Source organism: Planococcus donghaensis MPA1U2, from assembly GCF_000189395.1.
GTDB lineage: Bacteria > Bacillota > Bacilli > Bacillales_A > Planococcaceae > Planococcus > Planococcus donghaensis_B.
Genome location: NZ_AEPB01000022.1, coordinates 57,672 through 115,040, shown reverse-complemented (window position 1 = coordinate 115,040; position 57,369 = coordinate 57,672). Strand labels below are relative to the sequence as shown.

The 57,369-nt window shown below is 37.8% G+C and carries 61 protein-coding genes, 1 pseudogene and 2 other annotated features (1 of these 64 cut by a window edge); of the genes and pseudogenes, 13 read left to right on the top strand and 49 right to left on the bottom strand.

Annotated features, from left to right (window positions below):
• Nucleotides 1-202: 202 nt before the first annotated feature.
• The 3 genes from GPDM_RS06555 to GPDM_RS06545 form a co-directional block, all read right to left on the bottom strand.
• Nucleotides 203-874 carry a 5'-methylthioadenosine/S-adenosylhomocysteine nucleosidase family protein gene (locus tag GPDM_RS06555; RefSeq protein WP_008430090.1) on the bottom strand — a complete coding sequence of 224 codons (672 nt, stop codon included), beginning with the start codon at nucleotides 872-874 and terminating at the stop codon, nucleotides 203-205.
• 249 nt (nucleotides 875-1,123) lie between these two features.
• A complete protein-coding gene (locus tag GPDM_RS06550) occupies nucleotides 1,124-1,690 on the bottom strand; it encodes a GNAT family N-acetyltransferase (protein WP_008430089.1) in 567 nt (188 codons plus the stop codon).
• Nucleotides 1,691-1,747: 57 nt separating this feature from the next.
• Nucleotides 1,748-1,946 (bottom strand) — a binding site (T-box leader).
• Nucleotides 1,947-2,105: 159 nt separating this feature from the next.
• The gene (locus GPDM_RS06545; protein ID WP_008430088.1) at nucleotides 2,106-2,837 is read right to left on the bottom strand and encodes an alpha/beta fold hydrolase; all 732 of its coding nucleotides are present in this window, start codon (nucleotides 2,835-2,837) and stop codon (nucleotides 2,106-2,108) included.
• A gap of 445 nt (nucleotides 2,838-3,282) precedes the next feature.
• Here GPDM_RS06545 and GPDM_RS06540 point away from each other — a divergent pair, with 445 nt between their 5' ends.
• On the top strand, nucleotides 3,283-4,110 hold the full coding sequence (locus tag GPDM_RS06540; protein WP_008430087.1) for a DUF2268 domain-containing putative Zn-dependent protease: 828 nt from the start codon (nucleotides 3,283-3,285) through the stop codon (nucleotides 4,108-4,110).
• A 137-nt stretch (nucleotides 4,111-4,247) separates the two neighbouring features.
• On the opposite strand, the gene GPDM_RS06535 is transcribed toward GPDM_RS06540, so the two are convergent.
• The 6 genes from GPDM_RS06535 to GPDM_RS06500 all read right to left on the bottom strand — a co-directional run bounded on the left by GPDM_RS06535 (nucleotide 4,248) and on the right by GPDM_RS06500 (nucleotide 9,812).
• Nucleotides 4,248-4,829: a GNAT family N-acetyltransferase gene (locus tag GPDM_RS06535; protein ID WP_039863025.1), complete on the bottom strand. Its 582-nt coding sequence runs from the start codon at nucleotides 4,827-4,829 to the stop codon at nucleotides 4,248-4,250.
• 84 nt (nucleotides 4,830-4,913) lie between these two features.
• Nucleotides 4,914-5,166: a binding site (T-box leader), on the bottom strand.
• Between the two features lie 392 nt (nucleotides 5,167-5,558).
• A complete protein-coding gene (locus GPDM_RS06530; RefSeq protein WP_008430084.1) occupies nucleotides 5,559-6,059 on the bottom strand; it encodes a hypothetical protein in 501 nt (166 codons plus the stop codon).
• Nucleotides 6,060-6,374: 315 nt separating this feature from the next.
• On the bottom strand, nucleotides 6,375-6,830 hold the full coding sequence (locus GPDM_RS16315) for a barstar family protein (protein WP_008430083.1): 456 nt from the start codon (nucleotides 6,828-6,830) through the stop codon (nucleotides 6,375-6,377).
• Between the two features lie 198 nt (nucleotides 6,831-7,028).
• A complete protein-coding gene (locus GPDM_RS06520) occupies nucleotides 7,029-7,403 on the bottom strand; it encodes a hypothetical protein (RefSeq protein ID WP_008430082.1) in 375 nt (124 codons plus the stop codon).
• Nucleotides 7,404-7,864: 461 nt separating this feature from the next.
• A complete protein-coding gene (locus GPDM_RS06510; protein ID WP_008430080.1) occupies nucleotides 7,865-8,716 on the bottom strand; it encodes a DUF2785 domain-containing protein in 852 nt (283 codons plus the stop codon).
• A 595-nt stretch (nucleotides 8,717-9,311) separates the two neighbouring features.
• Nucleotides 9,312-9,812 carry a HEAT repeat domain-containing protein gene (locus GPDM_RS06500; RefSeq protein ID WP_008430077.1) on the bottom strand — a complete coding sequence of 167 codons (501 nt, stop codon included), beginning with the start codon at nucleotides 9,810-9,812 and terminating at the stop codon, nucleotides 9,312-9,314.
• 148 nt (nucleotides 9,813-9,960) lie between these two features.
• On the opposite strand from GPDM_RS06500, the gene GPDM_RS16875 reads away from it, so the two are divergent.
• The 3 genes from GPDM_RS16875 (at nucleotide 9,961) to GPDM_RS06485 (ending at nucleotide 11,066) form a co-directional block, all read left to right on the top strand.
• Nucleotides 9,961-10,209, top strand: a complete 249-nt coding sequence (locus GPDM_RS16875) for a hypothetical protein (RefSeq protein WP_008430076.1) — start codon at nucleotides 9,961-9,963, stop codon at nucleotides 10,207-10,209.
• Nucleotides 10,210-10,230: 21 nt separating this feature from the next.
• Entirely contained in the window at nucleotides 10,231-10,575 is a 345-nt protein-coding gene (locus GPDM_RS16870; protein ID WP_008430075.1) for a hypothetical protein, read from the top strand.
• A 146-nt stretch (nucleotides 10,576-10,721) separates the two neighbouring features.
• Complete coding sequence (locus tag GPDM_RS06485) at nucleotides 10,722-11,066, top strand: hypothetical protein (RefSeq protein ID WP_008430074.1); 345 nt, start codon at nucleotides 10,722-10,724, stop codon at nucleotides 11,064-11,066.
• Between the two features lie 178 nt (nucleotides 11,067-11,244).
• On the opposite strand, the gene GPDM_RS06480 is transcribed toward GPDM_RS06485, so the two are convergent.
• From GPDM_RS06480 to GPDM_RS06425, 11 genes and pseudogenes are all read right to left on the bottom strand, one after another.
• On the bottom strand, nucleotides 11,245-11,472 hold the full coding sequence (locus GPDM_RS06480) for a hypothetical protein (protein WP_008430073.1): 228 nt from the start codon (nucleotides 11,470-11,472) through the stop codon (nucleotides 11,245-11,247).
• A 483-nt stretch (nucleotides 11,473-11,955) separates the two neighbouring features.
• A complete protein-coding gene (locus GPDM_RS06475; protein WP_008430072.1) occupies nucleotides 11,956-13,158 on the bottom strand; it encodes an SAP domain-containing protein in 1,203 nt (400 codons plus the stop codon).
• Between the two features lie 361 nt (nucleotides 13,159-13,519).
• Nucleotides 13,520-13,936: a hypothetical protein gene (locus GPDM_RS06470; protein ID WP_008430070.1), complete on the bottom strand. Its 417-nt coding sequence runs from the start codon at nucleotides 13,934-13,936 to the stop codon at nucleotides 13,520-13,522.
• Between the two features lie 155 nt (nucleotides 13,937-14,091).
• The gene (locus GPDM_RS06465) at nucleotides 14,092-14,454 is read right to left on the bottom strand and encodes a hypothetical protein (protein WP_008430069.1); all 363 of its coding nucleotides are present in this window, start codon (nucleotides 14,452-14,454) and stop codon (nucleotides 14,092-14,094) included.
• A gap of 99 nt (nucleotides 14,455-14,553) precedes the next feature.
• Nucleotides 14,554-14,733: a hypothetical protein gene (locus tag GPDM_RS06460; RefSeq protein WP_008430067.1), complete on the bottom strand. Its 180-nt coding sequence runs from the start codon at nucleotides 14,731-14,733 to the stop codon at nucleotides 14,554-14,556.
• A 111-nt stretch (nucleotides 14,734-14,844) separates the two neighbouring features.
• Complete coding sequence (locus GPDM_RS06455) at nucleotides 14,845-15,519, bottom strand: Type 1 glutamine amidotransferase-like domain-containing protein (RefSeq protein WP_008430065.1); 675 nt, start codon at nucleotides 15,517-15,519, stop codon at nucleotides 14,845-14,847.
• A 285-nt stretch (nucleotides 15,520-15,804) separates the two neighbouring features.
• Entirely contained in the window at nucleotides 15,805-17,364 is a 1,560-nt protein-coding gene (locus tag GPDM_RS06450; protein ID WP_237704141.1) for an AMP-binding protein, read from the bottom strand.
• Nucleotides 17,345-18,204: pseudogene (locus GPDM_RS06445) on the bottom strand (SDR family NAD(P)-dependent oxidoreductase). Before GPDM_RS06445 ends, GPDM_RS06450 begins: the two are co-directional and overlap by 20 nt.
• A 279-nt stretch (nucleotides 18,205-18,483) precedes the next feature.
• A complete protein-coding gene (locus tag GPDM_RS06440; RefSeq protein WP_008430063.1) occupies nucleotides 18,484-18,906 on the bottom strand; it encodes a hypothetical protein in 423 nt (140 codons plus the stop codon).
• Nucleotides 18,903-19,106, bottom strand: a complete 204-nt coding sequence (locus GPDM_RS06435; protein WP_008430062.1) for a helix-turn-helix transcriptional regulator — start codon at nucleotides 19,104-19,106, stop codon at nucleotides 18,903-18,905. The genes GPDM_RS06440 and GPDM_RS06435 overlap by 4 nt, the downstream gene beginning before the upstream one ends.
• 625 nt (nucleotides 19,107-19,731) lie before the next feature.
• The gene (locus tag GPDM_RS06425; protein ID WP_008430060.1) at nucleotides 19,732-20,637 is read right to left on the bottom strand and encodes a selenium metabolism-associated LysR family transcriptional regulator; all 906 of its coding nucleotides are present in this window, start codon (nucleotides 20,635-20,637) and stop codon (nucleotides 19,732-19,734) included.
• A 105-nt stretch (nucleotides 20,638-20,742) separates the two neighbouring features.
• Here GPDM_RS06425 and GPDM_RS06420 point away from each other — a divergent pair, with 105 nt between their 5' ends.
• The gene (locus GPDM_RS06420; RefSeq protein WP_008430059.1) at nucleotides 20,743-21,756 is read left to right on the top strand and encodes a YeiH family protein; all 1,014 of its coding nucleotides are present in this window, start codon (nucleotides 20,743-20,745) and stop codon (nucleotides 21,754-21,756) included.
• A 309-nt stretch (nucleotides 21,757-22,065) separates the two neighbouring features.
• On the opposite strand, the gene GPDM_RS06415 is transcribed toward GPDM_RS06420, so the two are convergent.
• The 3 genes from GPDM_RS06415 to GPDM_RS06405 all read right to left on the bottom strand — a co-directional run bounded on the left by GPDM_RS06415 (nucleotide 22,066) and on the right by GPDM_RS06405 (nucleotide 24,418).
• Entirely contained in the window at nucleotides 22,066-22,593 is a 528-nt protein-coding gene (locus tag GPDM_RS06415; protein ID WP_008430058.1) for a GNAT family N-acetyltransferase, read from the bottom strand.
• Between the two features lie 62 nt (nucleotides 22,594-22,655).
• Complete coding sequence (locus GPDM_RS06410) at nucleotides 22,656-23,537, bottom strand: DMT family transporter (protein ID WP_008430057.1); 882 nt, start codon at nucleotides 23,535-23,537, stop codon at nucleotides 22,656-22,658.
• A gap of 17 nt (nucleotides 23,538-23,554) precedes the next feature.
• Nucleotides 23,555-24,418, bottom strand: a complete 864-nt coding sequence (locus GPDM_RS06405) for an aminoglycoside phosphotransferase family protein (RefSeq protein WP_008430056.1) — start codon at nucleotides 24,416-24,418, stop codon at nucleotides 23,555-23,557.
• A gap of 236 nt (nucleotides 24,419-24,654) precedes the next feature.
• Between GPDM_RS06405 and GPDM_RS06400 the strand changes: the two genes are divergently transcribed.
• On the top strand, nucleotides 24,655-25,107 hold the full coding sequence (locus tag GPDM_RS06400; RefSeq protein WP_008430055.1) for a DUF305 domain-containing protein: 453 nt from the start codon (nucleotides 24,655-24,657) through the stop codon (nucleotides 25,105-25,107).
• 48 nt (nucleotides 25,108-25,155) lie between these two features.
• On the opposite strand, the gene GPDM_RS06395 is transcribed toward GPDM_RS06400, so the two are convergent.
• The 8 genes from GPDM_RS06395 to GPDM_RS06360 all read right to left on the bottom strand — a co-directional run bounded on the left by GPDM_RS06395 (nucleotide 25,156) and on the right by GPDM_RS06360 (nucleotide 37,461).
• The gene (locus tag GPDM_RS06395; protein ID WP_008430054.1) at nucleotides 25,156-25,581 is read right to left on the bottom strand and encodes an NUDIX hydrolase; all 426 of its coding nucleotides are present in this window, start codon (nucleotides 25,579-25,581) and stop codon (nucleotides 25,156-25,158) included.
• 203 nt (nucleotides 25,582-25,784) lie between these two features.
• Entirely contained in the window at nucleotides 25,785-27,833 is a 2,049-nt protein-coding gene (locus GPDM_RS06390) for a GAF domain-containing sensor histidine kinase (protein WP_008430053.1), read from the bottom strand.
• 216 nt (nucleotides 27,834-28,049) lie between these two features.
• Nucleotides 28,050-29,996, bottom strand: a complete 1,947-nt coding sequence (locus GPDM_RS06385; RefSeq protein ID WP_039863018.1) for a fructose-bisphosphatase class III — start codon at nucleotides 29,994-29,996, stop codon at nucleotides 28,050-28,052.
• A 315-nt stretch (nucleotides 29,997-30,311) separates the two neighbouring features.
• On the bottom strand, nucleotides 30,312-30,866 hold the full coding sequence (locus GPDM_RS06380) for a DNA-3-methyladenine glycosylase I (RefSeq protein ID WP_008430050.1): 555 nt from the start codon (nucleotides 30,864-30,866) through the stop codon (nucleotides 30,312-30,314).
• Nucleotides 30,867-30,975: 109 nt separating this feature from the next.
• Nucleotides 30,976-32,265 carry a threonine ammonia-lyase IlvA gene (gene ilvA / locus GPDM_RS06375; RefSeq protein ID WP_008430049.1) on the bottom strand — a complete coding sequence of 430 codons (1,290 nt, stop codon included), beginning with the start codon at nucleotides 32,263-32,265 and terminating at the stop codon, nucleotides 30,976-30,978.
• 276 nt (nucleotides 32,266-32,541) lie between these two features.
• The gene (parC, locus tag GPDM_RS06370) at nucleotides 32,542-34,968 is read right to left on the bottom strand and encodes a DNA topoisomerase IV subunit A (protein ID WP_008430048.1); all 2,427 of its coding nucleotides are present in this window, start codon (nucleotides 34,966-34,968) and stop codon (nucleotides 32,542-32,544) included.
• Nucleotides 34,965-36,935 carry a DNA topoisomerase IV subunit B gene (parE, locus tag GPDM_RS06365; protein WP_008430047.1) on the bottom strand — a complete coding sequence of 657 codons (1,971 nt, stop codon included), beginning with the start codon at nucleotides 36,933-36,935 and terminating at the stop codon, nucleotides 34,965-34,967. Before parE ends, parC begins: the two co-directional genes overlap by 4 nt.
• A 118-nt stretch (nucleotides 36,936-37,053) precedes the next feature.
• Nucleotides 37,054-37,461 (bottom strand): CoA-binding protein, encoded by a 408-nt coding sequence (locus tag GPDM_RS06360; protein WP_008430046.1) that lies wholly within the window; start codon nucleotides 37,459-37,461, stop codon nucleotides 37,054-37,056.
• Nucleotides 37,462-37,597: 136 nt separating this feature from the next.
• On the opposite strand from GPDM_RS06360, the gene plsY reads away from it, so the two are divergent.
• Nucleotides 37,598-38,191, top strand: a complete 594-nt coding sequence (gene plsY, locus GPDM_RS06355; protein WP_008430045.1) for a glycerol-3-phosphate 1-O-acyltransferase PlsY — start codon at nucleotides 37,598-37,600, stop codon at nucleotides 38,189-38,191.
• Nucleotides 38,192-38,211: 20 nt separating this feature from the next.
• Entirely contained in the window at nucleotides 38,212-38,502 is a 291-nt protein-coding gene (locus GPDM_RS06350) for a HesB/YadR/YfhF family protein (protein ID WP_008430044.1), read from the top strand.
• A gap of 205 nt (nucleotides 38,503-38,707) precedes the next feature.
• On the opposite strand, the gene GPDM_RS06345 is transcribed toward GPDM_RS06350, so the two are convergent.
• The 4 genes from GPDM_RS06345 to GPDM_RS06330 form a co-directional block, all read right to left on the bottom strand.
• Nucleotides 38,708-39,007: a hypothetical protein gene (locus GPDM_RS06345; protein ID WP_008430043.1), complete on the bottom strand. Its 300-nt coding sequence runs from the start codon at nucleotides 39,005-39,007 to the stop codon at nucleotides 38,708-38,710.
• Nucleotides 38,991-39,431: an acyl-CoA thioesterase gene (locus GPDM_RS06340; RefSeq protein WP_008430042.1), complete on the bottom strand. Its 441-nt coding sequence runs from the start codon at nucleotides 39,429-39,431 to the stop codon at nucleotides 38,991-38,993. The genes GPDM_RS06345 and GPDM_RS06340 overlap by 17 nt, the downstream gene beginning before the upstream one ends.
• Nucleotides 39,432-39,550: 119 nt before the next feature.
• Entirely contained in the window at nucleotides 39,551-42,265 is a 2,715-nt protein-coding gene (acnA, locus tag GPDM_RS06335) for an aconitate hydratase AcnA (protein WP_008430041.1), read from the bottom strand.
• A gap of 129 nt (nucleotides 42,266-42,394) precedes the next feature.
• On the bottom strand, nucleotides 42,395-42,898 hold the full coding sequence (locus GPDM_RS06330; RefSeq protein WP_008430040.1) for a DinB family protein: 504 nt from the start codon (nucleotides 42,896-42,898) through the stop codon (nucleotides 42,395-42,397).
• 210 nt (nucleotides 42,899-43,108) lie between these two features.
• On the opposite strand from GPDM_RS06330, the gene GPDM_RS06325 reads away from it, so the two are divergent.
• The 3 genes from GPDM_RS06325 to GPDM_RS06315 all read left to right on the top strand — a co-directional run bounded on the left by GPDM_RS06325 (nucleotide 43,109) and on the right by GPDM_RS06315 (nucleotide 45,139).
• Nucleotides 43,109-43,963, top strand: coding sequence for a site-specific integrase (locus GPDM_RS06325; protein ID WP_008430039.1), 855 nt, complete (start codon nucleotides 43,109-43,111; stop codon nucleotides 43,961-43,963).
• A gap of 289 nt (nucleotides 43,964-44,252) precedes the next feature.
• Complete coding sequence (locus tag GPDM_RS06320; RefSeq protein ID WP_008430037.1) at nucleotides 44,253-44,795, top strand: cysteine hydrolase family protein; 543 nt, start codon at nucleotides 44,253-44,255, stop codon at nucleotides 44,793-44,795.
• A gap of 89 nt (nucleotides 44,796-44,884) precedes the next feature.
• Nucleotides 44,885-45,139 carry a GlsB/YeaQ/YmgE family stress response membrane protein gene (locus GPDM_RS06315; protein WP_008430036.1) on the top strand — a complete coding sequence of 85 codons (255 nt, stop codon included), beginning with the start codon at nucleotides 44,885-44,887 and terminating at the stop codon, nucleotides 45,137-45,139.
• A gap of 44 nt (nucleotides 45,140-45,183) precedes the next feature.
• Here the strand turns inward: GPDM_RS06315 and GPDM_RS06310 are convergent, their stop codons facing one another.
• A complete protein-coding gene (locus GPDM_RS06310; protein ID WP_039862993.1) occupies nucleotides 45,184-45,822 on the bottom strand; it encodes a lytic transglycosylase domain-containing protein in 639 nt (212 codons plus the stop codon).
• Nucleotides 45,823-45,980: 158 nt separating this feature from the next.
• Between GPDM_RS06310 and mscL the strand changes: the two genes are divergently transcribed.
• Nucleotides 45,981-46,370 (top strand): large conductance mechanosensitive channel protein MscL, encoded by a 390-nt coding sequence (mscL, locus tag GPDM_RS06305; protein ID WP_008430034.1) that lies wholly within the window; start codon nucleotides 45,981-45,983, stop codon nucleotides 46,368-46,370.
• A 10-nt stretch (nucleotides 46,371-46,380) separates the two neighbouring features.
• On the opposite strand, the gene GPDM_RS06300 is transcribed toward mscL, so the two are convergent.
• The 4 genes from GPDM_RS06300 to GPDM_RS06290 form a co-directional block, all read right to left on the bottom strand.
• Complete coding sequence (locus GPDM_RS06300; protein ID WP_008430033.1) at nucleotides 46,381-46,944, bottom strand: SCO family protein; 564 nt, start codon at nucleotides 46,942-46,944, stop codon at nucleotides 46,381-46,383.
• Between the two features lie 94 nt (nucleotides 46,945-47,038).
• Nucleotides 47,039-47,167: a YvrJ family protein gene (locus tag GPDM_RS16455; RefSeq protein WP_008430032.1), complete on the bottom strand. Its 129-nt coding sequence runs from the start codon at nucleotides 47,165-47,167 to the stop codon at nucleotides 47,039-47,041.
• A gap of 99 nt (nucleotides 47,168-47,266) precedes the next feature.
• Nucleotides 47,267-47,482, bottom strand: a complete 216-nt coding sequence (locus tag GPDM_RS06295; RefSeq protein ID WP_008430031.1) for a DUF2922 domain-containing protein — start codon at nucleotides 47,480-47,482, stop codon at nucleotides 47,267-47,269.
• 23 nt (nucleotides 47,483-47,505) lie between these two features.
• Nucleotides 47,506-47,724, bottom strand: coding sequence for a DUF1659 domain-containing protein (locus tag GPDM_RS06290; RefSeq protein WP_008430030.1), 219 nt, complete (start codon nucleotides 47,722-47,724; stop codon nucleotides 47,506-47,508).
• Nucleotides 47,725-47,844: 120 nt separating this feature from the next.
• Between GPDM_RS06290 and GPDM_RS06285 the strand changes: the two genes are divergently transcribed.
• Nucleotides 47,845-48,279, top strand: coding sequence for a DUF2621 family protein (locus GPDM_RS06285; RefSeq protein ID WP_008430029.1), 435 nt, complete (start codon nucleotides 47,845-47,847; stop codon nucleotides 48,277-48,279).
• A gap of 15 nt (nucleotides 48,280-48,294) precedes the next feature.
• Here GPDM_RS06285 and GPDM_RS06280 read toward each other — a convergent pair whose 3' ends face one another.
• The 9 genes from GPDM_RS06280 to GPDM_RS06240 form a co-directional block, all read right to left on the bottom strand.
• Nucleotides 48,295-48,795 (bottom strand): CcdC family protein, encoded by a 501-nt coding sequence (locus GPDM_RS06280; protein ID WP_008430028.1) that lies wholly within the window; start codon nucleotides 48,793-48,795, stop codon nucleotides 48,295-48,297.
• Nucleotides 48,788-49,111 (bottom strand): thioredoxin family protein, encoded by a 324-nt coding sequence (locus GPDM_RS06275; RefSeq protein ID WP_008430027.1) that lies wholly within the window; start codon nucleotides 49,109-49,111, stop codon nucleotides 48,788-48,790. Before GPDM_RS06275 ends, GPDM_RS06280 begins: the two co-directional genes overlap by 8 nt.
• 24 nt (nucleotides 49,112-49,135) lie before the next feature.
• Nucleotides 49,136-49,846, bottom strand: coding sequence for a cytochrome c biogenesis CcdA family protein (locus tag GPDM_RS06270; protein WP_008430026.1), 711 nt, complete (start codon nucleotides 49,844-49,846; stop codon nucleotides 49,136-49,138).
• 282 nt (nucleotides 49,847-50,128) lie between these two features.
• Nucleotides 50,129-51,913 (bottom strand): ABC transporter ATP-binding protein, encoded by a 1,785-nt coding sequence (locus GPDM_RS06265; RefSeq protein ID WP_008430025.1) that lies wholly within the window; start codon nucleotides 51,911-51,913, stop codon nucleotides 50,129-50,131.
• Nucleotides 51,913-53,667, bottom strand: a complete 1,755-nt coding sequence (locus GPDM_RS06260; RefSeq protein WP_008430024.1) for an ABC transporter ATP-binding protein — start codon at nucleotides 53,665-53,667, stop codon at nucleotides 51,913-51,915. Before GPDM_RS06260 ends, GPDM_RS06265 begins: the two co-directional genes overlap by 1 nt.
• A 283-nt stretch (nucleotides 53,668-53,950) precedes the next feature.
• Entirely contained in the window at nucleotides 53,951-55,324 is a 1,374-nt protein-coding gene (gene argH / locus GPDM_RS06255) for an argininosuccinate lyase (RefSeq protein WP_008430023.1), read from the bottom strand.
• Complete coding sequence (locus GPDM_RS06250; protein ID WP_008430022.1) at nucleotides 55,321-56,553, bottom strand: argininosuccinate synthase; 1,233 nt, start codon at nucleotides 56,551-56,553, stop codon at nucleotides 55,321-55,323. Before GPDM_RS06250 ends, argH begins: the two co-directional genes overlap by 4 nt.
• A 131-nt stretch (nucleotides 56,554-56,684) precedes the next feature.
• A complete protein-coding gene (locus GPDM_RS06245; protein WP_008430020.1) occupies nucleotides 56,685-57,257 on the bottom strand; it encodes a DUF3221 domain-containing protein in 573 nt (190 codons plus the stop codon).
• 93 nt (nucleotides 57,258-57,350) lie between these two features.
• Nucleotides 57,351-57,369 carry the end of an MBL fold metallo-hydrolase gene (locus GPDM_RS06240; RefSeq protein WP_008430019.1) on the bottom strand. The gene runs 929 nt beyond the window's last position, so the window shows 19 of its 948 coding nt (coding positions 930-948); its start codon lies beyond the right edge, outside the window; its stop codon occupies nucleotides 57,351-57,353.

Below are 57,369 nucleotides of genomic sequence, written 5' to 3'. Positions count from 1 at the left end.
CTTTAACATATATATCCATTAGAAAGAGCCTAATAAAAATGAGGTAAATAAATTCGGATATATTCATTTAAACTATTAAACTGTTTAATAAAAGGACACTTTCTTAAAAATAAAAAAAGAAAAAGCAACAGATAGCTTTTTCTCTTCTGATAATCCTGAATATGTACACTAGTATAATTCAAAATTCTTACTGTACATTTATTTAAATAAATCTTTTTAAATATTCATCATAAATTTTGTTCATAACTTTTGGAGTGTTTTCTAAATACACATTCATTTGTTCAATGTTCGATTTGAATTTGTCAGAGTTTCTTTCATCTGTTGGAAAGTCAGATATCCCTTTAATAATAATGCATTCGATATCATTCTTCTTACAGATATACGCAATTGCACCTGACTCTGTATCAGCTACTGTTATATCGTTTTCTTTAAGTTCTATATAATCATTCCACATAACTACAGCTTTATCTGCAGTCCCAATTGTACCCGTATAAAAATCATTTTCATATTTGGATAGATTGATGTCGACTATGAAGGATTGTTTAATGAAGGGTTCAATTTCTTTTACTGTGCAATCATATTGAACAGCTCTCTCAGGTACAAAAACATCTAAATTGCTGAACTTCCCATCTATTCCTGCACAAGTTCCAGCAACGATTACTTTCGTTAAATTAAATTTAGCAATCATGTATTGATTTCCACCCACGCCATTTACTTTTCTCACACCAGTACTGTAAAAAATAAGTTCGGCATCCTCAATTGTTCTGATGAAATACTCGCCGTATGGGTAAGCGAAACGTTCACTATCTTTTATACTAAAATATTTTAATGATGCCTCATATTCCCACTTCGTCGCTATACTTATTCCAATCACCGAGTTATCACCTGCTATTTTAATTTTCACTATTTTTACCAATAATACCATGTATAACTTGATAATAATAATCCGATTTTTATAGAAATAACCTTTCGTAATAAGAAGGCAATTACATAGACAAATGAAAAGAAAGAAGCTTTACTCTTCCACTGCTCATCTTTCGATAACTGGTCATATGTAATATGACTCAATATTCACGTCTACATTTTGAACACTAAGAAAAAGAGCATCTATACTTTATACACATTAACTGAGAATCGTAATCTTATCATTACTGTTTAGGTAATTTGAAAAATCTTCTGTACAAAAAACATTTAAAACACAAGGTTGCTTTTCCTTTTTCTCCAACGCTTTATGTTCCTCCGGAAATTCTGCTTCTACATTTAAGCGGATAAATGGCAGTTTTTCTTGTGCTTTTTGTGAACGAATGTTTACTACTCTTGCACCGGCAAAGACATGGTGCAGTCCGAGTTCTTCAAAAGCGATCTGTAAGATAGCGATTTTGGAAGCTTCATTGTATCCTTGACCCCAATATTCGTAGCCAATCCAAGTGCCAATGTGACAAGATTTTTTTTGTTGATTGATGAACATTAAATCGGTTAGACCTATCAATTTACTTTCTTCATTTAGAATCACCCGAGGAACAGTCTTCCCCTCCCTCTCTTCTTCCATTACTCGTTGGATAAAGCATTTCGTATCTTCAACTGTACCGTCTGGTAAGCCCAATGCTTGTTTCACGGGAAGTGCAGAAGAAAGCCTAAATATTTCTTCATAATATTCCTCTCGATGCTTCACTAGCTGAATCCTTTTCATAGTCATCCTCCATTTCTAATGAATAGCTTTAAAAAAAACAAAAAGCCCGGCTATAAACAAAGGGAACCGTAGAGGTGGTACCACCCTTATTTAAAGCAAAGCTTTACTCTCTAAATGGATAACGGGATAAACCGCTGTATTTTTCAATACAGTTTATAAAAGGTAGGTTCAATAAACAACCGTTAGATATCTCGCAGCAATCGATATCCTCTCTTAGAAAGTATTGTTTATTTACTGGTCCTCAAACTTACATGTTACTAATAATTAAATTTTATATAGATTAATCGAATTAGTTTACTAAGTCAATAATATTCAGTACGTGTGGTGCATATTTTGGAGATAGAGCAACTTCAAATTACGGATGGTATGTAAATTTAATTGCATTTTCTCTTAGAAGTTATTTAAATCAAATGGGTTAAGATTTAATTGAATTAAAGAATAGTTCAACTCTATCAATAAAGCGGTCCAAGTTGGGTTCAAAAATATTATGATCAGATTCTTCAAACACCACTAAATTTGCTTGTGGAACTTTTTCTAAATACATTTCGCCATCAGCTATGGATAAAGCAGATCCTTGTTTTTCTCCGCGGATAATAAGAACAGGGCACTTAATAGCATTTAATTCATCCCAGAACTCAACGTACTTAGAATCTTTTTGCAGTCCATCTATCGCATGTGTTTTCATTCTTTCAGACAATGCTCTTCCACGCCAAGGAGGAAGCGCTGAAAAAAAGTCAGCCCATTTAGGAGGAAGCTTGGAGTGTAAAGCAGGATAATCCCCCAATACCAAACCTTTAATTGAATCTAAATGGGCCAGAGCGTAAGCAAGTGTATAGGAAACTCCTCTGGAAAAACCCATAAGAATAATTTCATTTAACCCAAGATGTTTAATAACTGCGTCAATATCGCTAATGTGGTCTTCCAATGTATATCCATTCAAAGGAGCATCACTACTACCTCTTCCGCGCAGCGTTATAGCAATGCAACGTCGAGGTGCCAATGCTTTCAAAAGAGGTATATAATCCTCTGCAGTTTCTGAAAGTCCGGGGACTATAATAAAAGGTAAATCTTGATTAGCCTCAAATTTACTATCTATAAAGTGAATATTAGTTCCATTATTGTCTACCCCCAAATTATTAATCGCCATTTTTCAACACATCCTTTGAAAACTATTTTTTCTAGTACACTCACTTATTTTTTACCCCTCCTTGTCTCCGTAGTTATTCTCGCCACCACTTTTAACAATTAGTTTAACTATACCAAGTTTATTTATGCGTAAATACTAAAAAAATTTTTATGGTTATAATGCTATGTAGATTAAAGCGTTTATAAAAGTTTGACGAATAAAAAGAAGTGAAGACTTGTTGCTCGCAGCCTCATCTCTCGTTTGCAATTCGTATAGCTTTCGATATGTGGACATATGGAATCTAAACTAAAATTAACCACATAAATAGCATATAAACTAGCAGTAGTCGGAAAAAGCGCAGGAGGCTCCCTAGCTTTTGCAAATCTTTGGTACAAAAATCTCCATGTCTACTAATTTACATTTATAGTAAACTAATAAGTAACTAAATTGTTTTCTTGAGGAGTGGTTGAAAATTAGTGGGAAAAATAAATTAATTGAAGTAATTCCTCGCCTTGAACATATGGAGAATTTTCTTGAAGCAATAATCTTACATCCAGAGACCAATAGAATAGATTTATTCCTAGAAATATTTAATCTTTCAAGAGAAGAATTAGAATTGATATCGTTCTTTGGTATATTCAATTTAGAAAATGATATAGAAATGCTTGAAACACAATTAAATAAGCTGCGCAATCTTGCTTATGAAGAATTTATAAGAGACGAACTAATGCTTCTTCAAAAAGAATTTCCAGTTTCAAAAACGATAGAATTTGAGTTGTTCATTCTCGATGAACAGGATCAATTTGTCAGAGAAAAGCTTGGAGGCGTTTCAGCATTCACTGACTGGAGTGGCAAGTTGTTTTTCGCAGTTCTTCCTGACGCTCAAGTTCGGTCAACCTTAAGGTCAGTCATTAACCATGAATATCATCATCATTGGCGAACACACGCCTTAGCGATTACCGAACAGAACCAAACACTAATGGACCGATTGATTTTAGAAGGTTTAGCAGAATATTTTGTGAAAATCAGATTAGGTGAGGCCTATCTTGGTCCTTATAAAGATGCACTAACCGAAAAACAAGCCGAAAATTTATGGGAAAGTATGTACAAGTCACGTCGCAATGAACTAGGTGAAAGAACCGATGTCTACATGTTCGGAAGCAAGAAAGAAAACCTACCTTACTGGGGCGGTTATTCCATTGGTTACTACCTCGTGAAGTGGTATCTGGAGAAAAATGAAGGAAGTTCTATTGAATACATGACATCCTTGGCTAGTGAAAAATTTTCATTTTGATTCATGCTATATAATTACAGCTATAATCCGATTGCTAGAAAACATTTTGCCAACTAAAAAGACAAGAAAATCCTACTCGGATTTCTTGTCTTTCGATAATTGATGATGCGTAAACCAATTCATTAAAAAAAAGTTTTTCAAATTCTTCTATTAATCTTTTGGGTGATCGCATATATACAAGTGTCCGTCAGAGTTTTTCCGTCTGCTGATAAATCTTCATTCACGAGAATCCCCTCTAAGTTGAACCCCAATTTTTCTGGTATCGCTCGACTTGGTAGATTGGTGGATTCGCACCTAATTTCAAGTCGACGAAAACCGAGTTCATTAATTCCATATGCCGTCACTGCTTTTACTGCTTCCGTTATATAACCATTGCCGCCAAACTTCGTATTGATCCAGTAGCCAATCTCACATTTTTGAACTTCCCAGTCAACGCTTTGCAAACTTACCGTTCCGATGAACGCTTGAGCATCCTTCTGAAAGATCAAAAAACGGAAATTCTCTCTTTCAAGAAACTTGATGTGTGCTTCGCGGAGACTTATTTCAGTCTCTTCCAAAGTAGGAACCTCTCGTGCAAAAGGTAACCATTGTCTCAGTTCTTGAATTGAATCTTCAACTGCTCTATTTACTGCTTCTGCATCTCCAGTATAAGAAGGAGCTCTTAAAAGTAATCGTTCTGTTTTTAATTCAGATGGTACATTCAATAAGATTGAATTCATGTTCATTCTCCTCATTTCTATTTTCGACTTTAAACAAACCTGCATTCGACCAAAATAAAAAACCTTCACCCTTAAGAATTTAATCTTAAGGACGAAAGTTATCATTTCGTGGTACCACCTTAGTTTATTGGTGCATCGCTGTAGCCAATCTCATCGGGTACAATCATACCCTATCCTGGTAACGGAGGAATCCGTCTTGCTATCCCTAATGACAAAATTAGCTTGGCAAGAAGCTCGGAGACTTTATTTCCCTAAGACGATGATTACTCCTTTTCAGCAAGTTGGAGCTCTCTTTAAATCATCGTTTCTTAGGTACTTTTCTCTTCAAGGCTTTCTGTTTTTATAATTTCCATAATATTATCACAACTGTAACAAGCTAGTAAATATCAATTCTTAAATGAGCAATTAAGACAATTAACAAATATATTTGTAAACGAACTTCTTCAGTAATAAAAGTACAAACTCATGTTTGAGCTAGTTCTCTTCCGATAAGTTTTGATATGTAAACTAATTATGAATTTAGTATTTTGCTTTAAATATATCTATTAATAATAAGATGTACTCAATCGTATTTTGTATTTATGAAAAACATTTTGATTCTTTTTGATGTTTTAAATTTAACGGAGTATTAACCATTCAATTTAATAACCTGTTCAGTCAATGATGTGTATGATAACTCAAAAGCGAGTTACTACAGCAGTTGAAAACATTTTTTCTCTGTTAATAAAGTTAACCATTATTTGTAGTGAGTACTTTGAAAGTATCCCAGTCGACTATTTCTTGGTACTCCTCATCATTTACTGTGAAATTAATTTTCGCAGCTCTGTTCTCATCCTCTACTACCTCGCCAAGTCGAACTTCTGCTACGATCCTACTTTCTCCTTGGAGTTCAAATCCATTAATATTTACGATTTCCCCAATATTACGATTTCCCGAATATAAACCCGTTTGTTTTAAAGGGTCGGCACCATAAAATTCATATTCGATACCATCTTCTCCAAAGGTCACAGGTTCTTCGTTTTCTTTAACTAATTCAACAGAAGTAATTACAACGGGTCTCTCACCTGTCCATTCAAATGGAAGAACAATGTAGTAGCTTTTGTTGGATTCGAGTGAATCGCCGTACATATTTCCAAACATAAACTCCCCATCAACCGATTCTTCTGAATCACTGCAAGCGGCTATCATTAAAAACAAAAACATAATCGGTACTATTTTAAGTGTTTTCATAAATGGCCTCCTTTATTTAATATCATCTTACTTCTAATAGTATCTTTCTTTTCAGTTAAATGGAAGTAAACTGGTATTTCCCAAACAATCCTCATTAATCATTAATTGCAACTTTGAAAGTGTTCCTAAAAGTACACTTACATGAATGAAAAAAAGAAGATGCTTAGGATCAGCACCTTCTCCAGTTTGCTTTTATAGACTCCGAAAAGCTGCGATATGTAAACTAATAGCCCAGTCAAAAATATCTTCTTAAACTTACCATATGTGAGAAGAACCCCTTGCCTCCGATTATTCATTTTCTACTATTTATTTGATTTATATCCCTCTATCTTTATCAAACCATTCTTCTCCATTCCACTCGGGAACCATTTCACCTATCGCAGGGAGCGATATTTCCGGATCAGTTGATTGAATAAAACTCAATAATGCTTTTCCTTCAAGTAAGAATTTCCAAGAATTTATCTGGATAATTTCTAATACATCAATCGCCAAATCAGGATGTTTCGCAAGGAAGGACTGGTAATGAGTGAAAACCAACAAAAGACCCGTATTGTTTATTGGCAAATCAGATAGACAATCACTAAACGCATTTAGGTTTTCACCGTAGTAAGCTGGAAAATTCAATTTTCTCGCAACTTCTTTATGGAAAAACTCTTCATCCCATTCTCTACAATCAAACCGAACTACCTCAAATCCTTCAGATTCTATTTTTTTAATATTTTTTTCTAAAAGGTCGATTTTGCCAAACAGAATTATACTACCGTTTAGCATCAGTTCTTTCCACTTCGCTGTTTTCGTATCTATGTTTACCTCCTCCTACCTTTCTTATTTTAGAAAGTATTTTAGAAATACTTTCTCCATGATGCTACTCTTTAAATTTCTTTAGAATAAGGGTTTCTAATGTAACTTAATTCACATTAAGTTACGTTCATAAAAAGACAGCAAACTTTAAAAATACCCTGATATCAACTATTTTATATCCGTCAGTATTAATTTTTCTGTCTGTCCATCCCACATAATTTCCATTTCAAGCTCATCATCTTTTTGAAAAGTTCCGCAACCTTCACAGCCACTAGCAATTTTGGCTTTTCCGTCAGTTAACGGTGTTCCTGTTTGCCCCATTTTGGTTAATGTGGTTCCAATTTTATAATTTACTGTTTCTGGCATTGGTCCATTTCCCACGTACTTAAGAGTTCCAGTTGCTTCTTGTTCATCTTCGTTAGTAACATCGACCATATAAAAAACTTCCCAATTATCGGTAGTCCCTGAAAATTCATAAATTTCGCCATTACTACAACCAGCTAAGCCAAGTAAAAGAATAAACAATAAAGAAATCTTTTTCATTCCTTTGCCCCCTTATAAAGTCATTTTCGAAAGTAACTTAACTGTACATTAGTTACATCCACTTTCTAATAAAAGGTGTAGGTGAAAATAAGTAGTGAGAGAGCTAGCAGACCAGATTTAATCCAGATTACTTTATTACTAATGCCACTCTTCTTTTCTAAATAGTAAATATAATGGACTAGTATTAGAAAACCAGCAAAAGTTAATAAGAAACTAGGTGTAGTTGTACTTCCAACAAACGATATATATTCTAGAAGGCCAAATACTAGTAAGAGCATACCAATGGCACCGATTATTAAATAAAGGTAAGAACTGTTTGTCTTTTTCTTCTCCATATTCACACTCCCTCTCAAGTCTACTATCTTGGTGAGTTCAGTATTATTTTCATTCCCTTACTTTTGTCAACTAACTTATATACTTATTTTAACATTTTATTTATTCTTACCTTTATTTTATTCACTTTACATAGACAAGATAGTATTCTTAATACTGGGCTGCAGAGACGCCAGGTTAGTGTGATTGTCTGCCTGTAAGTAGAAGCTTTTTAGGAATTTTTTGCAGTTGGCATATAGAATCCAATAGTTCTCTTCATCGATCTGGCTTTTCTGTTTTTCTAGTTTAAGATGGACATGCTGCAGCAAGTCTTCAATTGCATCATTATCCAAGCCCCTATTCAGCATTTCCAGGATTGGGACTAACAGTCTTTCATCTTCATCATGGATATAAAAAGCCTCAGAAACAAATACCTTATCCCAGAGTGAATGAAGTATCTCTAAGTAGAAGTCTGAGGTGATGTTCTCGTTCTTAACTAATTCATCAAATGCATCCGCAACATGAGCAATACTGTGGGCCCATCCTTTGCCTGCAACAAATCCGCGTAAATCATTTTCAAGGTTGAGATAAGCTATCAGTTTATCCTTTATTACTAAGATCGTATGAGAAGAGAGAAAATCTTCTTCATTGTTTCTATATAAAATAAGCGTTATTAATAATGTGGTGAAAGATCTAGTGAATACAGTATCGGTTTCGATTTCACCTATGCCTTTAAATAGCATTGTGTCACTCAAACATACATCCAACATTTCGATTAACAACTTTTGATCCAACTGTTTGTCCAGCGTCAACTTGCAAAAAGTTCCATAGATTAGGGTATCTCGCAATTTACTATCTGCGGACCCGATATGTTTAAGCATTGATTCTAGAAGTAAAAGCTCATTCTTTTTCTCCCAGTACTTTTCTCCGACCTTTATCTCATTTAGAATTATTTTTAGTTCTGACGCTTCTATTGCAGCAGTGTTAGGTACCAAAGTCATTATTCAGCTACTCCTTAAATTTAATTATATTTTCTGAAATTCTTATACATAGATATTAACATTAAATTCCATAGTAAGAACACAAGCTAAAGTAACCGTTCGTAAAAAGACCCCTCCCAGACATAAGAAAAAGAAGAAACTCATGCTAGAGCTCCTTCTCTTCCAATAACTCTTGATATGTAAACTTGCACGCAAATTTCCTATTAGTAAAACTCCAAGTCTTCCTATGCCTTCGTTCTAACCTTCTCTTGGCGATAGTACCTAATGGCAAGGACCACTTGAAAAAAAGGAAGAAGTAGAGTCATGTACAAGAGAGGTTCGATATCCAAGAACAGGAGAGCAATCAAATTGGGCAGAAACACCAAAAATCCAATAATCATTCTACGTAACGACTCAAAAGCAACACCAACAACAAATAAGTAAACTGATATCATCAACAATAGCCATGGTAAATACATCAAGCTAAAATAGTAAAGAAAAGTATACACGGTTTCTAGCCACATGATTATTCTTACACCCCCCTTTCTACACTTTCTCTGTTTAGTTATCGAATAAATCCAGTGACATTCGAAGTTTGAATGTAATTTACTTAGTATTAAGTTACATTCAAATCAAACAGAAAATCTAATATATCGCTATGTAATTCTTGCTGTCTTTCAATCTCGTCCAGTCGCTCTTTTACCTTTTGCAGGGATTTCAATAATACATCGCCAGATACGTTTCTGTTCATGGATTCTATAAGTTGATAAGCACCTGCTTGTACTTCATAATTTCCAGTTAAAAACTGATGGATGAGTATCTCTAAATGCGCCGTACAATCAAAAAGTTCTAATGCGTACAACAAAGTCCCCCTACTTCCGAGTGTCCTGGAATCGTTAAGCAAGTTAATCAAAGGAGAAACTGCTTCTTCATTTCCAATATCTCGTAAGGCAATAGCAAGCAAATTTCTTAAATTCTTGTCTTCAGTTTGGGTGAGGTGCTTTATCAGTATTTTGGTTGCTTCCTGATGTTGATCAGCGGACATTTCACCCAATAATAGTTCTACTTTTTCCACGTTATTATTTTCTAATGCTCTTTCTAATACACTGAACTTCATTTGCCTCTCCCCCCTTTAATAGTCAATCTGAATGTAACTTAATTACACATAAGTTGCATTCAACCATCGTTATGTAAACTGCAAATTCTAGATAAAAGTGTAATACTAAGAACAAGAGATATTCTTCAATGTAAAGGAGGCGAAACTTATGGATAAGGTTTTTATCATTCCTAAAACTATTGGGTCGGATGGAGAAATACTTTTGTGTGAAGATGTTCAAACCGTTGAGAAGTTTCATATGGCTCCTTTTGAATCTATTACTGATCCTGATTCAAAAGGTGAACTACTCGTTGAGTTCATTTGTACAAAATTCCTGTTTCCAATCTATCTTACATTTGAACCGTTTACTGGAATGGGAGATGATTTGGAAGGCCTTTTCCAAGGCAAAAACATTTAATACTCTTTAAAATTTGAGGGTTTGAAAAACAAACGTTTTCCTGTTTTTAAACTCACAATCGAAAAACCTTCTTCACTGACTTTTGTTTTACAAGAAACTTTTTGGATAGCAACTTGTAATAACTTCTACGCCTTTTCTTTCTCGGATAATATCGTGTATAAATCCGTGATAGGAAAGAGCTGGTTTGGACTTGAGAAGACCTCGATATGGCCTCACTTTGATATGAATGGTGCATCGACAGTTATCGAAATTTGGCATGACGGGGATGGGTTAAATCTCTATACAACCGAACCTCGTTTTTCGACAATTGAAAAGCTGACCAGCTATTTTCCAGTTGGAACATCGATTGTAAACAATGAAGATTAAATGTAACTTACTTGCTAATAAGTTACATTAGTTTTATTAAGTGAGAATTTATCACTTTTCCAATTAATGTAACTATAAAGTGTTTTTCTCGTCTAAATAAAAAGTGAGGTATTTATTATTTTATAAAGAAAAGGAGAGACGATATATTGAAAAAAACTTGGGTTTTTATATTAATTTTATTAATGAGTGGATGCCAAGAACAAGAAGAAAATACTGAAACTTTAGAACAGTCAATTCATGAGGTGTCTGGGACTATAACGGATATAAATCAAGATAAAATTCTTTTGGAACTATCACAAGAGCTACAAGAAAATGAGACAGTAATATGGGTTAATGTTAGCGATGAAACCAGTATTCAAAATCTTCAAGACACTAAACTAAATCGAGATAGTTTGCGTGCGCAAGATGAGGTGAGAGTAATTTTAGGAGATACGTGTACAGATTCTATACCAAGAATTTGTTATGCAAAAGAACTATTTATAAATAAATAAAACTGAGGTTCGATAGCACTTTGAATGTAACTTAATTGCACTTAAGTTACATTCTACCCCTAGTCTTTATTGGTTATTTTCCGTCTAACTCAGCTATCCATTCTTTAAACCAATCAGGCGGTAATTCTAATTTCGACAAATCCATCTTCATCAGTTTTTTATGGGAATAAAATCCGTACTAATGAAAATCCCATTGACACTCTATATCTCTTGCGATGACACGAGCCAGTTCATCATGGTCATCTAGATCTTCATCTTCCCAAGCCATTGTTAAATTATCGCACCACATGCAAAAATCAACTTGAGAAAATTGATTTTCTTTCTTGCAGACTGCATCTAAAAGAGTCTTAAGATTTTTATATGAATACGGAAGATCGATGCTAGTTTTATTCCAATTCCACTCCACAAGGTAATCCTCCTCTTTTAGTACATTTCATCAGCCTTGAAAACTTTTATTTTTCATTTATCACCAACAATATCATATTAAAATTATATTCAAAGAAAATTTATCAGAAAATAACCGTTCGTAAAAGTACACTTATACAGACAAAAAAGAAGCTCTGTTTTGAGCTTCTTTACTTTCGACAATCCTGAAATATGTAATCCCATTAGTGGTCTATTCATCGTCCTTTAAGTAACACCGACTAGCTGCAATGCACAAATCAGCCTTTCTCAGAACGGAGCTCCTTGAGACACCACAAAAAATGCTAAAAACTTCTATAAATCCCCCCAATACCCAAATTTTTGGGGGCTGCATCGCCGGTTGACAGTTTACAAAGGTGCATTGGGAAAAGCCCAAAGAATAGATTTACTATAAAAGATGAAGTACATAAAAAACAAAAAGGTCAAAGAAAATAAAAACTTCTGCCCTTCTAGTTTCAGAAAATATTTAATTCGGAAGTCTATTGTCAATTCTCACTTTCATTTCCTTTATTACTTCTAAATCAAGAATATCTATCAGCTCAAATACCATTTCTAACTTTCTATTTTCATCAATACCAAAATAATCTAATATGTCTATTAAGCTCTCTTCTTCCTCTTCCTGTTCTCCTTCTTCATCATCAAAGCCTTTCTGGTGATAGTTATTTATATCTTCTTGATAGCCTTCGTGACCAAGTTTTTTTCTATTACTCTGATATAAGTTACCGAGTAATTCTCTATATAGTTCATCCCCAGGATTAGTCAATAGAGCAATAATGATTTCATGGAAGTTGTTAAAGGATATTAATGAAGGGTCTTTTATTGCAAAGTCATAAATATATTTTAAAATCTCCTCAAAATTATCATCACTAATAGTCAACCCCATGAAGATTGGTTTGGAGGACAGAGGTTCGCCTAATTCCGGACTTGCGTGAAGGGAGAGAAATTCGCCTAACCCTGCACTTGTGTTAAACCACCCAACTTCTTTACATTTTTCTAATTGCAAATTAATTTCTTCTGTTAATTTCCTTAGCCCATAAAGAAATGATTTTTCTGGATTGTTTTCTATCTGATAAATACGTGCCACTATTCCACTATTTTCTGATTCATAATAATCAATTAGTGTATTGGGTGGATCTAAATCCCAATGTTTCATAAAATAATATTCATCAAACTTACTCTTGTAATAAAATGGATACCTAAAAATATCCCTTTTATTCTGATGTATCCAAAGCACACTCTTATACTTTTCCAGCACCTCTAAACCGAGTTCGGTAAGAACAAAACAACTCTTATCTGTATGATTACGAACATCTTCATCACTTGCATGAGTCTGTATCCTTTTAATTAATACACCTTTCGTGCCTTTAACTGGTTTAGATATTGCCTTAAGGATAACTTTCAATTCTACAACTGTTAAATGCTTTAGTATTTCTCTAGGTAGGTTCTCTCTTATCAATTCATTTTCTTGTAAATTTGAAACCACTTGAACAAAATCAAGAAATATATCTCTTGCTTTAAACGACTCTATCGAGTGTGTATGGCCAGAAAAGGTTTCTAAAGGATCGTTTACAAAAGTAGGTCTTTTATTTAACTCATGTAATACTAGAATATCTTCAACTTTATATATATTATTATTGTTGTGAATTGCAGGTGGGCTAAATTTCGTCATGATAATACTCCTTAGTATTTATTTATCGAAGGCTTTCGTAATTGACAACGGGCTTATTGCATATTATAAATCATACCATTTTCTTAGATTCCGTATTATCGCTCTATACAGTTCTAGTCTACATATCACAGGTTATGAAAATTTCTATAAAATAAAGGGAGATGCTAATAGCCAGCACCTCCCTTTGCTTTATGTAAGACTTCCGATAATCCGGTATATGTAAACCTATATCCCTTTGAGACTACAAGTTCAAAACTTTAAAACAGAGTATTGTACATGGTTGGAGTAGATAATCATGAGATATTTCTTAGTTTTGGCTTTGTGAAACTATACTGTTATTTCTAGCAAAACTAAAAAACCTTTACAAAGGTTCATCCAAAGCATAAGAACCCCCTGGCAAGGAATATAAATGAAAGCTATTGTCTCCTTGTAATTCCCACCCTTCAAAGTAATTACTTTCATGAAACAATTCAAGATAAATATTGCCTTCAAATTCTATAATTAGATCGGCTATTTCTTCATACAGAAGGATATGCTTTATCTTTTTCCCTAGTAGAAGCTTTTCTACATCTTTATGCGAAAATCTTTCTGGAGCGTAGAGACAATCTGAATACCCCACTAAAATTTCAGTGGCAAATCTTAATCTCCAAGGACATCCGATTATTGAAGTTGCTCTTTCAAAAGTCATTCCTAAAGGCGCGTTTTTTTCTGTGTTTACCTCTGTAACCCTTTGACCAATAAAAAAATCAAATTTGATATTGCTTATCTCTCTATACATATTTTACCTACTCCCGGGAAGTCTCTTCTACCGTTTCCTACCTTCTTTAAATACGACTCACTCAACTAAATAGCCTATTCTAAACAAGTAAAATCAATAGTAATGTCTGACAGAACCTAGTCTTATAAAGGTAATGGTTTCTATTCTTTATATCATTAGTCTCCTACTGCAATCACTTTTTTCTTTTGGTCCAGTGCAGCCAAACAAAGCACTTTCAATTCTTCAACAAAACAGTTGATTCTCTTTGTTCTTTTGTCCACTTTCCACGGTTCCTTTTCGGTGACACTGTATTCATTTAGCAGATGTTCGCAAATAATGACCAGCTCATTTACTTCTCTAGCTGAAAACATTCGATCACTATATTGATCCAGGTTTAAAAGGAGACCGTACTTTTTTGCTGGATCTTCCTCCCTTTTCAACAGATAATCTTGCAGATCCTCCTCGAACTTCACATGTTTTTCGGATTTAGGTATTTCTTTTAGTGTACTGGCAATATAAAAATCGATTCCGACTGTCATTTGTTTACCTCCATCTTTTTTGGAATGAATGTCTGAACGTAACTTAATTTATAATAAGTTACATTCAACTCTGATTTCAGCAGCTTTTTTAAACCTATTTCAAACTTGTTTATAATGCTTCTTTTTCTGTGAGATCAAGCCAATTCCAATGCCTATTGCTACGAATATAAGTGCAGTAAATAAACGAATTATAAAGCTATCTGTTAAAAACAGATGATGGACAACTCTTTCTAAAATTGCGGCCAAAATCACTATCCAAATTACAGTCCATTTTTTCATTAGTTACACCTCTATTCTTTTTAACTCTTACAATTAAATTTTAAATGCCACTTAATTCCACTTATGTTACATTCGATTAAAAGCATATTCTCAGCAACAAATTGAGAGTCTTTACACTGGATGTTTAGAACCAGGCAATAGATATGTTTTATTTTCTCCCCTAAAAAGAAGTGCTGGTTCTGTTCCTGTTATTTTTATATGTCCGTCTCTATAATAAGCTCCGGTTTCTTCGGATAAGGCCAATACCGGCTTCTTATATTCTTTTATGTAATTTCTAATATGCTCATCATTTTGCAATTCATAGTGGCACCAAATTGCAACATCAGAAACCATGTTTAGCCCATTGTAATTCTTTAAATTCACGTCGTTAGAGTCAAGATGAGCACATGTCATAATATTCGAACCTAAAATAATAGCGCCTGCACTTCCCCCGTACACGATTCCTCCGCTATTGATATATTCTTTTAATACTTCATCAAAGTTAGAGCTGTACAAGTCATTTAATAAAGAAAATGTGTTCCCGCCACCAATGTAGATGGCAGAAAACTGTTGCAAGTCTTTGAGCGATTTGTGATTCAAATTGGACCACATTACGATTTCTTGAAGGCCAAGCGGGTTAAATACGCTTTTAATCCACTGACAGCAATCATTGAATGAAGCAAGTCCTTTCATTGCAACCGGAATGTATAGTAATGGCTTCGATACACCAATTTGTTCTCTAAACTCTTGATCGAACTTTTCCGTATGTTTTTTGTCTCCACCACCGGATAAAAATATCGTCCCCATCTTGTCCCCCCCCCCTTAACATCTATACACTTTAATTATACCAAAAATTCCCACTATATAAATAAAATAAAATCACATTTCTGATTATTAAAGCGTTCGTAAAAGTACGCCTACATGAACGAAAAAAGAAGATGCTTAGGATCAGCACCTTCTTCAATTTGCTTTTATAGACTTCCGATAAGATGTCATATGTTAATTCATCAATTAAAATTCCAAGTTTGTAGTTTTATGAAACAGCATTTCGTATGTAACATTTAATTTTTATAAATCCTACTCTTAAACTCCCTAGCCGTCGTTACTTGTAAATGTTTGAACTTGTTTTCTGTCTAGCTTTCCAACGGGTGAATAAGGCAGCTCCTCAACAAAAGCGATTTCACGTGGGATTTGAAATTCTGCCACACGTGTGCGTAACCAGCTCAAAAGTACTTCTTCAGTCATTTTTTCATCTTGATACAACTGGACGAATGCTTTCAGAATTTGACCAGCGTAGACATCCTCAACTCCGATTACAGCAACGTCTTCTACACTCGGATGATTGGTCAGTGCAACTTCAATTTCAAGCGGATAGATATTGTTACCGGCTGAAATGATCAAGTCGTCTGTTCGCCCACACAGGAAATAATAGCTGTTCTCGTCTCGGTATCCGATATCGCCTGTTTGAATCCAGCGGGTTGGGCTGTTCTTCATCGACCACTTATTCCGAATACAAAATTGACCGATGCTGCCTGGTCCAACTTCTTTTCCTACCTCTACCACCTGCAATTGGCCTCCGGCGATCACTTTGCCGAGCGTGTTGGCATGATAGTTTAAATCTTCAGGTACAGCAATGATATTCAAACCTGCTTCCGAAGTTCCGTACAAGTTGTATAAGACATCCCCCAGAAGCTGGTTCACTTCCTTCACCAATATCGGATTGAGTTTTGCACCTCCAGATGCAATGCATGATAGGGAACCGAGGGCTTCTTTATCGTGCTTCAACATTTTGTGAATCATCAGCGGAACCACCGTTACCACTTCTACTTGATGCTGCCAAATGAGGGCGCAGGCTCCTTTCGCATCAAAGCTCTCCTGTATGACAACTTTCTTTCCCAAAGCAAGAAATGATAACAGCACAGCGATGCCGTAGCCATGGTAGATTGGCGTCGCAATATAGGCGGTGCTGTATTTTGGTAGCTGCAGGCGGTTTAGTAAAGCAGCAAAAGGATCAAGGAAATTAAAGAGGGATGGCCGGTGAATCACTTGTTTTGGCTTTCCGGTGGTCCCCCCGGTCAACAACACGATCTTTCCGCTGGAAGAGGGCGTCAGTTTTTGTTTTCTATGTAGAGACAAATCTGGCAAAGTGCTAATTGCTTCATTTTTTTCATGATAACTTCCGATTTTTGGATTCCGATAAGGAGATATTTCAATCAAACCATTGAACTCATTGTCATAAACCAAAAAGTCGAAGTTATGCTCTTCTACTAGCCGATTAAACTGTAATTGGCTCATTGAACTATTTAGCAGATATAAATCTGCTCCCAGGCGTGAAGCAGCAAAAATCCCCTGCACTAACGACGCGTGGTTTTTACATAAAAATGCCACTTTCTGCCCTTTCCCAATCCCATAGCGGTCTTTCAGAAAATGAGCGAGATTTTCACAGCGTTTCTGCAGTTCCTGATAACTAAGTGTTTCACGGCTATCTACCAAAGCGGTTTTCTCGTCGCCCGCTTTTTTCGTTAAGGTAAATAAAAGCATCAGATTGATGCCATTTTGATGAATTGCGAATCCCAGACGGGCTAACTTTGACAGTGAAAGAAAATTGAGCCGAGACAATATTTTCAGCAAATTAAACATTGCCTCTTTCACGCTCCTTTTTCATGATTAATCTGGGAATGATAAACGCCAACGGTGTTCTGAAAGATACAGAAGCCCATTGTCCGAAAATTAGCCACCAAGGCTTATATACTTTTCTTTTCGAATATAAAGCGTGTCCAATTATTTCAGACACGTGAACAGGCGACATGGCCGGAGCTGTCCGGTAAGCAATCGTCGGTTCGATCATCGGTGTTTTTACCAGCGGCAGATAAATAGAGGTTACACAAATTTTTTTGATTTTCAGTTCCGGCTCTGCCGAGCGCAACCACGTATCAAAAGCGGTTTTCGACGCCTGGTAGGCAGCCCAGTAAGGGACAGGAAGCAGCAAAGCATTGATGGTGGAAACATTGATGATGTGTCCGTTCTTTTTCGCAAGCAGCGGAATGAGCGACAGCAATAACTTTACCGGAGCAAAATAATTAAGCGCCATGGTACGCGTAAAGTCGTGGTACCGGTCCAACGACTGGGCAAGTGGACGATTAATGGAGATCCCGGCATTGCTCACGACGACATCCAATCCATCCGATAATTGATGAAGAAATGCCAGCAATCTTTTAATTCCTCTTCATTTCGCAAATCTACAGGGAATACCGTTACACTGGCTGAAGCCTTTTCGATTTCCACTTTCATGACGTTCATGCTTTCTTCTCTGCGGGCCACCAGAATCAGATGTGCAGTAGTGTTCGCCAATAGATAGGCGAGCTCTTTTCCGATCCCTGAACTCGCTCCGGTTATCAAGACAGTCTTTCCACCCACTTCATCCTTCAATTTCTCGAAATTGAAGGATGAAGAGAAAAATAAGGCTCTCTCCAATAAAGTATAGTTATGCATTTAGCCAGCACCTTTTTATAAATGTCATATAATTATCAAGAATTTTCCGACTCTTCTTTTTTATGAATTTTACCATTTAAATTCATTATTGGAATAGGTTAAAGATCTAAAGTAGAATTAATTTTAAGGGCTGGATTGCCGTTTAAGCAGTTTTTAAAAAGTATAAGTTTACAGATAGAAAGGGAGAAAAGTTAAGCTTCGATTAGCCTCTTCTCTCCCTTCGTATTTCTGCAGTTTCCGATAACTCATGATATGTAAACTAAGCTCTGCCACAAAAACTCAATGGAATTTTTTTGAAACAACAAACTCCGTAATAGGAAGTGTAACGAATGCCAGTCCAATTACAATAACAAGAGGGATGTTTTGAATATCATTTAATGCAGTTACTCTTTCTGTAAGAATCAGCACCACCACCATCAATACAAGTAACAGATAATAGCTAACTTTAGAACTGGTTAAGGTTATGTGTTTCTCTAATTCGTCTTTTTCTCCTTCATGCTTCCCTTCTAAATCTCCCCAAGTCAAAGATTGAAAGAAAAAACCAATGCCTAAAAATAGAAAGAAAATTGTCGAAGCTGTTATTAAATCTTTCATTAACCATTCATAAATACCAAATCCCCCAATGGCAACAATTAATACGATAGAGCAGATTAAGCTCACTTTCTTTTCAGTTTTCATTCCCCTCCAATTTGCTATGCTCATTTGCTTTCCTCCTCGAAAATAAATAATTCGTCAACTTTTACATTTAGATTTTTAGACAGTTTAAATGCCAATGCTAATGTTGGATCATACTTATTATTTTCTATCGCATTGATTGTTTGTCTTGTTACTGAACATCTTTTGGCTAATTCTTCTTGAGAAAATCCCTGGATTTTACGCAATTCCTGAATCTGATTTTTCATTCGCTTCAACCACCTAGTCTTTTGCGGTACATTACATAAAAAATGAGGTAACTAATAACTGCAATAAGAAAGTATAGTAATTCCGGGTAGATTAGCGATACATTATTTAATCGCACATCACTTAGATTAAAAAAGTCATTTACGAAATTAATTACGAAGAATATTAAGAGCATAACCCAACTGCTTACAATTGCCTGATGTTTAATATGTTTTTTTCGCTCATCATCATTTGTATTATATCCGTGTTCTTCACTTCCAGTTACTTTTCCCAGTATTAGAAACAGCAACAAAGATAGTACTATTATTACTAACCAAGATAACAATGTACTCACTCCTTTAATGTCAAAAGTTCTTTACATTTTAATTATAATGTAATGAAGATATATGTAAAGAGTTTTATACATTCTGCTTTTTCTTATTAACTTAAATACCATAGAAAACTTGTTACATTAATTCAGAAATCCTTTATTATCTTGCCAAGAAAAACCGTTCGTAAAAGTACAGCTTTACGAACGCTTTAAAAACAAATCAAAAATAACAAAAAAACGTTCGTAAAGGTCTCAACACACTTTCCAAACGTTCGCTATTTCCCTTAGACCTTTGCGAACTAAACAAGCCGCAATAGTCATTCAACTTTAAAATCGGTCACTTCTTTATGATTTTTTAATAGCTTAAGAAATGCCGACAATGCTTTTGTTTGAAACGGCGACCGAGTTACAATCGAAAAATCTCGCGTATAAGGCATTTCTTTAATGTTTACTACTTTTATATCCCCGTATTTCAATTCTTTTTGAATTGCCCATTCTGATAGTAAGCTAATTCCGATTCCTGCTTCAACCATGGCTTTTATTGGCTGTGTGCTGCTAAAGTGCATAATGGCTTGAGGTGACAGTCTAAATTTTTCAAAGACTGCTTCTGCCGCTTCTCGTGTACCCGATCCTAGCTCTCTTAATATCCAAGTTTCGTCTGCCAGTTCCTTAATCGAAATAGCCTCTTTACGTACTGCCAATGGGTGATTTGCTGGGGCGACGATGACCATTCGATCTTTTGCAAACGGCTCTGTTTTTAGTTCTTTGACGTCTTTAAAATGGCCTTCGACAATTCCGACATCTAGTTGATGGTTTAATACCAATGCGGCAATTGTCGTGGTGTTGCCAATAGTGACCGTTGGTTTGATGTCTGGATATTGTTCTTTAGCTTCAGCGATGATGGCTGGCAATAAGTATTCGCCAAATGTATAACTCGCACCAATTGCAATAGACCCGCTCGCTTTGTTGGTCAAATCATCGAGTAAGTGATTCATTTTTGCATACAATTCCTTGATTTCGAGTGCATGATGGAAGACAATTTCGCCTGCTTTATTTAGACGCACATACTTATTGGTTCGCTCTAGTAATTTTACTCCGGTCGACTCTTCTAAAGATCGAATATACTGGCTAACAGCGGGCTGCGTCATATGCAACTCTTCTGCCGCTTTGGAGAAGTTTTTCTTTTCAACTACTTTGATAAACACTTCTAATCGCTGATCCACTTTCTTGTGCCCTCCTCACATCTAACTTTACTTATGATACTTATTTTATATATTTATTTTACTAATGCACAATTCTTTTCTAAGCTTATTACAGGAGGTTTTACGATGTCTGCATTTCTTAATAAACCAACATCACCTAAAGCTGCCTTGCTCGGTGGTGTGTTATTTACGTTTTTACTCGCTTTTTTAGGTTTTTTATTGGCACAAGTACCAGGTTTTGACCAAATTGGCCAACTGGCGTGCGCCATTATTATCGCGGTTTTTTACCGACAGCTTTTCGGGTATCCTACTGCGATTCGGTCTGGTATCACGTTTTCCACAAAACGGTTACTACGTGTCGCTATCATTTTATACGGATTAAAACTAAACATTAATACTGTATTGAGCGATGGTCTTTGGCTTTTAGTACGAGATGTTGGCGTTATTGCTTTTGCGATTTTGCTGACTGTTTGGCTAGCTAAACGCTTTAAAGCCGATCAAACCATATCGTTACTTCTTGGTGTTGGTACTGGCGTGTGCGGGGCAGCCGCTATTGCAGCTATTGCGCCAATCATTAAAGCAAAAGATGAAGACACCGCGATTGGTGTCGGCATTATTGCGCTTATGGGGACGATATTTGCTATATCTTATACCATCATTCGCCCATTTTTACCGCTGGATGACATTGAATATGGCATGTGGGTTGGCATCAGTTTACATGAAATTGCTCATGTGGCATTAGCCGGAGCTCCTGCTGGAGAAGATGGGCTCGCTATGGCTTTACTTGGAAAACTAGGTCGTGTCTTTTTACTCGTTCCGCTTTGTTTTATTTTTATTTTCATGATGAAACGAAAAAACAAAGACGAAGAAACTACAGCAAAAGTCGACTTTCCTTGGTTTCTTCTCGGGTTTATCTTCCTTAGCGTATTAGGCAGTTATGTATTGGGTCCAGTCGTTCCGTTCCCAGAAGCTTTACGTGACTTTGTCTCAACGGCCACCACTTGGTTACTTACAGCTGCAATGGTTGGACTGGGTTTGAATGTCAGCTTACGGGATTTACGAGAACGTGCTCTCTTGCCGCTCGCTGCAATGACGATTACATCGGTTTTAGTGTCCGTCTTAACGTATTTTATAATTTGATGTAATTCTTAAATCTAAAAAAAGAAACAGCCAACTGTCTTTTCAGATTCTAGACAAATCTTTAATAAGACGAGATTCCTTTGTCCACTGCACAATAAAAGTAACCTAATATCCTTTTCATCCACTCACTCCAGGATTCGTAGCACCAAGTGGCGACTCCTGCGGAAGAACGGAGTGATGAGACCCCGCAGGAGCTTGCGACGAGGAGGCTCAGCACTTCGTCCGCGGAAAGCGTCCGCTTGGTGCTACGAATCCCATATTACGAATAAACTTAAAAAGCGACAGCCAGCTGGCTGTCGCTTTTTAAGTTTATTGCACTTCCCATTCCTCACGCAAGATGCCCATCTTAATCGCATCATACAATTGTCCATCGACTATGCGTGCTTTTCGAATACGCGCTTCTTCAGTCATCCCTAACCGTTTTGCAACGCTCATCATTCGTTCATTGCCTGACCAAGTCGACATGCCGAGTCGGTGCAAATCGGTGTTGGCAAACAAAAAGTCGATCCACATCCGGTAAGCCTCAGAGCCGTATCCACCGCTCCAATAATCCGTGTCATAAATTACAACACCCGTCTCCAACCAATTTGTGTTTTTATCCACCCAATAAGCACCAACATAGCCAATCGCTTTGCCGTCCGCCGTAATAACAAGTGATGCCGGGACGCCGAACGAAATGTCTTTTTCTTCTAACCACATTTTACGGTGTTGATCTCTACTCAACCACGCCTCTGGAATATACGGTCCGTTCCACTTTTTCGCATCTTGTTGTGGGTCTTCAAAGCGCCAATAATAAAGCTCATCTAACAATTCTTCTGTTGCGTTTGTTAAAGTCATCTTTCTTCCTGCTAGTTCTATCAAATTGAATGCTCCATTTCTTTGTTGTTAGTTAAACTAAGCTATACGGTTACTTTCACTGGCACTCGTTTTTCTGGCCAGTTAACTAGGAAAATTCCTGAGAAAATCAAACTGCCTCCGATTAATAACGGTATCCCAATCGGCTCTCCTAATACGAGCCAGCCAGATACGATACCGAAAAAAGGAGCTAAAAACAAAAAGGCGCTAACTTTACCAGAATCTCCTTTTTGCAACAAGTAAAACCAAATCGTGAATTGAATGATGGAAGCTGGAATGGATAGCCACAATAAAATAGAGACCGATGTTGTGTTAATGACTATATAGGCATTTTCTAAAAAGGCTGAGCCAAGCAATAAGATAAGACCACCAAATAACATTTGATACGCAGTTAATACCCACATATCGATTGCGACGCCCCATTTTTTGATAAGAAGTGTTCCAACAGCCCAAAATATAGCACTTAAAAAGCCGAGCAATGTTCCAATTTGAAGATCCAAATGACTTCCCATTGTGACAAAAACACCCGCAAACCCAACAAAAACTCCGAACCATTGAACAATGCGGTAACGCATGCCCATTGCTAACGTCCCAATCAACACCACCAATAAGGGATTCATAAACGTTAATATCGCGGACTCTCCTGAAGTGATGGTCCGCAAACTGAGGAAAATAGCTCCCATTACGCCTGCGGTTTGAACAGCACCGATTAAAATAACTTTTCCCCAAGTTGCAGCATTTTTAGGGTGTTTTCTTTTAAATAACAAAACAAAGAAAATCATAATACTGCCAGCAATCGTAAATCGTATCCCCGCCAATAACAAAGGCGATATGTAGATCAAGCCTATTTTCGCTACGACAAAAGAAGACCCCATTAATCCGGTCGTCAAGACGACCAATAAAGAGAAAATTAGTTTTTCTTTCAATTTGCCACTCTCCTTGATTACTCTAATTTCAGTTGCTGATTGGAAACTATTTTATTCCAATACTCCCAAGCTTGAATATACATGGACCAATCCTCAGGATGATGCTTAAGACAAATGCCCAACCGCTGGTACAACCCAATCAGCAATTCTTCATACAAAACAGAATCAGCAGGCCGCTCAATTGTTAGGCCAGCGATTGCAGAATCCCATGCCTTTTTAGTTAAGTCGGAAGGGGACGAAAAAAATGCATAGATTACATCATAATGTGGCCATCCTAAAATTGGGGTAGGATCGATGACACCCGCTAGCTTTTCTTCGCGTACGATAAAATTATGTACTCCGCAATCACCATGAATTAAATAAGGTTGGTTTTGAAAAATGGGTTTCTGGTGTTCTACTACGAATGGTGCCTTAATCGTTACACCTAGTTTATCCAAATGTGAAGTTAAAATGGCGTTTGCCGCTTTTACTTCATCGCGCAAAAATTGCGCCCAAGAACTTACGGGTGCATCTCTCCAGCCCCAGTTGTGTTGATTTAATACAGGTTGATAGTGGTTTATCAGCTCCGAAACCAACGTCGGAAGAAGGCTACTTTGATGATTTGCGGTTGAACCTGGAATATATGTATACACCATAAATTGATATAAAGAATCAACGGCTAGTAAATCTGGCAGTAAAGAAATCGGCTGATAAAGAGAAAGAAAATCCGCTTCTTCTTTGGTGACTTTTGCCTCGTTAAGCTTTAAGATGCACGCATTGCCCTTTTCTTGATAAAGAAGAAAAACCTTGCTCCTTGTGCCGCCAGCTAAAGCCGTGTACATATTCGTATGCCCAATCGACTTCTCTTTATTTAATTGAGCAATAATTGGTGCAACATCCATTTGCTATCTCCTGACTTGTCATGATTTGGTTAAAATAATCATAACATTTTTTCAGTGTTAAGAATTTACATTAGTAAATTTATTCAGATATTTACAAGTTTCTAATTTCAGCTAAAACATTAAAGCTTCTTCTCTCGCCATTTGTGCAGTTTTTATGGAGTTTATCTGAAATAAATCAAGGTATATAAATAATAAGCTTAGTTTTCGGCAACCTAATTTCAAAAGGAGGAGTATAGATGAATGCGTATGTAAAATTTACAGTGATGATTTTGACTTCAGCTTTTATCATGTATTGGTTAACATTTTTAAACACATTTCAGTTTGATCACATTTTCTATAGTGAAACCCGGGTATATATGGCATTGATCATGGGCTCTACAATGGCGATTGTTATGTTGCTGTTTATGTGGCCAATGTACAAAAACAAAAAAGCCAATGCGGTGATTCTTGGGACGAGTGCCGTTGTTTTTGCCCTATCGTTATGGCTTGTTCGCAGTCAAACCTTAATCGAAGATGTTAAGTGGATGGAAGCTATGATTCCCCATCATTCAATTGCGATTTTGACGAGTGAACGCGCCAACATTTCAGACCCTCGCGTTCGTGAATTAGCAGACTCGATTATAGAAGCACAACGAAAAGAAATTGCCGAAATGAAAAAGCTAATTGAAGACCTTGAAGAAGAGGAATAAACGAAAATGACCAAGAGCTCAACATCCTGCTCTTGGTCTTTTCTCCGTTTAAAATGCTACATAAAATGGCTGCTTGCGCTCATCGAGACAATGCTCGATTCTATTCCTGAAGTTTTTCCATGTTACCATTTCTAACGCTTCGCTAATCGGATAATACGCGACTTCGAGGCTTTCTGCTGACGTGGTTAATTGTCCGCCGATGGGTTTTGCTATAAACAAGGTATTGCAAATGGAACTTTCTACATTTTGATACACACCACAAAATTTTTGGATTTCAATATCGATTCCAGTTTCTTCTTTTACTTCGCGAATAGTCGCTTCTGTAAGCGATTCTCCTTCTTCTACTTGTCCACCGGGCATTTCCCACCCTCTGCGCGGACCTTTGATCAATAACAATTCACCTTGTTCATTTAATACTACAGCTGCTGCAGATAAGATATGTTTGGGAGTTGACATGTCTGTACTATGGACCATTCAATTTCACTCCTTCTATTTGTAACTATTTAGTAATTATATGAGACAGCGATAAAAAGTGCTACTGACTTATTAAAATGACGCAAGCTACGTTTATCTTTTTACCATCTAATTTAAAGAAAAGACTAGAGACAACTCGAACAGCTCAAGTTTGTCTCTAGTCTTATAAATTTAATATAGCCGATTTATTTAAATTTCATTTATTATAATTGAAATTTAAATGAAAAAATGGTTCCGTCACTGCTTGACTGAACATCGATTTTAGCTCGATGACGAGCAGCAATCGCATACGAAACTCCGAGTCCAAGGCCTGTGCCATTGTCTTTAGTTGTATAAAATGGTGTGCCAATTTTCTTTAATATTTCTTCACTCATGCCCATTCCTTCGTCTTCGATTTCCAAAACGACCGTATTGTCATTTTCAATATATGTTCGTATCGACAACATTTCTCCTGGGTTCATTGCTTCAAGTCCATTTCGACAGATGTTTATGAGCAATTGACGTATTTCATTTCGGTTTAACAGGAGATCAGGTAAATCCATTGTTTCGATTTCAATAAACTTATTTTGACTAAACGTATCAATTTTCAACAAAGGTGCGATATCGGTAATAATGGCATTTAAATTTTGCATTTTTAAATCCGACGACCTCGTATTGCCCATCGATAAAAATTCAGAAATGATGGAGTTTGCCCGGTCTAGTTCTTCAATCATAAGTTCAAAATACGAATTGTAACCTTCTAATTCTTTGTTATCTGTAAGCAACTGCAAAAACCCACGAACCGTCGTCATTGGATTTCGAATTTCATGGCTGATTCCTGCGGCCATTTGTCCAATAAGTTCTAAGTTTGATAATCGCTTCAATTCATTTTCATAAAGTTTCTTTTCTGTCGTATTTTTACACATACAACAAATACCATCATCAAAAGGATAGGCAACAATTTCATAACAATAACCTTCTTCAGCAGAAGCAATTTCAAAATGAACGGGCATTCTTTTTAGCATGGCTCCAGAAAATTCTTTATATAAAATAGAATTAAAACGCTCTGGAAAAACAGACCATATTTCCTCGCCCAATACATTTTCTGGGGTACGCCCTTCAGGAAGCACTTGATGATTATTTATATAGATAAATTCCCAGTTTTCATTTAGCGCAAAAAATCCGTCTGTGATACTGCCAATAACACTTGTCACCCGCTCGTTTGCATTTGCTAGTTCTAACGTTCGGTCTCTCACCCGATGCTCGAGTTGATCCATATAAGTTAAGTTTGAAAGCGTAATTGCAGTTGAGTTAATAATAGACTGTGCCAAATTAATTTGTGTTTTCTCGTGAGTATGCAATTTTTCTAGCAAACAAGCGATTGCAACCACTCCAAAGACAGCTCCTTTTGAGATTAAAGGGATAAAAAGTAACCGACATTTTTCTTCAGAAGGTATAAAACGAATGTGTTTTTTCTTAATAATGTCTTTGATAACTGTGTCAGAATTCGTAGTGGATTGGAAATCATCAATAATTCGTTCCCATTCAGGCTTGGACCAATTTGACTTGTTATTTACTTCTTTTAAGTAAACAGTGTTTGAATGATCAGGAGTTCTTAAAAAAATAGCTACATTTTTAAACTCGGCAACTTTTTCTAAATAATGAAAACAGGTATTTATGCTTTCGCTTACAGTGGAGCATTTGGCAAGCTCGTTGTTTACGTCGAGAAGTAGTTCTTTTTCTGCAAGCAACTGCTCTTTTTGTTTAAGGTTAGCCGCATTTTGAATAGCTACAGCTGCCATATTGACATAAGCTTCTACACTTTGAATTTGATTTTCGGTTAAGTCCATTTTCTTTCCATTATCAAATAAGAACACAAGACCATATAAATGCTGCTCATAAATAATGGGCAGTCCTAGAAGTGACTTTATATTAAATGCTGCTAAAGCTGCAGCATTCGGACGTAAGTCCATTGATGTATCGGGAATGTAAACCACTTGTTTTGTAGTGGCAATTTCATTTGCAAGTGGATCATCATCCAAATCTATTTTCTGATCAGTCAACGGCTGACCATTGATTGCTTCAGGCTTACCTGCTACAGCTCGGAATACTCCTTCGCTATCAGGAAGATAAATACCGATAGCATCACATTGAACAATTTCCTCTGAAATCGCCGCTGCGACATGTTGAAGCATATCTTGTAATTCTAGCTTCGTGTTGATGATTCTTGTGATTTCTGCCAGCCTCGAATATCTTTCTTGTTCTTTCAACATTTTATTCGCTCCGCTCTAAATAAACGTAAATTGTAGATTTTTAGCTTTTAATCTTAATTATCTATTCTTATAGTATATTATTTTTGGGACTTATCATAAAGAGTTTTGCACTATTAAAATATATTTCACCATTTCTTTTATACTATTTACTTTTTCAATCATTATTTTCACATAGAAAAGAAGAGGTACATGGATGCACCTCTTCTTTTTCTATCTTTACGACCTTCTCACAGGTTTCATATAACGATATTCTCTTAAACTATTTAAATTCTGAATTTCTTGTTGGAGGCATTCCCCAATGTTGGTTTCTCTTACTTTTTTTCGTTCTAATTCTTCATCAACCAATCGTTTTACCGATAAAACATCTGTCCCATTTTGCAGAACTTCTTCTTTTGAATTGAACAATTGATGAGCGACTAGTTGCATGCCATAAGAATTATAAAGCAATGTGTATCCGGCAATTCCGGTAGTCGATTGGTAAGCTTTTGAAAACCCGCCATCAATCACTAACATTTTGCCATTTGCTTTGATTGGGTTTTCGCCGTCCCGCTCTTTTACAGGGGTATGCCCATTAATAATCCGCCCATGATCGGGATTCATATCAAATTCAGCTAGTATTTTCCGGCACATGTCTTCGTCTTCACGTAAATAATAATACGGGTTTTTTCGCTCTTTATGTGTTTCTTTATCTTGAATAAAGTAACGCTCAAAAGTCGTCATTTCTCGTTTGCCAAATAGCGATGAATATTCACCCGTCCACAAATACCACACCATATCGGTCGCAAAATCATCTGTTTCTTCTGGATGTGCAAATGACGTACGCAAATAACGTTCAAAAACATCGAGCAGTTCACGTCCTGCATATGACTTTCCTTCAATCTCCATTTTCTCCATATTGCCATCTTCATCTAACGGTATGCATCCATGAATAAGCAAATTGCCATTGTATTTCAAATACAAACTGCCTTTTTTCATCAAAAAATTCATGTGACGCGCTAGTTTTTCTGAATGTTGAACCGAAAATAGCAATTTGTCGATTACTTGTTTTTCTTCCTCTAACAATTCATCTGGTTGTGCGGGATTGATGGTCGCAAAGCACGTGTTTTCTAATGGATACGTTTTCCCGTGAATCGTTGCTTCGTTTTTATCATAGTCGACTTTTTCGAGCAGTAAACGATCGCGCATGTCAAAACACGGACGTCTTTTAATAATAGGACTTTCCAGTTTAAATTGGATAATGGAAATCGCTTGATGAATTTTAGTGATTTGCAGTTGTTCTTGTTCTGTCATTTTTTCATCCGATATTCTTTTCGGTCGAAAAGCCGGATTGTCTTCATAATATTTCTCCGCCAAATTCAGTAATGGGCGTAAGTTAATCCCGTAAACATCTTCAATAATATCTAAGTTATTATACCGCGCACAAATCCGTAAAATATTCGCTAAGCATACTTTCGAACCCGCATATGCACCGATCCATAAAACGTCATGATTTCCCCACTGAACATCCACCGAATGGTAATCAATGAGCGTGTCTACGATTTTATGTGGATCTGGTCCCCGGTCATAAATGTCTCCGACGACATGCAGGTGGTCTACAACTAGTCGCTGAGTCGTATAAGCCAACCCCACGATCAATTTATCCGCTTGTCCTAAAGAAATAATTTGCGTCACCATTTTCGCATAATATTCTTTTTTGTTTTTAAATTCATCTGTCTTATACAATAACTCTTCAATAATGTAAACAAATTGTTTTGGTAGCGCTTTCCTTAATTTCGAGCGAGTGTACTTTGACGAGGCGTAGGCGATCAGTTTCAGCAGCCGCTCAATAACTTCTATGTACCAATCATGCAGCTCTGCTTTACTGTTAAAGTGACTTTTAATCATTAGCAGTTTTTCTTCTGGATAATAAACAAGCGTAGCGAATTCGTTCAATTCTTCTTCAGATAATTCGTTTTTAAACAAATCTTTAATTTTTACTTTTACGTTTCCGGAGCCGTTCCGCAATACATGTTGAAACGCTTGAAACTCTCCGTGCAAATCACTGACAAAATGTTCGGTCCCTTTAGGTAGATCCAGTATGGACTCAAGGTTAATGATTTCAGTAGCGACTTTTTCTTCACAATCGTATTTTTGCGCTAATAAATCTAAGTATTTTAAGTTCATCATTTTGTCTCCTCCTTTAAGTCTCATGTTTACAAGTCTATTCGTCTTATTACAAAAGCATGATGTTGCTTAAGCTGAAAAAAGCTTCCTTGTCTCTTAGTTTACAGCAGTGGCATCCTAAGCTCTAGCAAGAAAATTAGTCTTGATCCACCTACTGAAAACAGTCTAACTGCATTAAGTTCTAGTCCGGAATGCGCCTATGACTTGTTACCTTCTTTACCTTTATTCTGCATTTAACTGGAAATCCCTTGTGCAATTAAAAAGATTCCTTTAATTCATGTACTTACCTTATTCATTTTAGTTTGATTTCACATTTCAAGTGCGACAAATGCAACTCTTGATGTGATCGTTTACCATTCCAATGGCTTGCATAAATGAGTAAGTAGTAACAGGGCCTACAAACTTAAACCCTCTTTTTTTCAGCTCTTTACTTAATTGAACAGACAGAGGAGATTGAGCGGGTAGTTGATCATCATTCAGCCATTTGTTGTCGATGATTTCCCCATTCGTAAAGCTCCATAAGTAATCAGCAAAACTGCCCCATTCTTTTTGTATGCTTAAGATGGCTTGCGCATTAGATCGAACAGATGCGATTTTTGTGCCGTGCTTGATCACGCCATAATTTTCTTTGATAGAAACTAAGCTTTCATCTGTTAAATTTGCACAATAGGCAATATCGAAATTTTGAAAGGCCTCAAGGTAAGCTTGTCGTTTAGACAACACAATATTCCACGATAAGCCGGCTTGTGCACCTTCTAATGTGAGCATTTCGAAAATGTATTGCTCGTCTTTACTTGGTTTACACCACTCAGTGTCGTGATAAGCTTGCATGAGCGCGTTGCTTTGTGCCCATAAACACCGTTTCTCCATTACCATCACTCCATTTTCTCGTTATCTTTACTATATCATTTAACGAGAAATCTGTTTTAACAAAAAAAAGGACGTCCCCCTCTTTTGAGTAGACGTCCTGTCAGTATGACTAAATCAATAAATTAAACAGCAGTGAATCGTTGTTAATTTCTTTGTACGGAAAACCACTATCGGTCATGCGTTTGACGAGCGGTTCATAGTCGTCTGGACTTTTCAGTTCAATGCCAACAAGTACCGGTCCTTCGTCGCGATTTGTCCGTTTCGTGTATTCAAAATGAGTAATGTCGTCTGTTTCACCTAGTACTTGCCCCATAAACTTGCGCAGCGCACCTGCACGTTGTGGGAAAGAGACGATAAAATAATGTTTCAATCCTTCGTAAATCAATGATTTCTCTTTAATTTCTTGCATCCGTTCAATGTCGTTATTGCCTCCACTAATGACGCAAACAATGTTTTTCCCTTTGATTTCGTCTTTATAAAAATCTAGGGCCGCGACAGATAACGCACCTGCGGGTTCTGCAACAATTGCATTTTCGTTATACAGCTGCAAAATCGTCGTACACACTTTGCCTTCTGGAACCAATGCAATGTCGTCTAACACGTCTGCGCAAATCGCCATTGTTACATCTCCAACTTGTTTAACTGCAGCACCGTCTACAAACGTATCAATTGTATCTAGACGCGTTACTTTGCCATTTGCTAATGACGTTTTCATGCTAGCAGCGCCTGCCGGTTCAACACCAACCAACTTCGTTTTTGGACTGATTCCTTTTAAGTAAGAACCAACGCCCGCAGTCAATCCCCCACCGCCAATTGCACAAAACATATAATCAACAGGTTCTTGCATATCATTTAACACTTCCACTGCAACCGTTCCTTGTCCTGCGATGACGCTTGTGTCGTTAAATGGATGAACAAATACTTTTTCTTCAGCTGTACAGTACTCCATCGCTGCTGAAAACGAATCATCAAATGTATCTCCCACTAAAACAACCGAAACTTGGTCTCCACCAAAACGTTTTACTTGAGATACTTTTTGACGAGGCGTGGTTAAAGGCATGAAGATTTTTCCTTCAATGCCAAGAGCGAAACAAGAATACGCTACCCCTTGAGCATGGTTACCAGCACTTGCACAGACAACTCCTTTTGAGCGTTCTGTTGCATCTAGACTACGGATGAAGTTATAGGCACCTCGCAGTTTAAAAGATCTTACTACTTGAAGATCTTCTCGTTTTAAATAGACATTGCATTCATACCGTGCTGAGAGCAGTTCATTTTTTTGCAAAGGTGTCTTGATGACAACGTCCTTGAGCGCCTGGTTGGCTACCATAATTTCTTCTACGGATACTTTCTTCACTAATTGTTTTCTATCGAGCTCTTTGATGTTGCTCTTAGTCATAGTTGTCACCCTCTTATTTTTATTTATCTCACTACTCTAACACATTAAAGCCTATTAATGTCGAGAAGATTTTGACAATTATAAGAAAAGTTTAATATGCTTTTTGCTGTTTGTTGAAATGAATAGCATTCACCTGAGAATAATTATTCATTTCAATTCATTTTAGAATAAAAATGAATATTTCAGATTTTGATAAAAGAATTCAAATGAATAGAGTTTTTTTTTTAACCAAAAAAATAACCCACTCTATATATTCATAAGAGTGGGTTATTCATGTTATTCTTTTGTATTCAATCTATAAGCAGCGACTACTTTTCCATCAGAAGATTCATCCGCTATGAATGACCCATTTGAATAACGATCTACATTTTTTAATGAATTCGCTACTAGTGGTATGCGAAGACCTTTAGCTGTTTCTAAAATGATTTCCTCTTTTCCGGTTGCGCCAATTACAGCGACTACACGGTGAGGATTCGATTTTAATTCACGTAGCATTACAACGCCACGTTTTGCACGACTGCCACTTTCGAATTCATCTAACTTCATTTTTTTAGCTGCGCCTCGGTGAGTAACAAGTACCAGTTCTTGTTTAACTTCTGGGTCAATTAAGATTGCTGAGACAGCTTCATCATCACCTTTTAAGTTTACACCTTTTACGCCACCTGTTCGCAGTCCTGTAAGAGGAACTTCTTCAAGTGGGAAACGAACACCGTAAGCTTGGTTTGTGCCAATGAATAATTCGGTTTCTTTTGTCACAAGACCCGCGTATATCATCGCATCACCAGATTTCAAATTCATGGTTTTCACCGTACGTGAATAGCGCTGAATTTGATAATCTTTTAACGCAGAACGTTTAACTTGCCCTAATTTAGAGACCGTTAAAATACTGGCATCTGCATCAAAGTTTTCAAATGGATAAACAGCAAGAACAGATTCATTGGCATCTAATTGAATAATACTTGATAAATGCTGCCCCAAGTCTTTCCACTTAATGTCTGGCAGTTCGTTGATCGGTTGGAAGACGAAATTACCCGCAGTAGTGAAAATTAGAATGGTATGCTGCGTATTTAAATTGCCTTCAAAAAGTAAATGATCCGTTTCTTTCATCGCAAAATCTTTGCCGTTCGAAGCAGCATATGACCGTGTACTCGTACGTTTCACATAGCCTTCTCTCGTGACAGTTACGACTACTTCTTCACTTGGAATCATGATTTCGCGCGTAATTGTAATTTCTTCTATTTTATCTTCGATCACTGAGCGGCGCGGTTCTGCAAATTGTTTGCGGATGTTTGCTAATTCTTTTTTAATAACATTTTTCAACTTAGTCGAGCTAGTTAAAATGCCTGTCAATTCAGCAATCGTCTTTTTCAGACTATCTTCTTCTTTTTGCAAATCCGTAATATCCGTATTTGTTAATCGGTAAAGTTGCAGCGAAACAATCGCTTCTGCTTGTGCTTCTGAAAAATCAAATGCAGCGATTAAGTTGTTTTTTGCATCACGCTTGTCGGTAGAAGAGCGGATTGTTTTAATCACTTTATCTAATATCGATAATGCTTTCATCAAACCTTCAACAATGTGCATGCGATCACTAGCTTTTTGCAAATCAAATTCAGAGCGTTTTGTAATTACTTCTTTTTGGTGTTCAATATAGGCATCTAACATCGTTTGCAACGTCATCATCGTTGGGCGACGTTTGTAAATTGCCACCATATTGAAATTATAGCTTACTTGCAAATCGGTGTTTTTATACAAATAACTTAAAATCCCTTGTGCTTGCACATCTTTTTTCAGCTCAATCACTATGCGCAAACCGCTTCGATCCGATTCATCTCGTACTTCAGAAATGCCTTCGAGTTTGCGGTCAAAGCGATGATCGTCTATTTTCTTGATCATATTGGCTTTGTTGACTTCAAATGGAATTTCTGTAATGACGATTTGTTCTTTCCCGCCTTTTAACGGTTCGATTTCAGCTTTAGAACGGACAATAATCTTACCTTTCCCCGTTTCATAGGCTTTTTTAATGCCATCTACGCCTTGAATAATGCCACCTGTTGGGAAATCTGGTCCTTTAATGACGGTCATCAACTCTGCAACTGTCGCTTGCGGGTTATCCATGCGCATTAATACCGCATCTAGTACTTCGTGAAGTGCATGTGGCGGGATATCTGTGGCATAACCTGCAGAAATACCCGTCGAGCCATTCACTAAAAGATTCGGAAAACGTGCCGGTAAAACGGTTGGTTCCATATCCGAATCATCAAAGTTCGGGATAAAATCTACCGTTCGTTTGTCGATGTCACGCAATAGTTCTGAAGAAATCGCCGAAAGCCGAGCTTCCGTGTAACGCATCGCAGCTGGTGAATCGCCATCCATCGAACCGTTATTCCCATGCATTTCAACAAGCATATGACGAATTTTCCAATCTTGACTTAAACGAACCATGGCTTCATAAACCGAACTATCTCCGTGTGGATGATAGTTACCGATGACGTTACCAACGGTTTTGGCCGATTTACGAAACGCTTTATCATTGGTATTGCCTTCGTGGTACATCGCATATAAAATTCGGCGCTGAACAGGTTTTAATCCGTCACGAGCATCTGGAAGTGCTCGGTCTTGGATAATGTATTTACTGTAACGGCCAAATCGATCGCCAATTACTTCTTCTAATGGCAAATCTTGAAATCTTTCGGCTTGTGTCATACCAGTTCCTCCTCAGCGTGAATCAAATCATTTTCTAAAATATTGCTATCTTCTTCAAGTCCGAAATCGACATTGCTTTCAATCCAGCGACGACGTGGTTCTACTTTGTCGCCCATCAATGTTGTAATGCCGCGTTCTGCGCGTGCACTGTCTTCAATCGTTACACGGATTAATGTGCGGGTTTCCGGATTCATGGTTGTTTCCCATAATTGGTCTGCGTTCATCTCACCCAAACCTTTGTAACGCTGGAGTGTGTAACCTTTTCCAACTTTTTTAATCGAGGCATCTAGGTCGGCTTCAGTCCATGCGTAATCAATCACTTCTTTTTTACCGAGACCTTTTGATACTTTATACAATGGCGGAAGTGCGATAAACACTTTTCCTGCTTCAATCAAAGGTTTCATGTAACGGAAAAAGAATGTTAACAGAAGCACTTGAATATGCGCACCATCCGTATCGGCATCGGTCATGATAATTATTTTGTTATAAGCGATGTCATCAATTGAAAAGTCAGATGAAACCCCGCCACCAATGGCATGAATAATCGTTGAAATCTCTTCGTTTTTCATAATTTCTTCAAGTTTTGCTTTTTCAGTATTTACAACTTTTCCGCGTAGCGGCAAGATTGCTTGGAATGTTCTGTCGCGTCCTTGTTTAGCAGATCCACCAGCAGAGTCACCCTCTACTAAGTAAAGCTCATTCTTTTTAGCATTGCGTGATTGCGCAGGTGTTAGTTTACCCGACAGCAACGCATCTGATTTCTTGCGTTTTTTGCCGTTTCGCGCATCTTCTCTAGCTTTTCTTGCAGCTAGTCGTGCTTGTGCTGCGCGAATGGCTTTTCGAACTAACGAGGCGCTCAAGTCTGCGTTTTCTTCCAAAAAGTACATAAGTTTTTGAGAAACTACTGAATCGACGATACTGCGCGCTTCACTCGTTCCTAATTTACTTTTCGTTTGTCCTTCAAACTGCAATAAAGCTTCTGGAATGCGGACGGATACAATTGCGGCCAATCCTTCACGAATATCAGAGCCTTCTAAGTTTTTATCTTTGTCTTTTAACAAATTAATTTTCCGGGCGTAATCATTGAAAACACGTGTCATCGCTGCTTTTGCACCGGTTTCATGTGTGCCGCCGTCACGCGTACGGACGTTGTTTACAAACGATAAAATGGTCTCAGAATAACCATCATTAAACTGGAACGAAAATTCGATTTCCATTTCATCTTGTTGGCCTTCAATATACGCGACCGGATGAAGCACATCTTTTTCTTCGTTCAAGTAAGAAACAAAAGCTTCAATCCCAGTTTCGTAATGAAAAACGTCTTTCGCTTCTGTACGTTGATCGAATAGCTCAATTTTTAATCCTTTTAACAAGAAAGCAGATTCGCGCAATCGTTCAGAAAGCGTTTCATAATTGTATTTTGAAACAGAAAAAATAGATTCATCCGGTAAGAAATGAATCATCGTCCCGGTTTCTTTTGTAGAGCCAATTTCTTCTAAAGTCGTCACAGGCTTTCCGCCATTTTCAAAACGTTGACGGTATTTTTTGCCATCGCGATAAATTGTCACTTCTAAAAAGCTAGACAATGCGTTTACAACAGAGGCACCCACTCCGTGAAGCCCTCCACTTGTTTTATAGCCACCTTGACCAAATTTACCCCCAGCATGTAGCACAGTTAAAATCACTTCTGGCGTCGGTTTCCCGCTGCGGTGCATTCCCGTAGGCATACCACGTCCGTAATCTCGAACACTAATGCTGTTATCTTCGTGGATCGTAACGGAAATTTTATCTCCGTGTCCTGCAAGCGCTTCATCGACCGAGTTGTCGACAATTTCATAGACCAAATGATGCAGTCCACGCGTATCTGTCGAGCCGATATACATCCCCGGACGTTTTCTAACGGCATCTAAGCCTTCGAGTACTTGAATTGCTTCTTCGTTGTATGCCGTATTTTGAATTTTAGCCATCTAATTCCCTCCAACAAACGTTTGTTCGCTTTTCACTCTATCTTAATCGTATGCTATTTCTAGACCATCTGTCAAACTTCATAGAAAAAGAGCGCTGAGCGCCCTTTAGCGGTATTGCCTATTTCAGAATGGCGTATTCCACTTTGATGCAACGATCCATAATGACTGTGTACCCTGCATCAGTCAACCGATTAAATACGTTTTCATCTACTACATTTAATTGTGTCCAAAAAACTGGACAATCGATTTTCATAAATTCATCTGCAATTTCTTCTAAAAACTCGCTACGGCGAAAAACGTTCACGATATCTACCTTTTCTGGGATATCGCTCAAACGGGCATAGCTTTTCTCACCCATTACCGAATCTGCCAACGGATTTACCGGTATGATCCGGTAACCTGCTCGCTTCATCGCTTCTGCTACCACATAAGACGTACGGCTAGGATTTGGACTAAGCCCGACCACAGCTATTGTTTTTGCTTGGTCGAGTACATTTTTAATTTCGTTACGGCTAGGATTTTCCAAAATGTTCACCTGTCCTTTTTTATTCTATCATACACGATTTTGTTCTGCCTGTTGAATAATCTGTCGACTATTGTTTAAAGAACTTCAGTCATGGTAAACTAAAAATACAAAATAAGGTTGTGTAAAGGAGTTCATCATGACTATACTGCTTCCCCTACTATTAGCTTACTTGCTTGGCTCGATTCCTTCTGCCTTATGGGTTGGAAAACTATTTTACAAAACTGATATCCGTACGCAAGGAAGTGGCAATTTAGGAGCTACAAACACATTTCGGACACTTGGAAAAAAAGCCGGCATTGCGGTGACCATTTTAGATATACTAAAAGGAACAGCGGCTACGTTGATTCCCCTCTTTATCGCAACGGACATCCATCCGTTAGTATTTGGTGTATTAGCTGTTATTGGTCATATTTTTCCGGTATTTGCTAAATTTAAAGGCGGCAAAGCTGTTGCCACTTCTGGCGGGATCTTAATTGGCTACCAATGGCCATTGTTTATTATGGCAGTTGCGGTGTTTTTAATTGCATTAAAAATCACGAAAATGGTATCATTATCATCAATTATTTTAGCGCTTGTTTTCATCATTTACATTACTATTTACGCCATTTTTTCTGCAGACTACTTGTTTATGGCGGTCATTTATTTATTGGCGTTATTCATTATTTTCCGGCATCGCGCCAATATTTCCCGAATACGAGCAGGCACTGAACCAAAAATCAGCTGGATGTAACCAGTGAAAGGACGTGTAATATGCAAATTAACATTAGCAACGACGCGCTCGATTGGTTTAAAAAAGAAATGGAAGTTAATTCTGGAGAAGCTGTACGCTTTTTCGTTCGTTATGGCGGCTCAAGCAAGCTACAGCCTGGTTTTTCCCTCGGCGTGACAAAAGATCAACCGTATGAAATCGAGGCAAAAGTAGAAGAAGATAACGTTACTTATTTTATCGAACAAAGCGATGCTTGGTATTTTGACGGCCACAATCTTGATGTCAGTGTTAACGATGACTTACACGAACTCGATTATTCATACAAAAAATAAAAAGCATGAATAATCTTGCGAGACTATAGATAAACTCTTATTGTTTGAGTTGTCTATAGTTTTTTTGTTGAAAAAATGTACTTACTCGTTCTTTTTTGTTCAGAATCATCCTGTTTTTAAGTATAAAACACAAAAAAAGTGTTGGAAAAAACCTTTCCAACACTTTTCGTATTTGCATTTTGGCACATGACTAGCTCATGTCCTATTATTTTTCTAGTTTATTCAGTTGCTCATAATGGCCTTCTTGTTGCAAAATCGCCCGCTGGCGGTCGCCAAATAAATCAAAATGTGGGTAATTGCCTCGTAAATCCATCCACTCACGTTGCAATCCGTACTGTTTCCCCCAAGATTCTAGCTTATCTAAGTCACAGCACCCCACTTTTGTGACTGTATTACAGCCAGGAAAGCGATCGTCTACCCAATAATGCGTTAAAAACGAAATTTCACCGCGATCGACTCCTTGCTTCCAACGTTCGAGTTCATCTCGTTTAATTCCGAACGCCATCAGGAACCTGCTTTTTGATTTCTTCGTATTTTTTATGCCATTCTGGAAAAACTTTTTGGATGGACACAGGACGAAACGTTTCTTTTTTTACAACGACATGTTCAGATAAAGCAGTAGCAGCGATTGTTCCATCTTCATGGACAATTTCATAGCCGTATTTTGTTCGCAAACGCCCATGCTCTTCTACCCACGTGCGGACAAACGCTTTTTGACCATAGCGGAGTGCTGCTTTGTATTGAATGGAAATATCAACAACCGGCGAGATGTACCCGTCTTTTTCCATACCTGCATACGTAAATCCTATATCTTCAATCAATTTGGTGCGCCCTATTTCAAGCCAGATGATGTAGTTGGCGTGATAAACAACGCCCATTTGATCCGTTTCGGCGTAACGGATTTCAATTTCTTTTTCGCTTATGTACATTTCCTCTTCACCTCATAACTAGTATACAAGAAAATGCTTTTTGAATGTTCGATAGACGTTTCGTGAAATCATAAAAAAAAAGGCTGTTGGGTTTCCCCAACAGCCTTTTCGTATCATTCTTACACTTCTAGCAATTTGTTACGTAGCACCATTTGCAAGATTCCACCGTGACGGAAGTAATCTACTTCCACTTCAGAATCAAAACGTGCTAATACTTGGAACTCAGTTACTTTACCGTCTTCAGCAGTAGCTGTAACAGTTAGAAGGTCGCGTGGTTTCACATCATCAGTTAAGTTAACGCTAATCGTTTCGCGTCCCGTTAATCCAAGAGAATCTGCGCTTTCACCGTTAACAAATTGCAACGGTAGAACACCCATCATCACTAGGTTTGAACGGTGAATACGCTCATAGCTTTCTGCGATAACTGTTTTAATGCCTAAAAGGAATGTTCCTTTAGCAGCCCAGTCACGAGAAGAACCCATGCCGTAATCTTTACCAGTCAAGACAACAAGACCTGTGCCTTGTTCTTGATACTTCATAGCTGCATCGTAAATCGCCATAGTTTCGCCCGTTGGCCAGTAAGTTGTGTAACCACCAGTTGTATCTGGAGCTACTTGGTTACGGATACGGATGTTAGCGAATGTTCCGCGCATCATAACTTCGTGGTTACCACGACGAGATCCGTAAGAGTTAAAGTTACGAGGCTCAACGCCGTTTTCACGTAGGTATAAACCTGCTGGCGTATCTTTACCAATCGCACCAGCTGGTGAAATATGGTCAGTCGTGATAGAGTCTGCGAATTTCGCAACTACACGAAGGTCAGATAATGCTTGGATTGGAGCTGGCTCTTTAGAAAGACCTTCAAAGAACGGCGGGTTTTGAATATAAGTTGATGTCGAATCAAACTCATATAAAGAATCGTCGTTTGTTTCAATTGCATTCCATGCTTCGTTCTCGTTAAATACGTGCTCGTATTCTTTACGGAACAATTCTGGAGTAACTGTATCTTTAACAGTTTTCTTGATTTCTTCAGTTGTTGGCCAGATATCTTTGAAGAAGACATCGTTTCCTTCTTTGTCTTTACCGATTGGATCAACTTCAAAGTCGATATCCACAGTACCAGCAAGTGCATAAGCAACAACTAACATTGGAGATGCCAAGTAGTTTGCTTTTACAAGCGGGTGAATACGTCCTTCAAAGTTACGGTTACCAGACAATACAGATGATACTAGTAAATCGTTATCAAGAATTGCTTCTTCGATTTCTGGAAGCAATGGACCTGAGTTACCGATACAAGTTGTACAGCCGTATCCTACTAAGTTAAAGCCGATTTGGTTCATGTAATCCAATAAACCAGAATCGTTCAAGTAACCTGTAACAACTTTAGATCCTGGAGCTAATGAAGTTTTCACGTAAGCAGGTGGAGTTAATCCTTTTTCAACTGCTTTTTTCGCTACTAATCCAGCACCAAGCATTACGTACGGGTTAGAAGTGTTTGTACAAGATGTGATCGCTGCAATTGCTAATGCACCGGTCTTCATCTCAACAGATCTGCCGTCTTTAAAGTTAACTGTTGCTGTTTTTTCAATTTCAGCTTCATCAAGTGCAAAACCGTGAGGTCCTTCTTCACCTGTTACAGCTTTGTTGAACTCAGTTTTCATTTGAGATAAAGGAATCAAATCTTGTGGACGTTTTGGTCCTGCAAGGTTTGGTTCGATATCAGAAAGATCAATTTCTACTAAATCCGTGTAGATTGGATCTTCGTTATCTACAGTAAAGAACATGTCGTTTGCTTGTAGATATTTTTTCGTTACAGCGATTTGCTCTTCGTCACGTGCAGTTAAACGCATGTAATCTAGTGCTTCTTCGTCAACTGGGAAGAAACCACAAGTTGCGCCGTATTCAGGAGCCATGTTCGCAATTGTTGCACGGTCAGCAAGTGGTAATGTTGTAACACCAGGACCGAAGAACTCAACAAATTTACCAACAACGCCTTTTTTACGTAATGTTTGAGTAACTTTTAAAGCCAAATCAGTAGCAGTTGCACCGTTTGGAAGTTCACCCGTCAATTTAACGCCGATAACTTCTGGAATTGGGAAGTATGAAGGTTGTCCAAGCATTCCTGCTTCAGCTTCAATACCACCAACGCCCCATCCAAGAACACCAATACCATTGATCATTGTTGTATGGGAATCTGTACCGAACAATGTATCAGGGAAAGTTTCAAATGTGCCGTCTGTGTTTTCAACTGCATGAACAACGTTTGCCAAGTACTCAAGGTTAACTTGGTGCACGATACCAGTTGCAGGTGGTACTGCACGGTAGTTATCGTATGCTTTTTGAGCCCAGCTAAGGAACTGGTAACGCTCAGCGTTGCGATCAAATTCAAGTTCCATGTTGATGCGTAGTGCATCTTCTGTACCATATCTATCAACTTGTACAGAGTGGTCAATAACAAGATCTACAGGAATTTCAGGGTTAATTTTGTTTGGATCTCCACCCATTTCAGCCATTGCTGAACGAAGTGCAGCCAAATCAACTACTACTGGTACTCCTGTGAAATCTTGTAGGATAACGCGTGAAGGCTTGAATGGAACTTCTGCTTCTTTGTTGGCATCTTTGCCCCATTTTGCTAATTCTTCAACGTGCTCGTCATTGATGACATATCCGTCGTGCTGACGCAATACGGATTCCAATAGAACTTTAATCGAATAAGGTAGGCGTGATACTTTAGCGATACCTGCTTCTTCTAATGCAGCTAAACGGTAATAGTTATACGTTTTGTCATTTAGCTCAAAAGAAGTGCGGCTGTTGTGCAAACTGCTCTTTGCCATTTTTTAGTTCCTCCTTTAAATCTTCTGAAAAGCTCTTAATCAGCGCTTCTCTCCTCTTCTATCATACCGAATGCTACAGCATAAGTAAATTACATTAAAATTATAGAATGTGATAAGTTTTTCGAATGACTATTTGTTCAATTCATCCATTTTTCTTAAGGTCTCTTGTAATTGCTTAAAATGACGCTTTTCATGTAAGCCAACAAACGGAAACCATTGAACGAGCGGTACTTTTCCAAACACCGGATGGTTCATTGATTTTTTTTCTAATTGTTCACGGCTCGCTTGTGCGTATACTTCGTACAGCAAATTATGCGAGGCATTTAGACGCGCTTTCATTTCTTCGAGCGTGACAAATTCAGTTGTCGGTGTAACATGACTCGGCGCTTCTACTTTAAACGATCGACTTACCGTTAATGCAATTGGCTTTTTGATCGCTTTTTTACTTTCTTCTTTTTGTAACTCTTGAGAAACCCCCTTTGCAACGATTTTTTCCATTAATTGAAGATGATCTAAAATTTGTATTGGTGACCATTCAGTTTCTGAAGGTTTCAAGTTTAATGTTTCATCTGTCATTCCTTCTACTGCTTGAAGAACTTGGTTTCTAATTTTTGCATTTTCTTCGTTAAACATCTTTTAATCCACCTTCATTTCGTCTAATTGCCTACCCTTATAACATACCCTAATCTCCAACAATTAAATACATTCGACTAATAGGATTTTCTTTCGCGTCAAAACGACGAAAAAACTCTCCTCACTGCCTATTGACAAGGGAAAATACGTTCTATTTACCTGATTTAATGGTATAATTTAAGGAAATCCATTAAGAAGAGGTGACGCATAATGCCTTATGGTTACGAGAAATTTAGACTGGACAATGGCATTAGCCCAAACACTGTTGTTCATGAAGTCCAATTGATCCGCTCGCTCTTCGCTTTTCTTAGACATACGTATAAAAGACCTGTTGAACCACATGATATCCGTCCTTCCGACATTCAACAGTTTTTAATGGATCAGCATATGGCGGGCATTAAAGACAGTACATTAAACCGGAAACTAATTTATATTAGAAGATGGTTTGACTATATGTGGCAAATTGGTCGCATCCCGAACGATTTTATGCCGAAATTCAAATTTAGTAAAAAGCTCGATTTGACACCGGCTGATATCCACTTAAATTACGAAGATTTGTTAAAAAAGAAGGATGCAGTGCTTGAAGCTGATCGGTTGTCTTTAAACGCAAAAATCCTTTATATTCTATACTTACGCGGACTTCGCCTTCGTGATATGGTAGCCATTGATGTAGATAATTTTGACGATCGTAATGGCAAGCTCGTTTTAGCAGTTGATAAAAAAGACGGCTACCAATGCCGTATGGAGTTCACTGATAAAGAGATTCCGGTCATGCTCGATGCCATTGAGCGCGCAGTGTTCCGCGGCACACCTTACCTCTTGTCATCTAAAGTAAAAAACGAATACACGATGTTTCAAATGGGGTCGTTATCGGACTACACAGAAGCCCTTTCTTCATTCGTCGGCATGCCGATGCGTTCAGGTGACATCCGCTTTGCATATGTCCATTATCTATATTCAGTTGAACATAAAAATCTGGAAGAAATCCAAGAAACTCTAGGGGTTTCATTGGATTCTGCTTCCAGAATTTTAAAAGATTCATTAGTTCGGTTAAAAAGAGAATAAACATGAAAATAGCCTACCCCAATGTATTTGGGATAGGCTGTTTTATATTTCCGGTCATAAGAAAAACCCGAAATCCAAAGCAAAATTAAAAATGAGCAATGTATGGAATACAACAAAAATCATTCCTTGTCGATTAAGTTTCTCTACATTTTCATATTGCATCAGGACCACCCCTTCTCTCTTCATTAGTCTGATTATACTGAAAAGAAAAACTATTAGCAAGCATTGTTTATTTTCATATTAATCGGTTAAAGTTTATAATCAAGAAAAAGATATGGGAGTGAATGGAATGAAAAAAGCGTTACTCGTTGTGGATTATACGGTGGATTTTGTAGCAGATGACGGAGCATTAACTTGTGGAAAACCTGGTCAAGTTATCGAGGAAAAAATTTGTCAGTTGACTGAGGAATTTTTAAATGAGGAAAGTCTAGTAATCATGCCAGTTGATTTACATGAAAAAGACGACCCCTATCATCCTGAAACGAAGCTTTTCCCGCCCCACAATATAAGAGGAACGACTGGCCGAGCGCTATACGGACGACTTTCAGATATTTATGAAGCCCATCAGAACGACATTATTTGGATGGATAAAACACGTTACAGTGTATTTGCAGGTACTCCTTTAGAATTGGTACTGCGTGAACGCGGTATAGAAGAGATTCACATAGTTGGGGTCTGTACCGATATTTGTGTGCTGCATACAGCGGTCGATGCTTACAATAAAGGATTTAGCATTGTGGTCCATAAAGATGGGGTCGCCAGCTTTGATCAAATTGGCCATGAATGGGCACTGCGCCACTTCACCGCAACCTTAGGCGCACAAGTTTTATAAAAATTTTTTATTTTATGTTTCAAATGTCCTGAATGAGGTTATATCTAAAGTGTAGCAATTATACATTACCTTAAAAGGAGCTGGAAAAAATGGGTTTTATTTTATATCTAATTATGGGTGGTATCATCGGTTGGATCGCAGGAATGATTTTAGGTAAAGATATTCCAGGCGGCATTATCGGTAACATTATTGCAGGTATCGTAGGTGCTTGGTTAGGTGGATTAATCTTAGGAAACTTAGGTCCAGTTATTTGGGACGTAGCAATTATCCCAGCATTAATCGGTGCTTTGATCTTTGTATTCGTTCTTAGCTTGATCATGGGATCTATGAGAAAAAGAACATAAAAATTCACGCAAAAAGAGTGGACATCAGTCCACTCTTTTTTTCGTTAATTATATTCCTCTTCGTATAGGTGATAATAATGTAGAACGTCCGCTACATATTCTTCACTATGATTATACTGAAAAATGGCGCGTTCTAACTCACCTTCAGCAGCTCCATTTTGTGATAAATAATTTGCTGCGCTGTAAAGAGAATCGGTTAAATTATACGGATCTGCTATGCCATCGCCATTACCATCTACGCCGTAACCGCCATAATAGGCAATCACATCAATGTTTACTTTATCTTCTTCACTTATATCTCCCTGTCCTTGCCCTGAGCAACTCGGATGACTCCACCCAACAAACGTACAAGGCATAAATTGAAGATGTCCTTCTGCACCTACTGGCGACAACAAGGGGTCCATTGTGGAAAATCTTGTTTCAACTCGGTGATGTGCAGCCAATAGCGTCCAAGGAATACTGTAGACATCAGCTGCTTCTTTGTATAATGGAATGTTTTCTTCTGGTACATTTAATTCAATTATTCGATTAGGCGCGTCTTTGATTGTTTTAAATACCGAATCAGAATTAACTATCGAAGATATTAAGATAGTAATCGTCGCTATTACAATCACTGCAGGCACAAAAAGAATTAGGCATCCCACTTTACGCTTCCACCTAATTGGTAATTTTTTCTTTTTCATTTTTTCACACCTATGTTTTCATTTGTTTTAGTGTAGCACAACCTCTTTCATATTACCTTTTAAAAGCGGCACAGAAAGATTCTTCAGCCATTATCTCACCCGTGTATTTTCAGAATTTTTTTGTTATCATAAACAATAGATTAAAGGAGGTGAATGAGATGTGGGAAGATTTTAAGAAGTTTGCGTTGAAAGGTAACGTCCTTGACTTAGCTATAGCAGTAATCATTGGTGCAGCATTCGGGAAAGTGGTTACATCTTTAGTAGAGGACATCATCATGCCAATAGTCGGAATGTTAGTCGGCGGAGTAAGTGTTGAAAACTGGAGCTATACATTTAATGACGTCGTACTGCAATACGGATTATTTATACAAGCTATCATCGACTTCTTTATCATTGCATTTTCTATTTTCATGGTTATCCGTATTTTCACTAATTTAAAACGCAAAAAAGACGTACCTGCAGCAGAAGAGCCGGAAGTTCTGGACAAAACTCAGGAACTCCTTGTCGAAATTAGAGATCTTTTGAGCAAAGAAAAAACCGGTCAATGACCGGTTTTTTTTAATGCTCTTCGATTAACCCACGTAAATCGTTTTTAATATCCTCAACCGGCACACTGTCATAACCATCATAATTATTTACAACCACGCCTTCTTGGTCAACTAAATAAAAATTCGTTCCGTGTATGACTTGGTCACTTTCAGGATCATTGCGAACAAACGATTTAAAGTTATCTTTAGCGAATTCCGCAATTTCATCTTGTGTGTACCCCGTCAGTAAATGCCATTTCGATTCATCAGGCACCGAATATTGAGCTAAATAATTTTGTAAGGTTTCAGGTGTATCTACAACTGGATCCACACTAAACGCTACGATCTTATAATCACTCAATCCATCAGCTTCCAATTCTTCTTGAATGTCACTTAAGTTAAATGTCATTGGCGGGCACACCGTATTGCAATTGGTAAAGACAAAAGTTGCCAGCCATGGTGTTCCTTTTAAATCTTCTAAAGATACTGGCTCTCCCCGTTGGTCAGTATACGAAAAATCGTCTATAGTCGCACTGCCACATGCTGACAACAACAGCACTAAGCTTAGTAATGCAGATAAAGAATAAAATCGCATAATCTTGCCTCCACTCTTTCATCTCTTTAATCATAGCGAAAGTGTAGAATCAGTACAATACATGGAAGATCGCCATTGTCACGAATTTGTGAAGTCAGGACAATTTCAATGTAAGCAGTGCTTCATGAATGGCGACCAGTTTCGTTTCCACTCGATGCATCAAGTAAAATGACACAAATATAGGAAATCCGAGTTCCTGTACCCATTGCATCCACTCAGCCATAACCCTCACCTCCTATCTAGAAAAGCTGAAGCTGTCGTTTAGATTCGACAAGCATAAAGCGATTAAAAAAAGCTCTCCCGAATTAGGAGAGCTTTTTGCTTATACTTCGTACTCCACAATATTTCGTTCGACGATTCGCGCGCCTTTAACAGTCCCGAGTGGTGAACCTTCTACTTCAAACACGTTGTGCGTAATAATCGCTTGCATACCCGCAAGCAATTCCGCATCTGTAACATCAGCTCGTGGTTCATCTACTGTTAAGGTCACATCTTTTCCTGCAGTAGTTGTAAAGATCAACTCTAATGTTTTAGCCATCCCCTATTCCCCCTTCATGCTAATTATTGATAAATTGTGATCGCGGATTGTTTTTCAACATCCATTAAGGTTTTTGTTCCAAAGTTTGTCAAAACTGCTGCTGTTTCGAAAATTCCGTCTGCAGCTGCAGCTTCTTTGACGTTGTGATACGATTTAAACTTTCTCTTTACTTTGCCGTTGGCATCTAATCCATTGTCGTACGTGCAGCGAATGCTAGCGTTCTTAAAATCACTAAAGGCCATGTTTCTCACCTCCTTTCATTCGCTATATAGACACAGTTAGAAAAAAGAGATACATTTTTAATGAATTTCTTTTCAATCCCTTCTATAATAGAAGTAATGGAAAAAACGAGGTGAAACAAGATGGAACTGAATGGCTGGTTTTTAGTGTTTATCCTATTTTGGGTAGTCGTATTAGTAGGGCTTTTTGCCATTGGCGGATATTTTATGTTCAGAAAGTTCCTTAAGTCCATGCCAAAAAAGGACGGCCTTTCGGATTTGAACTGGGAAGAATATTACGTGGATAAAACCATACATTTATGGGGCGATGACGAAAAAGCAATGTTGAACGAACTGGTTCAACCTGTTCCCGATTTATTCCGACCAGTAGCGAAACAAAAAATTGCTGGTAGAATCGGACAAGTTTTGCTAGAAGAAAAAGCTAAAAAGATGAAGCTCGAACACATTATTCGCGGTTATATTTTAGCGACACCTAAACGGGATCATAAGTTTTTACGAAAAAAACTAGCAGAGATGAAAATCGATGTGAGCCCATACGAACAGTATTTTGAACAATAAAAAAGCGCTGCTCCCTTAAATGGGAACAGCGCTTTTATTCTTTGATTCGAGTTTTTTATATTGCCAAAGCATCGAAATTCGCCACGGCCATAGCATGCCAAATGCTAAAATCCAGAACATGCCACCCAATTCACCAATATCGATACTTGAACTTAAAACAACTTTAGCTATTACACGAACTAGCAATAAGCCAAATAAAATAAAGACAAATGCTTTCGATTGTTTCAAATAAATATCGCCATCACGCACTTCAAATTTAGACGTCCAAATCAGCACTGTGGAGAAAAGAATACCTACTCCTAGTGCTTCTAAAATCTGCAGAGGCGCAACTCGAAAAAAAGGAAAGATAAACATTAATGCCCCCGTAGACATGAAAAATGGGGGCAAAATAATCTTTTTAACCGACGCCGGTTTTTTTGCTGCTTTGGAGCGAACAAACATTGCGAGCAATCCCATCAAAAATGCGCCAAGCGTTGAAACAATTAAATAAACTTCTGTTGGAATTTGATTAAGCATCCAAATTCTCCTCCAGCTCATTTAATCTTCGGCGTAATTCTTCTATTGGTACAAAACGTGCAAAACGCTGAACTTCTTTACCATGGAGATATAAAATTACTACGGGTGCTGTAAACAGCATTAATTGCCCTGCCAACTCTGGCACCTTTGCCGCATTAACCAAGTAAAAAAGAAGCTTATAATCATCTTCAAAATCTTCTACTTGCGGACGTAACCCTTCACAAACTGAACAATTATCCGTTTTTACAAAAAGCAAAAAAGATTTCTCTTCACCTATTTTTGATTGATATTCTTCTATTTTCGAAATAGCTTCCATCTTTTTCACCTACTTATTATCAATTTAAAATCCTTGGAAATTCCCAAAGAACGGGCTTAAGACACGGATCAAATACGTTAAACCATCGAAAAACAGTAAGATCCCGATTGCAATCATAACATAACCGCCAACCTTCATGATGGTTTGATTGTGTTTACGCAACCAGCCCATACGTGTCACAAAGAATGACAATACGAAAAATGGAATAGCAAAGCCTAGAATATAAGCCACCATATACCACATACCAGATCCCGGATTAGTCGCAGCAAGTGCATAAATAGCTGCTGTGATTGGCCCTGTACACGGTGTCCAACCAGCCGCAAAAGCAAGCCCTATTACAAATGTCCCAAGAAATCCTGATGGCCGATTTTTAAATGAAAACTTACGATCTTGCATGAGGAATTTCGGCGAAAATACGCCGATAATCATTAAGCCAAATAAAACTATAAAAATTGCGCCAACTTGACGGATCAATTCATCATAGCGGATAAACCATTCGTTAAAGAATGAGGTACTAAACCCGAGTGCGATGAAAATCGTTGAAAATCCTAGTAAGAAAAATAAGGTGTGAAACATACCTCTTCGTTGCATCACTTTTTTATCGTTTTTAATCTCATCCATCGTCATACCTGTTATATATGATAAAAATGCAGGATACAAAGGCAATGTGCATGGAGAAATAAAACTCAAAAAGCCTGCGCCAAAAGCTAAAAATAAATTAATATCAGATGTCACTGGTAATTCTCCTTCCTGTGCTCTTCTCATCTTAACAAATATTCTACCGTAACACTGCTTCTACGCCTGTGAAATCTTTGTGGACAAATTATGGTCTTTTTCCATTTTCTCAAGTGTGTTTTTTTGGTTGGCTACGCTTTTGATTTTTTGTATAAATCCTTTTGTAGTTTACTACATTGTAAGCTTTGGACAGTCTCGCCTGGTTTTTGAAGTGTCTGGCAGGATTTTTCACATAAAAAAACTGTAGTCAATTTGAGTTGACTACAGTTTTAGAAGCGTATCCTACTCTACGATTCCGTTTTGCAATAAATACATTTTATGATACAGACCGCGTTGTTGCAGCAATTGTTGATGAGTTCCTCGCTCGACGATTTCCCCTTGTCGCAATACTAGTATCAATTCTGCATCTTGAATGGTACTAAGTCTGTGAGCAATAGCAATCGTCGTACGGCCAAGGCGCATACGCTCAAGACTTTCTTGAATGGCCATCTCGGTTTCCGTATCAATATTTGCTGTTGCTTCATCGAGCACTAATACTTTCGGATCGGTGGCAATCGTTCTTGCAAAAGCGACTAATTGCCGCTGACCACTAGAAAATGTCGATCCACGCTCTGTCACTTTTTGTTGATACTTGTTTGGCAATTCTTCGATAAAACGATCTGCTTGCACAAATTCAGCTGCTTGTCGCACGGCCGAATCCGTAATTGACTGATCATAAAGTCGAATGTTGCTTGCGATGGTTCCGTAAAATAAGAAAGGATCTTGTAAAACCAATCCTAGTTTGTTTCGCAGTTCGGCGGTTTGATAATCTTTTATCGAGACACCGTCAATCAAAATTTCACCTTTTTTAAATTCATAAAAGCGCATAAGCAAATTGATAATCGAACTTTTCCCACTGCCTGTGTGACCGACTAATGCTACTGTTTGACCGGGCATTGCTGTAAAAGAAATATTTTTTAAGACGTCTGTTTTGTCATCGTAAGAAAAACTCACATTTCGAAATTCAATTTTACCTTCGTTCATTTTTGCTGTTGTTTCTAGTTGAGTAGGTATTTTTTCTTCTTCATCAAGCAATAAGAACACGCGTGAAGCTGCAACAATGGCTTGTTGAAAAATCGACAACCGCTGCATTACTTGATTGATGGGTTCGAAAAAGCGATCAATATAAGTAACAAACGCATAAATCACACCGACTTCGATAGTATTGGAAAATGATGAGACGCCAAAATAGCTGAGCAATAAAATAATGGCCATTGTATAAACCAAGTTAACGGCCGGACGGAGTAATAATGCATCTACTTTTATATTGCGTTTAGCTGCTTGCCAATGCCCATCATTTATCTCATTAAATTCATCTTTCAACCGAGTTTCTTGACCAAACGCTTGAATCATTCCCATGCCTTGTATAGACTCGGATAATTTGGCATTTAATTGCCCCAAGCGCTCACGCAAATCTTGGTAAAATACCGAGCTGTATTTTCGGTATAAATAAATAATCCAAGCGAGTATTGGCAGTAAGATTAATGTAAGAAGAGCTAAACGGACATTTAGTAAAAACATCGCAATATATACACCAACGATTAGAAAGGCACTTTGGATAAAACCAATTAGCACCGTCACGAACATTTCTTTGATCGCTTCGGTATCATTGGTTACGCGCGATACGATGCCCCCAGCCGGTGTTTTATCGAAATAACGCATGCCAAGTCCGTGAACTTTGGCAAAAACATCAATCCGCAGCTGCTGGATAATTTTTAACGCGGCTTCTTGAAATTTTAACAGTTGAAAATAACTAATGATGACGTTGGATGTTTGAATAAACAAATAACCTAATGCCAAACCGACTACTGGTCCTCTTGGAAAGTTTCCTTCTGTTAAATAATTATCGATAAATACTTTGATCAAATAAGGTCCAAGCACATCACCTAGTACTGTAAGCAGCAATAGACCCATTGCCAGTAATAGCATTTTTTTATGAGGCAACAAATACTGTAGCAAGCGTTTAAAAATAATCCATTGATCTCGTCCAGTGAGTTCGTGTTTTTTCTCAGTTTCTTTAACTAGCATTATGACTCGCCTCCTTGTTCGACGAGCGCTTCTAATTGTTGCAGCTCATACATTTCATAGTAAGCCCCTTTTTTCGCCATCAGTTCATCATGCGAACCAATCTCTTTAACGGTCCCTTTTTCCATTACTACTATTTGATGTGCATGTTGTATGGCACTCAAACGGTGGGAGGTTATAATGGTCGTTTTATCCGCTCGTGTTGCTTTTAATGATTTTAAAATGGATTCTTCTGTTTTGGCATCTACTGCTGATAAAGAATCATCCAAAATCAATAATTCGGGTTCTGTCATGAGTGCACGGGCAATTGAAATCCGTTGTTTTTGCCCTCCAGATAACGATACGCCACGTTCGCCAACTACTGTGCCATATCCTTCTGCAAAGTTTTGAATATCTTCGTGTATGTGTGCTAACTTAGCAGCACTTTCGACTTCTTCGATCGTAGCAGTTGGTCGCGCAAAGGCAATGTTTCCTGCAATGCTCGTCGAAAACAAGAAATGGTCTTGTGGAACATAACCAATAGCTCTTCTCAAACGTTGCTTTTTATAGGCATCTATTGAGTACTTACCGAATAAAATAGAGCCTTTATAGTCATCAAATTCACGCAATAACAACCTTAAAATTGCGGACTTTCCTGACCCGGTTTTGCCGACAATTCCAAGTGTTTCGCCTCTTTTCACTGTAAAGTGGATATTTCGTAATGCCGCTCGGTCATCACCAGTAAATTGAAACTGTTCTAACGAAAAAACGACATCTCCCGAAGGGTCTTCATCAATTGCATCTTCTCGATCATCAATGTCAATTGGTTCTGCAAGCAACTGCCGGATGCGATCATAGGAAGCACGGCCACGCTCTACAATATTAAATAACCAGCCAAACGCTAACATCGGCCACACCAGTAATCCAAGATAAGCTGTAAATGCCACCAAATCTCCAATTGTCATATCGCCTTGCGTCACAAAATATGAACCAAAGCCAATCGTTAGAAAATAACAAACACCGATAATAGCAGAGATGGTAGGATCAAATAATGAATCGACACGTGCAACGCGAATGTTTTCATGTACGACCCGCTCTGATAAGTTTTTAAAATCATCAATATCTTGTTGCTCTTGACCAAAAGTTTTGATGACTTTCATCCCTGAAATGCTTTCTTGCGTTTTATCATTGAGTCCTGAGAACGCTTGTTGTGCTCCGTGAAAACGCTCGTGCATTAATTTGCCATAATAATTGGTCATATAAGCCATCAGCGGCATTGGCAACAAGACGATTAATGTTAATTTCCAATCAATTGTAAAGGCCATTGCTGCAATTACAAATCCGCCTGTCGCAATCGAATCGACGAGTGTTAAAACGCCAGCACCGGCTGTTTGCTGAACGGCTTGCAAATCATTTGTCGCATGTGCCATCAAATCACCTACACGACGCTTTTGATAAAAAGCTGGAGACATTTGCGTGAAATGCCGAAATAGTTGCTGACGTAGATTTCTAGCTAACAAAATCGAAGACCCAAATATTTGCAACCTCCATGTGTATCGTAGGACATACATTGCAAAAGCTGAGGCCGCCAAAATACTTAACCATTGAAGCAAATATTCAGGTGTCAATGTTCCTTGGCTAATGCGGTCAACAACAAATCCGATGATTCGCGGCGGCAAAACACCTAGAAAAGCTACGACCATTAATAGCATAACCCCTAAAATATAGTGTTTTTTTCGTTCTTTAAAAAACCAACCTAATTCTAAAAATACACGCATCGTTATCTTTCCCCTTGCTAATTCTTATTTTTTCTCTCTTTACTGTACGTATATTTTTAACCTTTTTAATTTTAGCAAATATTGTTAGCTTTCGGAAAGACAATGCTTCGATTTATGAAATAAATTAGACTTTTGACTGATTCCGTATGTTATTCGTTAGGTCATCTCCAGAATTCGAAAAAAACACAGAAAAAAGCCGATTTTCCATCGGGGAAGAGGAAAATCGGCTTTTTTGATCGCCAGCGGGTACCAAGCGCTAACGACTTTATAGGGAATGGACTTATTACCCGATAAGTTGCTTGGCAAGTCCCAATTGATGATGTACTTGTTCAAAACCTGTGCCACCGAGTGAGTTTCTGCGCTCTACTGCTGTTTTCGGCATTAAGGTGTTGTAGATATCTTCATCGATCAGTGAACTTGCTTGCTGTAGATCAGCAAGCGGCAAGTCTTTCAAGAAATAACCGCGTTGAATGCATGTGAACACGAGTTTCCCTGTCACATCATGTGCTTCACGGAACGGCATTCCTTTTGCGGCTAAATAATCCGCTAATTCTGTAGCGTTTGAGAAATCTGAATGAACGGCTTTTTCCATGGAATCCGTACGAACGGTCATGGTACGAATCATGCCTTCAAAAATTGGCAAAGAGCCCATCAACGTGTGAACCGTATCAAACATACCTTCTTTATCTTCTTGCATGTCTTTATTATATGCGAGAGGAAGACCTTTTAACGTTGTCAATAAGCCAAATAGATTGCCATACACGCGACCCGTTTTCCCACGAATCAATTCTGCCATATCGGGGTTTTTCTTCTGCGGCATGATACTTGAGCCCGTTGAGAAAGTATCGTCTAACTCGATAAAACGGAACTCCTCACTTGACCAAAGAATAATTTCTTCGGCAAAACGAGACATGTGCATCATCAACATCGATGAATTGCTCAAAAATTCAAGGATAAAATCACGATCGCTTACAGCATCCAAACTGTTTTGGTAAACGTTTGAAAAACCGAGAAGTTCTGCCGACATTTCACGGTCAATCGGGAAAGTAGTTCCCGACATCGCACCCGCTCCAAGCGGTGAAATATCGATGCGTTTTAATGATTCTGTTAAACGTTCTTTATCACGCTGCAACATCCAAAAATAAGTCATCAAGTGATGGCCAAATGAAATCGGCTGTGCACGTTGAAGATGTGTATAACCTGGTACAATCGTTTCCACATGCGCTTCTGCTTGGGTAACAATTGCATCTTGAAAAGCCGTTACAGCCTCAATAATTTCACCAACACGATTTTTTAAATACAAATGCATATCTGTCGCTACTTGGTCATTCCGGCTTCTTGCTGTGTGCAATTTGCCGCCAACAGGACCAATTTCATCGATTAAATGTTTTTCTAAGTTTAAGTGGATGTCTTCATTTGATACGCTATATTCCAATTCTCCGTCTTGCGCTTTTTGTTTAAGCGTTTCAAGACCCGATAAAATTAGATTCGCATCCTCGTTAGAAAGAATCTGGCAAGCAGCCAGCATTTTAACATGCGCTGTGCTGCCTTCCAGATCCTCCATTACTAACTTTTGATCATAAGAAATGGAAGCCCCAAATTCATCGACCCACTGTTCGGCCGATTTTTGAAAACGGCCGCCCCACAGTTTGGTCATGCTTTCACCTTCTCTTTCAACTCTTCAGGAACTGCTACTTCTTTTTTGTTTACCACCGAGTTCACAACTGTTGGAAGGCCCCATAGCTCGATAAAGCCAACTGCAGATGCATGGTTGAATGTATCATCTGTCGAATACGTAGCTAGTTGCTCACTGTAAAGTGAGTTTGCAGACTTACGTCCTTCGATAATGGCATGTCCTTTAAACAATTTCACACGCACTGTACCGTTAACATACACTTGTGTTTCTTTTAAGAATGCTTCAAGTGCAACACGTAATGGAGAGAACCATAAACCTTCATAAATTAATTCAGTTAATTTTTTCTCGATAACTGGTTTGAAATGAGCCATTTCTTTCACCAATGTAATGTCTTCAAGCTCTTTATGCGCTGCAATTAATGTCATTGCTGCAGGAGCTTCGTAAACTTCACGAGATTTAATCCCTACTAAACGATTTTCAATATGGTCAATTCTTCCGACACCATGTTTTCCAGCGATTTCGTTGAGTTCTAAAATTAATTTAGAGAATGAGTACGAAATGCCATTTAATTGAGTTGGTACACCGTTAACAAATTCGATTTCAACGATATCCGCTGTATCTGGTGTTGTTTCAAGAGAATTTGTAATGTCATATGCTTCTTCAGGTGGCGTTGTCCACGGGTTTTCCAATACGCCACATTCGTTGGCACGACCCCATAGATTTTGGTCAATTGAAAACGGGCTATCTAAGTTTACTGGGATTGGAATATTATGCATTTTTGCATAAGCGATTTCTTCGTCACGCGACCATCCCCATTGTCTAACTGGTGCTACAACTTCAAGGTTAGGGTTTAACGACTTGATCGAAACTTCGAAACGTACTTGGTCGTTGCCTTTTCCTGTGCAACCATGTGCAACAGCGCTTGATCCAGTAGCTTCTGCAATTTCAACCAATTTTTTTGAAATTAACGGACGAGACAATGCAGACACTAACGGATACTTACCTTCATATAATGTATGAGCTTGCATTGAAATTAATGCATATTCATCCGCGAATTCATCTCTTGCATCAATCATGTAACTTTCAACCGCCCCAACTTGAAGCGCTTTTTGTTTTATAAAATCTAAATCTTTTCCTTCCCCGATATCCAGGCAAACTGCAACAACGTCGTAGCCTTCTCCTTTTAGCCACGGGATGGCCACCGATGTATCTAATCCACCTGAGTATGCGAGTACAATCTTTTTAGTCAATATGAAAACCTCCAATGTATTTTTATGCAATGTTTTAATTTAATATACACATAATATCATGGATATTTAACAAGCGCAAGAGAAACGACTATAAATTTTTATAAAAAAAAAGCAGCCGCGGCTGCTTCTCGTTATTTTTCACTTGGTTCTCCACCAATGGTGTACTCATGTGTATCAAGATCGATCCGAACTTCGGACATTTCGCCCGTTTCCATATTGCTGAATAAAAAGCCGATTTCGTTATCGCGAACTATTGGTTGTCCCATCATAATCAAACGTGACAATTGTTCTTCGTTTATAAATGCTTCAAGCGCATCTGCTTGTTTAACAGATTCTTCATCTATTAGAATGGTAATCGTTTCAGCTTCTCCTTGCATAGGAAACGATTCAGCTAATGGTCCATTATAATCCATGCTGACTTTCATACCGGTACGAATATCTCGAATCACACCTTCAGTTGTTTCAGCGCCATCGCTTAGTTGAACTTTAACATCTTCTGGAATGCTAAAATAAATATTGTTAACGAGAACACTTTCCCCACTAACTTGTGTGATAAATCCTTCTTCCGTCATGCTTTTTTGTTCAACTGCCATTTCTGCTTTATCCGGATCTTCTGTTTCATCCGGTCCCGCTGGTTCAGTTTCTTCATTTGAACATGCTGCTAGCAATAATGCACTTGCTAAAAATAAACCCCATTTTTTCAAAGCTACCCAATCCTTTTCTTGTATAGTCGTGGTGTACACATTCTTCACTTAATTTTACCTGTTACATAGTCTAGTTGCAATTGAGAGCTTAACTTATGCTTTACTATAGTAG

Excerpts from the sequence above, each read along its gene's own strand:
- GPDM_RS06440 (WP_008430063.1), bottom strand. The coding sequence starts at position 18,906 with ATGAGCATAGCAAATTGGAGGGGAATGAAAACTGAAAAGAAAGTGAGC.
- GPDM_RS06455 (WP_008430065.1), bottom strand. The coding sequence starts at position 15,519 with ATGGGGACGATATTTTTATCCGGTGGTGGAGACAAAAAACATACGGAA.
- GPDM_RS06415 (WP_008430058.1), bottom strand. The coding sequence starts at position 22,593 with ATGACTTTAACAAACGCAACAGAAGAATTGTTAGATGAGCTTTATTAT.
- GPDM_RS06340 (WP_008430042.1), bottom strand. The coding sequence starts at position 39,431 with ATGTACATAAGCGAAAAAGAAATTGAAATCCGTTACGCCGAAACGGAT.
- GPDM_RS06390 (WP_008430053.1), bottom strand. The coding sequence starts at position 27,833 with ATGTTGAAAGAACAAGAAAGATATTCGAGGCTGGCAGAAATCACAAGA.
- GPDM_RS06465 (WP_008430069.1), bottom strand. The coding sequence starts at position 14,454 with ATGACAGTCGGAATCGATTTTTATATTGCCAGTACACTAAAAGAAATA.
- GPDM_RS06420 (WP_008430059.1), top strand. The coding sequence starts at position 20,743 with ATGTCTGCATTTCTTAATAAACCAACATCACCTAAAGCTGCCTTGCTC.
- GPDM_RS06470 (WP_008430070.1), bottom strand. The coding sequence starts at position 13,936 with ATGTATAGAGAGATAAGCAATATCAAATTTGATTTTTTTATTGGTCAA.
- GPDM_RS06315 (WP_008430036.1), top strand. The coding sequence starts at position 44,885 with ATGGGTTTTATTTTATATCTAATTATGGGTGGTATCATCGGTTGGATC.
- GPDM_RS06300 (WP_008430033.1), bottom strand. The coding sequence starts at position 46,944 with ATGCGATTTTATTCTTTATCTGCATTACTAAGCTTAGTGCTGTTGTTG.
- GPDM_RS16315 (WP_008430083.1), bottom strand. The coding sequence starts at position 6,830 with ATGCTAAACGGTAGTATAATTCTGTTTGGCAAAATCGACCTTTTAGAA.
- GPDM_RS06275 (WP_008430027.1), bottom strand. The coding sequence starts at position 49,111 with ATGGAAGCTATTTCGAAAATAGAAGAATATCAATCAAAAATAGGTGAA.
- GPDM_RS06380 (WP_008430050.1), bottom strand. The coding sequence starts at position 30,866 with ATGGAGAAACGGTGTTTATGGGCACAAAGCAACGCGCTCATGCAAGCT.
- GPDM_RS06330 (WP_008430040.1), bottom strand. The coding sequence starts at position 42,898 with ATGTTTAACGAAGAAAATGCAAAAATTAGAAACCAAGTTCTTCAAGCA.
- GPDM_RS16455 (WP_008430032.1), bottom strand. The coding sequence starts at position 47,167 with ATGGCTGAGTGGATGCAATGGGTACAGGAACTCGGATTTCCTATATTT.
- GPDM_RS06385 (WP_039863018.1), bottom strand. The coding sequence starts at position 29,996 with ATGAACTTAAAATACTTAGATTTATTAGCGCAAAAATACGATTGTGAA.
- parE (WP_008430047.1), bottom strand. The coding sequence starts at position 36,935 with ATGGCTAAAATTCAAAATACGGCATACAACGAAGAAGCAATTCAAGTA.
- GPDM_RS16875 (WP_008430076.1), top strand. The coding sequence starts at position 9,961 with ATGGATAAGGTTTTTATCATTCCTAAAACTATTGGGTCGGATGGAGAA.
- ilvA (WP_008430049.1), bottom strand. The coding sequence starts at position 32,265 with ATGACTAAGAGCAACATCAAAGAGCTCGATAGAAAACAATTAGTGAAG.
- plsY (WP_008430045.1), top strand. The coding sequence starts at position 37,598 with ATGACTATACTGCTTCCCCTACTATTAGCTTACTTGCTTGGCTCGATT.
- GPDM_RS06460 (WP_008430067.1), bottom strand. The coding sequence starts at position 14,733 with ATGAAAAAATGGACTGTAATTTGGATAGTGATTTTGGCCGCAATTTTA.
- GPDM_RS06295 (WP_008430031.1), bottom strand. The coding sequence starts at position 47,482 with ATGGCTAAAACATTAGAGTTGATCTTTACAACTACTGCAGGAAAAGAT.
- GPDM_RS06310 (WP_039862993.1), bottom strand. The coding sequence starts at position 45,822 with ATGAAAAAGAAAAAATTACCAATTAGGTGGAAGCGTAAAGTGGGATGC.
- GPDM_RS06530 (WP_008430084.1), bottom strand. The coding sequence starts at position 6,059 with ATGAAAACACTTAAAATAGTACCGATTATGTTTTTGTTTTTAATGATA.
- GPDM_RS06350 (WP_008430044.1), top strand. The coding sequence starts at position 38,212 with ATGCAAATTAACATTAGCAACGACGCGCTCGATTGGTTTAAAAAAGAA.
- GPDM_RS06290 (WP_008430030.1), bottom strand. The coding sequence starts at position 47,724 with ATGGCCTTTAGTGATTTTAAGAACGCTAGCATTCGCTGCACGTACGAC.
- GPDM_RS06475 (WP_008430072.1), bottom strand. The coding sequence starts at position 13,158 with ATGACGAAATTTAGCCCACCTGCAATTCACAACAATAATAATATATAT.
- GPDM_RS06550 (WP_008430089.1), bottom strand. The coding sequence starts at position 1,690 with ATGAAAAGGATTCAGCTAGTGAAGCATCGAGAGGAATATTATGAAGAA.
- GPDM_RS06500 (WP_008430077.1), bottom strand. The coding sequence starts at position 9,812 with ATGAAGTTCAGTGTATTAGAAAGAGCATTAGAAAATAATAACGTGGAA.
- GPDM_RS06395 (WP_008430054.1), bottom strand. The coding sequence starts at position 25,581 with ATGGTCCATAGTACAGACATGTCAACTCCCAAACATATCTTATCTGCA.
- GPDM_RS06535 (WP_039863025.1), bottom strand. The coding sequence starts at position 4,829 with ATGAATTCAATCTTATTGAATGTACCATCTGAATTAAAAACAGAACGA.
- mscL (WP_008430034.1), top strand. The coding sequence starts at position 45,981 with ATGTGGGAAGATTTTAAGAAGTTTGCGTTGAAAGGTAACGTCCTTGAC.
- GPDM_RS06260 (WP_008430024.1), bottom strand. The coding sequence starts at position 53,667 with ATGCGTGTATTTTTAGAATTAGGTTGGTTTTTTAAAGAACGAAAAAAA.
- acnA (WP_008430041.1), bottom strand. The coding sequence starts at position 42,265 with ATGGCAAAGAGCAGTTTGCACAACAGCCGCACTTCTTTTGAGCTAAAT.
- GPDM_RS06520 (WP_008430082.1), bottom strand. The coding sequence starts at position 7,403 with ATGAAAAAGATTTCTTTATTGTTTATTCTTTTACTTGGCTTAGCTGGT.
- GPDM_RS06435 (WP_008430062.1), bottom strand. The coding sequence starts at position 19,106 with ATGAAAAATCAGATTCAGGAATTGCGTAAAATCCAGGGATTTTCTCAA.
- GPDM_RS06545 (WP_008430088.1), bottom strand. The coding sequence starts at position 2,837 with ATGGCGATTAATAATTTGGGGGTAGACAATAATGGAACTAATATTCAC.
- GPDM_RS06265 (WP_008430025.1), bottom strand. The coding sequence starts at position 51,913 with ATGCTAGTTAAAGAAACTGAGAAAAAACACGAACTCACTGGACGAGAT.
- GPDM_RS06285 (WP_008430029.1), top strand. The coding sequence starts at position 47,845 with ATGGAACTGAATGGCTGGTTTTTAGTGTTTATCCTATTTTGGGTAGTC.
- parC (WP_008430048.1), bottom strand. The coding sequence starts at position 34,968 with ATGACACAAGCCGAAAGATTTCAAGATTTGCCATTAGAAGAAGTAATT.
- GPDM_RS06325 (WP_008430039.1), top strand. The coding sequence starts at position 43,109 with ATGCCTTATGGTTACGAGAAATTTAGACTGGACAATGGCATTAGCCCA.
- GPDM_RS06405 (WP_008430056.1), bottom strand. The coding sequence starts at position 24,418 with ATGGATGTTGCACCAATTATTGCTCAATTAAATAAAGAGAAGTCGATT.
- argH (WP_008430023.1), bottom strand. The coding sequence starts at position 55,324 with ATGACCAAACTGTGGGGCGGCCGTTTTCAAAAATCGGCCGAACAGTGG.
- GPDM_RS06345 (WP_008430043.1), bottom strand. The coding sequence starts at position 39,007 with ATGGCGTTCGGAATTAAACGAGATGAACTCGAACGTTGGAAGCAAGGA.
- GPDM_RS06400 (WP_008430055.1), top strand. The coding sequence starts at position 24,655 with ATGAATGCGTATGTAAAATTTACAGTGATGATTTTGACTTCAGCTTTT.
- GPDM_RS06280 (WP_008430028.1), bottom strand. The coding sequence starts at position 48,795 with ATGCTTAATCAAATTCCAACAGAAGTTTATTTAATTGTTTCAACGCTT.
- GPDM_RS06510 (WP_008430080.1), bottom strand. The coding sequence starts at position 8,716 with ATGACTTTGGTACCTAACACTGCTGCAATAGAAGCGTCAGAACTAAAA.
- GPDM_RS06320 (WP_008430037.1), top strand. The coding sequence starts at position 44,253 with ATGAAAAAAGCGTTACTCGTTGTGGATTATACGGTGGATTTTGTAGCA.